The sequence below is a fragment of the Lacibacter sp. MH-610 genome, assembly GCF_045780045.1.
Lineage (GTDB): Bacteria > Bacteroidota > Bacteroidia > Chitinophagales > Chitinophagaceae > Lacibacter.
Window position 1 is genome coordinate 576,715 of sequence record NZ_CP116002.1, and the last position, 57,671, is coordinate 634,385.

The window sequence follows — 57,671 nt, forward strand, 5'->3', positions numbered from 1 at the left end:
AGCAGTTGAACATTGTTTATACCCGGCAAAACTCCATTGGTACAGTTGCCTGCGGTACCACAAAAAGGCTTCTTTGCTTTCAGCAGGTTTTAAAAAAACACCATCGGGCAATACCTGTAACGGTGCTGTAAATGTTTTTTGTGTATTGTTTTGTGTGAGGCGTTCTTTATGAATGAGTGCATCAATGGTTTGTATGGATGTGTTATTGTGTAAGTCATAGGTTGCGGCATTTGCCAGGAGCCACAACTGTTTAAACTTTTTATAAGCGGCATGCCGGCAAAAACCACAGGGGCGGTGGCCGGCAGCAAAGGCAGTAGCTTCATCTAAGAAAAATAATTCCGTCCAGCGGTTGGGTGTCATCAGCGCTCTTCGCTTGTCTTTGTAGTGCAGCACACAGGTAATCCAGTATTTTACGGCGTGGTGTTTTATAATTTGTTGATCGGGGTTGTGTAGTACACCACGATTGCCCGTCCATGCTCCACGTTCAGGAGTTGCAATGATATTGCCAAAAGGATTTATACGGTTTTGTAATGGCATGCGGGTTGTTAACATGAATGGTTCATTTCAAATGTAAACAATCTGCATTGTTCAGGTTTGGGAAAATCATCCATCAACCGGCGTTCATCCTCCATTTTTTACGGCTGTAAATCAAATCATCTTTGTGCTGTTAATCACACACACAAATTTTAAAAACAAATAACAATGAAACAGTTTACAGTTCCCACAAGAAACGAAGTATCTCCTGCCAACCAGGAAATTTTTGACAACCTCAACAAAGCCCTTGGTTTTGTGCCCAATCTTTACGCCACTATTGGTCTTTCTTCAAACGGATTGGGCCGCTACCTTGCTTATCAAAATGCAAAAACCAGTTTGAGCAATAAAGAAAAAGAAGCGGTGAACCTGATTGTGAGCCAGATCAACGGATGTATTTATTGCCAAAGCGCTCACACAGTTATTGGTAAAATGAATGGTTTTACGGATGAGCAGGTATTGGATATTCGCCGTGGTACTGCAACAGATGCTAAACTCAACGCATTGGTGCAACTGGCAGCTTCCATCACCAAAAACAAAGGCCGTGCAGATGCTGCAACTGTTGATGCTTTTTTTGCAGCCGGTTATACCAATGAGCATTTAGTAGATACAGTATTGCAGGTGAGTGAAAAAATTGCGATGAATTATTTACACAACCTTACACAAATTCCGGTTGACTTCCCGGTAGCACCATCTTTAGAGCTGACTGCCAGTGTAAACTAAAAGAAAAACCAAATACAACAAAGTCGGGCAAAATCCCGGCTTTGTTGTCCATTATAGGAAAATTGTCCATCACAGTGCGTTCATCCTCCATTTGAAACCTCTGCAGACCCAACGAACTTTGTGTATCAAACAAAAAACGATGACAACAACTACCAATACAGCAAGACTTACAAAAGGTGATTATCAAACTTATCTTCAACAGGGCATCAGCTATCAGCAATACAAACAAAACATGTCAGAAGATCTTGCTTTGAATAAGGATCTGAAGATTAAAGAATACATCAACCTCAACCAACGCAGAATGCATCGGGTGGAAAAAACGTATATCCCTTCTGCTCAAATCATAACACAGGTTAAAAACCTTAAGCATAAAACGTACTGGCTGATATTAACAGAACACTGGTGTGGCGATGCTTCTCAATCATTACCTGCATTGCATGCGCTTGCTGAATTAAGTGAAGGAAAGATTGAAATGAAATTGATGTACAGGGATCAGAATAATGAACTAATGAATGCGTACCTCACCAACGGAACAAGGTCAATTCCCAAATTAGTTCAGTTAGATGAACATTTTAATGTTACGGGTATCTGGGGGCCAAGACCAACGGTTGCACAAAAACTGGTGAAGGAATTAAAAGCCAATCCTGCCACTGCTTCCTCCTATGCGAACGAGCTGCACTTGTGGTATGCAAAAGATAAGCAACAAAATCTCGAAAAAGAAACAGCACAACTGTTATTCAGAGCCAATTTATATTGTCCTGATTGTTTATCATAAAAATAAAACATATGGAACAACGTCATCCCCTTCCGCCGTTTACAGAAGAAACTGCCAAACAAAAAATTCAAATGGCCGAAGATGCCTGGAACAGTAAAGACCCGGTAAGGGTTTCAAAAGCTTACACGGCGGATAGTGAATGGCGAAACCGAAATGTTTTCTTAAAAGGCAGAGATGCGATCGTACAATTTCTTAGCGGCAAATGGCAAAAAGAGTTAAACTACAAACTCAAAAAAGAATATTGGGCACATACGAATAACCGAATTGCTGTGCGTTTTGAATATGAATATCAAAATGCAGCCGGTCAATGGTTTCGTGCTTATGGCAATGAAAACTGGGAGTTTGATGAAAACGGGTACATGGCCAAACGGTTTGCAAGCATTAACGATTTGGAGATTGAAGAAAAAGAAAGAACATTAAAATAAGTTTATGACACATGATGTAAATAAAACAAACGAAGAACTAATAGTAATTCCTGACGAATGCGGTGATACACTTTGGGATGCCGTGCTTGCGCTAACAGCATGAAGCTGTAACTTACAGCACAGTTACATCAAAACAAACAGTAATGCTCATACCTATTTTACAATCCCTTTTTGAACGGGATCTTCTCAGGTTAAAAACAGAAATAGAACTGTACAGGGACGAATCAAAGCTCTGGCATATTGAAAAAGGTATTGCTAACTCAGCTGGTAATTTGTGTTTGCATTTAATCGGCAACCTTAATGCATTTATTGGTGCACAACTGGGCAATACAGGTTATGTACGTAACAGGGAACTGGAGTTTTCATTAAAAGATATGCCACGAAAGGAGTTGCTCGAAAAAATTGAAGCTACAATAGAAGTGGTAAATCAGTCGCTGGAAAAAGTTACAGATGAACAACTGCAGGCCGAGTATCCAATCATGGTATTCAAAGATAAACTCAGCACGGCAATGTTTCTTACGCACCTTGCAACGCATCTTACCTATCATTTGGGTCAAATTAATTATCACCGGCGTTTACTGGATGCAGAAAACTGAATATTATTGAAATGATGAATCAAACTGCCTTTACATTGGTCAACCCGCAAAACGGCAACCTGGCATTTAAATTATTTTCCTTTGAAGACAATAGTTTTTTTGACCACATTCAGCGAAACAATTATTATTCGCTTATTTGGGTTAAAGAAGGAAGCGGGAAATTAAAAGCAGATTTTGCTGAATATGATTTTGAACCCGATACGCTTTTTGCCTTTTCTCCTTACCAGCCTTATATGATTGCAACAGATGCACAGGTGAAAGGTGTTGCTATTTATTTTCACCCTGAGTTTTTTTGCATTTATAAGCATCATAAAGAAGTAAGCTGCAACGGTGTGCTGTATAATAATATTTACAACCCCCCTTTTGTAACAGTAGATGAAGGTTCAGCGGCAACTTTTGATATGCTGTGCACACAAATAAAAACGGAAATGCAAAATCCTGATTTAGCACAGTATGAATTACTGGTTTCTTATTTAAAAATATTTTTAATAACGGCGGCCCGTTTAAAAACACAACAGCAACCTGAAGCGGCAGCCGTACTTAGTGAGAACAAAGAGCCCTTTATTCTTCAAAAGCTGAAAGATGCCATTGAAGAAAATTTCAAAATCAAACATTCGCCAGCAGATTATGCAGCATTGCTCCACATTACACCCAAAGCTTTAGCTAAAATAACCAAGTCGTATTTTAATAAAACACTCAGCAGTTTAATTAACGAACGTATCATCATTGAAGCCAAGCGTGAATTATATCTCACCAACAAAACGGTGAAAGAAATTGCGTATGAGTTGGGTTATGAAGACGAATACTATTTCAGCCGCTTTTTTAAAGTAAATGCAGATGTGTCGCCGCAGTTGTACCGGGAAACGGTGGGCTATGCAAAGGCAATGGCATAAACAGTCATCTCTTCTTGTTTTCAATTGTTCTATAGCTGACGAAAAGTACAATTCGGGGTTTTTATTTTTACTGCAATGAAAGAGCTGCTTGCGCAAATACGTTCCTGCACTGTTTGTAAAAAGGTGTTGCCCAATAAGCCAAGACCTATTGTGCAGGCGGGGAGTTCTGCAAAAATCATCATCATTGGTCAGGCACCGGGTACAAAGGTTCAGAACAGCGGCATACCATGGGATGATGCAAGCGGCAATGAATTAAGAAGATGGCTGGGTGTAACTAAAGAACAGTTTTATAATGACAAACTGTTTGCACTCGTGCCCATGGGATTTTGTTATCCCGGCAAGGGCACCAGCGGCGATTTACCGCCACGCCCTGAATGTGCACCGCTGTGGCATGAACAATTATTGAAGCAGATGAAAAAAGTGCAACTCACCATCCTTATCGGGCAGTATGCACAAAACTATTATTTGGATGATACGTTGAAACAAACACTTACTGTAACAGTACGAAATTACAAAGCATACCTGCCAACGTATTTGCCATTGGTTCATCCATCACCCCGTAACAGAATATGGCAAAAGAAAAATGAATGGTTTGAAAAAGAAGTAGTGCCGGCACTGCAGTCAATTGTAAGAAGGTCGCTTGCCTGACAGGCGAGCCACTTTCCCAACAACTTCTCCTGCAAGGGACGTTGCTTTACATATCCTCTTCCTATCCTGTTTTTCTACTCAGCATATATCAACATATATCTATTTAATTCCAGATTTCTCATCGCATCAAAAACACCGTTCCGCTCTTCAACTGCACATCTTCTCCTTTCAGTTGGTAACTGCATTTCCATACAAAACTGCCCGGGTCTTGCGGCAGTCCTTTCACCGTGCCGTTCCAGCCGCTTTGCAAATCCGTTGTTGTAAACACAAGTTCACCAAACCGGTTGTAAATACTGAAATTATACTGGAGCACATCACCAAACAAAAAGGGCTTCAGGTTATCATTCAGCCCGTCATTGTTGGGTGTAAACGCATTGGGCATGTAAAAACCGGTTAAGCATTGTTTCAATGCTACATTCACCGTATCGGCACCGGTGCAGTTATACCCATCCGTTACTGATAATACATATTGGCCCGCTTTGTTGATGTTCAGTTTTGGTGTGGTGGCGCCGTTACTCCATAAATAGGTTTTATACCCTGCAGCGGCTTGCAGCTCCAGGGTACCGTAACTGCAAATGCTCGTATCCTTTCCTAAAAAACGGGAGGGCAAAGGAAGTAGTCTTGTAATTACAGTGGTGTCACGCCCCTTACATCCGTTGGCATCGGTAACGGTTACACTGTAAGTACCCGTATTGGCAACGGTGATCGTACCTGTTTGCTGCCCCGTGCTCCATACATAACTTGCATAACTGCCTGCATCCAGTGTACGTGTGCTCTGGCTGCAGAGCAAACTGTCTTTATTCAAACGCACTATTGGGTTGGCATATACTTGCAACACCTGCATGGTATCGGCAGAACTGCAACCCTCTGCGGTGGTGGCTTTTACAGAGTAAGTGCCTTGTGCTTTTACAGTAAGTTGTGCGGAGGTGGCTCCGTTGCTCCATGTATAATTGGTAAAACCGTTACCTGCACGCAGTACAACACTGTCGCCATTGCAAAAACGTACATCAGGTCCCAGGTTAATGGGTGGTGATGTGTATACTTTTATACGGAGTGTATCAAAACCAAAACAACCGGGTGTTTTTTCGGCCTTCACATAATAGATTGTATCACGGGCAGGGTTTACCACCACCTGTTGAGTGTTAGTAGAGTTGATATTGTACAACGGCCCCCAACTATAGTTGATGAACCCGGCAGGGGCGGTGAGTAATAGTGTATCATTGTTGCACTTGCTTCTGTCGGGACCAATGGAGAGCGGCACGGGTGGAGCAGGGTTGACAATGATGGTATCCGTCTGTATGTTCTTACACGAATCTGTTGCACGCACCCAATAAGTACCTGCTGCATTGATTACAATCGTTGAATCATTACTGCCATTACTCCAAAGGTAGTTGAGAAATTTGTTGCCCGCCCTTAGTGTTATAGAGTTGCCGGAACACAAAGTGGTATCAGCACCAAGGTTTAACATGAGATCTCCTTTGGGTCTGATAACTGTTAACATCGAGTCTTTTACCGGTGTGCATGAAAACTCAAGCGATGCTCCTATTTGTGCTGCTTGAAACGAATTGAACGTTACAACAAGAGATGTATCTGTTTGCTTGATAATAGAAACACCTGATGAAGGAACGCTCCATGTAACAGGCATGGAACAACCTTTATTGCGTCTCAATTTATATTCTACCGGCGTATTTAATGTGCAGATTTCCTGAGGCCCGTAGAGTTTAACATAAGAACAGGAATCAATAAAATCGGTAGGACAGGCAAAAAACACATCGGCATACTTGGTATTGATGCTCAGCGGGTCTGGTTTTAAAACCCCTGCAGCTGTTGTTTCATTGTCCCATATAAAAAGGTTATTACTGACCGTTTGGTTGGTGAAAAAAATATCAATATTAGTGATTTCACAATACACACCGTTAGGATCCTTGCCGGATGAATCGATTTTCAAAAGAGTGATCTTACTGGTGGCAGAGGTATAGGCCTCTATGCCAAATCCAAACTCTTTACCCAATCCTGTAATGGCATCTTTGGCGCCAACAGTGGTATAAGGCAGGGGAGAATTGAAAAAACGGCTGTATTCTTTCGCCCACTTGAGATTAAATTGAGCATCTGTTTTTATAAAAAAGGAATACGCAAAAGAATATGGTTGGAGGTTTAGTGGCTGGGCACCAAAGGAGGTAATGTACCAATCGCCGTTGTTTAAAGGATGCAGTTTAGTATTGCTTGTAAGAACATTGAAAAAAGGTGGGGTTGAAAGAGTTTTGGCCCATAGGGGTGTACCCGAAGTATCAAGATGAATAAGTGTGGTAACCGGATTTACAACACCCGTGGTAGCAAAGGCATTCATTACAAGACCATCATTGTAAAATGCAAGATCCCTCGGGTTTACAAAACTGTTATTAACCAGAATGCTTTTGTTCCAGCGTGTGGCACCTGTTGTGTAATCCAGCTTCATGAGGTTGCCGTAAATGTTTTGTTGAGAGGAAGGTCCGGTATATACTACGGTTTCACAGGCTACATAAACATCATTTCCCTTCACTAAAATCTTTGAAGGATAGTACGACGTAAAGGGGTTGCTGAATTTAAAATATTGTTTCACCCATTTTACAGTGCCATCTGCATGTATTTTAGCAATGGACAATCCTTCAGATGCCAGGTTTCCGAGTGTGCCCGCTACCAGAAAATGAGCGTCGTCTGTTTCAGTTATGGCTACCGGCTCCAGTAACATCCCGTTAATTTCAAAAGAGCGGCACCAGCGTTGATTTCCTTTTTGATCGATGTTTAAATAAAACGGACGGTTATCTGAAACACCGGTTACAAGAAATCCACTGTCTTTAAGCGCAATCATTGGGCCTACCCTTGTATAAAAATCCCGGCGCAGTGTTTTTGTCCATTCAGCACATCCTGATTCTTTGATCTTAATGAGCATACCACTTTCAAAATATGCTGCACCGTTGGGTGCAAGCACATCAGATACATAACCACCGGCCAAATAACCACCACCAGTACCCGAAACCACAGAGGTAGCGTTGTTTTCAAGAAACCGGAATCCATAATTTACTTTTATATTATCTCTGTTAGGGGGCTGATTGCCTGTTAACACATAAATAGCGATAGAGGTGTCGCTGCAGGAGCCGTTACTTGCAATGAGCTTAATCTCATAAAGCCCTGAAATATTGAAAGCATAATTAAATGCCTGCGCTTCTGTAATCAGAAAACCGTTCATATACCACTTTAAAGAAGTAGCATTTGTACTGGTGCTTTCAAACCATACAAGCATTTCATCTGCAAAAATAGAATCTTTGGCAGCGGGGGTAAAACTTGCCGTTACTCCACAGTTATTTGTGTTCGCCCCTTTTAAACAGCAAAATGGTAAGATTAAAAATAACACGATGAGGCCTGCAGCGATTTTCATAAACGTTAATTGATTACAGCAAATTCAACTAATTATTAAGCTAAAATAGTTTTTGTAGAACTGTTTTTTTCGTTTTGTTGTATTACAATACGTTTTAATTAAACACCAGTAAAACAACTCTGTTCAGAGGTTAGACTTTATTTCCGGTAACCTCTTTTGCTGTTTCTGCTTTGCAGTATGAAGATAGCTTTCAATTTCCTGCCATACTAATACTTCAACATTAATTTTCTCCCGCTATCCTTAGTTTGCAACTCAAGGTTTTTTCCACCAACGGCACCCCCTTTCCTCCTTCACTTCGTACCTTGTTACAAATACTCCAACATGAACCTCCGCTCACGCACCCTCTTACTTTTGGCAACAGTAATTACAGCACAAACCTACAGCCAGGCCCTCCGCATACCGCAAACCACCAACATCACCAACACCACAGGCCGTAGGGTAGGCGTTACTGATATACTCATCAATTACAACAGCCCCGGTGTAAAAGGCCGTGAAGGAAAAATATATGGTACTGATATAGTGCCCTATGGTTATACCGTGCTGGGCTTTGGCTCCAATGTTTCATCGCCATGGAGAGCGGGTGCAGATGAATGTACCGTCATCCATTTTTCTACTGATGTTACCATCAATGGTAAAAAACTCAACGCCGGCAGCTATGCATTTTTCGTCGCCGTGTATGAAGACAGCAGCATCCTCATCTTCAACAAAAACACAGCAGCATGGGGCAGCTACTTTTATCGCAAAGAATCAGATGTACTGCATGTACCTACTGTTCAAAAGAAAAATCAACCAACATTGCAGGAGCGACTGGCTTACAATTTTTCCAATCAAACAGACAGTTCCGTACTTATTACGCTGGATTGGGAACGCTGGAGTTTTCCCATACTGGTGCAGGTAGATCTAAAAGCAACCGTGCTGGAAGATATCCGCAGGCAAATGAGCGGCGCTATCGGTTTCGACCCCGTAAGTTTAGAAGCAGCTGCACAATGGTGTGCAGATAATGACGTCAATTATGAAGAGGCACTTAACTGGATCAACTCCGCCACCAACCCGCAACTCGGTGGCAGAAACACTTTTGCTGCACTCTCCACCAAATCAACCCTCCTTAAAAAACTCGGCAGGGAAAAAGAAGCAACAGACATGATGAATGCTGCTGTAGAAAATGCAACAGTTACAGAGTTACACGGTTACGGCCGTCGCCTGCTCTCTGAAAAGAAACTGCCAGAAGCGCTGGCGGTGTTTCAAAAAAACTACGACAAACACAAAACTGCCTGGCCCACCAATGCAGGAATGATGCGTATCTACTCTGCCATGGGCGACTATAAAAAAGCATTGCAGTTTGCCAAAGCAGCCTTACCCCAGTCGCCCGATGAACAAACAAAAAAATTTCTGGAAGCCGCCATTAAAAATTTAAGTGAGGGCAAGCCTTTGTAAGTGAATAGTTTTTTCAGAAGTATCGCTATTGTAACGTTAGAGCAATGCGAAATAAATCTTCATACTTGTTTGTTGTGTGAGAAGATTTCTTTGCGTCTTAATTTGTCGAATGGTTCAGGCCGAAATGAAACCGCTTTTCTGTACTATTCTATTAACCTATTCCTTATTTACACTTTTACTTCTGCAGCCGCATTAATATCGATCTCTTTTGTTTCAGGTGCGTGATGTTGGATTGCATATTTGCCTTCACCTGCTTTCCGTTGATGAAACGCTTTATACATCCTGCCTTTATCAAACATCTTTTCATTACACGAAATAAAAACAGTAGCTACACCATTGCCGATAAAGTTGGTGATAGCTCTTGCTTCAGACATAAAACGATCAACACCCAACAACAAAGCCAATCCTTCAATTGGAATTACTTTTACCGCACTTAAGGTAGAAGCCAGGATGATAAAGCCGCTGCCCGTTACTCCTGCTGCGCCTTTGGAAGTTACCATGAGCACACCTACAATCATCAGCATTTGCTGCAGGGTAAGATCAATATGAAACACCTGCGCCAGGAACAAAACGGCCATGGATAAATAAATAGAAGTACCATCCAGGTTAAACGAGTAACCCGTTGGCACCACCAATCCCACTACTGATTTATGACAACCCATATGCTCCAGCTTTTCCATGAGAGATGGCAATGCTGCTTCAGATGAAGAAGTGCCCAGCACAATGAGCAACTCATCTTTGATATAATTTAAAAACGCAAGCAATGAAATTTTATAATACTTCAATACAGCACCCAGTACTACAAATACAAATACTGCCATGGTGATGTACACGCAAAGCATCAACTTGGCCAATGGTACCAATGTAGCTATACCGTATTTGCCAATGGTAAACGCCATACCGCCAAACGCACCGATCGGTGCCGCCTTCATCACCCAATGCAATGCTCTGAATACATATTTCGAAGCCAGGTAAATAGGCTTTAATAACCTTTGTTTATTTGTAAACCGGCTGAGCACAATCCCGAACAAAATGGAAAACAACAACACCTGTATGGTGATATTCTCTTTGAAAAACTGTAACCATGATACAGATACTTCCCCTTTGTATTTCGTTAGATCAGTGGCGCCTATACCTGATGTATCTACACCGTCACCGGGTCTTATAAAAAAGGCAACAACTACGCCTATGAGCAAGGCAAGTGTTGTAATTACTTCAAAATATAATAATGCTTTACCGCCTACACGTCCCACCTTTTTTAAATTATCCATACCGCAGATGCCGGTAACTATGGTTAAAAAAATGATGGGGTTAATAAACAGTTTGATCACATCAATAAAATATTTTCCCAGTGGTTGCATGGCAACGCCTGTTGCAGGAAAAAAATGTCCCAGCAGAATCCCTGAGAATATTGCAAGCAATACCCAGAAGGTAAGACTGGTATAAAATTTTTTAAACATATAAATGTGTTTAACCCTATCGGGTAATGACTTCATTAACTGCTTTTACACACAAGGCTATCTCCGCTTTACTCACTTGCATAATGCGAAATGTTTCACCGTCTTTATCAATGTAATTATACACTTCTGCATAGCCGCTTGGTAATGTACCGGTGATTGTTTTAATAAAACTAAGTGCTACCAAAAATGTTCCTAATGCTGAGGGATGCGACTCATCACTGTGATATAATTCTATACCCGGTTGTAATGCCATTGCTTGGACCCAGCAGTTACCTGCAGGCACTACAACTGCATTGTTTTGCTTGCCCAGCTCTTCATACATACGGTTGATGGTTGCTTGTGTTTCAGGCGTTTTCTTTCTGCTCCATGTATTATAGATATACGGCTTGGCACCTGTTTGTTTGATTAAATCGCAAAACAACTTTCCGTCACGCAACAGACTGTCTGCACCACGCAAAGGCCTCATACTGTTATCCTGAATCACTACAATATCATAACCGCCATTAAGAATTTTTTCTCTCGATTTTAATCCTCTTGCTCCATTCCAATGATCGGTAAGGGTAGCACCGCCTGCTGTTGATTTTTTACAGATGATTTTAACATCCATACTGTCTGTAAGCAAACCAATCATCTGCGCCAGGTTGTTATAATACACATAGCTGTTGCCCACAAACAATACACGAATCGTATCTTTTTTGGCTGTCTGTGCATGTGCAGTTTGAATCAAACAAAACTGCACACACAGAACAAGGGCAATCAATCGTAACGGCTTTATCAAAAACATACTTAACGGTTAACAGGTGTGGGATCAAATAAGGATGGAATCGGGTTGGGTGTTGATGTATTGATATCAATTTCAAACTGCGGATATAAAAAACGCTGCGGAAACTGCGTACCAAAGTTTAAAGGCACGGGCACACGCACATCTGTTTCTTTAAATAAGCGGCGCATATCATTATAACCTTCTATTTGCCCGATAAAGTTTACATAACGCTCTTCAATAATTTCACGCAACAGGGCACGGTCCTGTGCAATAGGTGAAGTGCCCCCGTTTTCCATACCACCTGCTGCAAAATCTGCTGCTACATACGGATCATAACGCCAGTTACCTGTTGTGAGATACGTAGTAGTGATATAGGCACCGGTATTCATATAGGCCCTGTAGGTATTTAAACGTGTGAGACCTGCAGCAAAACCATTCACTCTTGTATCTGCTTCTGCCAGGATCAATAAATTTTCACCAAAGGTGGCAAGCGGAAAGAAGGTGTTTTGTCCGAAAAATCCGTTCACAGTAAAATTCAGGTTAGTAGCACTGTTGTAAAAATAATTCCAGCGGGCACGCTCATTGGTTTTAGTATTACCTCTGTAACGGGTACCTGCAGGGTTCACCAAACTCACACCATACATACCGGTTGCATCAATCCAATTGGGACGGTCTAAAGAAAGAAACTGAAAGTAAAGATTAAATGCACCTCTGCTGGTAGCAAAATGCGGAGCCATAAAGTTATTAGCCTGCGCACTGATGCCATTCTGTGCTGCCGCCAATGCTCTGGGGTAATCCCGCACATGCATAAAGTAACGAGCTTTCAATGTGTTGGCTGTTTGTATCCAGCGGGTCATGTTGCCGGCAAAGTGAATATCCTGTGCAGCAAAATCTACAAATGCAGTTGAACCGAGGTTTACAATGGCTGAATCAAGCAATACCTGCAATCTTGCATACACATCAGCCTGTGCATCAAATTTGGGATTGGCAAAATTATCATTAGCCGCTTCACTATAAGGTATATCACCCCACAGTGCTGTTGCTGTTCCCAGTAAATTGGCTTCAATCACCTGCGCCACACCCAGCATACGACGATTGTTTACAGCTGTTGCTTTGCCTTTTAAAATTTTAATGTTCTTATATACACCGGAATACACACGTTGCCATGCTGCATCAAAATTTCTGGTGATCACTGTGTATTGATGATAGCTTTGATACTGTTGTGTATAACCTCTGAAATAACCGGTCCACATACCGGCAAAGCGTGCCAGATCTCCTTCCTGTATGTTCATGTTACCCACCATAATACTGGTGAGCATACTGTTCGCATCAGCATCGGTTGGATTATTGGGATCTGTATTAATGTTGTCAACAATTTTACTGCAGGAACTCCATACAGCAATAAAACAAACCAAGGCAATCAAATAACGTTTCATATAAATAAATTTTGAATGGAGATTAAAAATTAAGTTTCAATGTGAACAGATAAGATCGGGTAGGAGGGTTCACAAAATAAACCACACCACGTCCGGAAGTTGAACCCGAGTTGTTGGCATCAGGATCATATCCGTTTACGTTACTGATCAAAAACAGGTTACGTCCGCTTATTTCAAAACCCAATGAACTGATGCCTGCTTTCTTTTTCAGAAAATCACTTGTTACCGTATAACCAAAGTTGATTTCACGCAAGCGTGTCCAGGTAGCATCTTCTAAAAACAATTCGCCCACATTGCCAAACCATCCGCCGGGACCGGTGTACCAGCTTTGATCCAATGCTACATTACCGGCACCAAAGTCTTTGATATTACCACGAAACGGTGTGCCTGCAGGAATAATCGTTCCATTGTATCGTTTCAAAGGCACATCACTCACCCGTTCAAAACCTGTAGCTGCTGATGTACCATAATCAAGTAATACACCTTCTGTACCGTTAATCACATCGCCGCCTTGTGAATGCTCCATCAATGCATTGAGATAAAACTTTTTGTATTTAAGACTAAAGCCAAAAGAACCACGCCAGTCAGGATTAGGATCACCAATCGGTGCCGCTGTAGGATCTACAACCGGAAAACCGTTGGCATCCAATGAAAACTTGCCGGAAGCGTCACGTAAAAATTTATTGGAGAACAATACACCTAATGCATAACCTTCCACTGCTCTGGATGATACACCGGCACTGCCGCCCAATGTTATAGAACCGGCGCCGCTTAAGTTGGTTACAAGATTTCTATTGCGTGTCCAGTTAAGATTTACATCGAGTGTCCAGTCTTTGCTTTGAATGAAATTATAACCAAGATCAATTTCTATTCCTTTGTTTTCAATAGCGCCTGCGTTGGCATACAAAGTATTGAATCCTGTTGCAGGAGATTGTGTTACAGAAATTAAAGCGTCTTTAGTGGTATTGTTATAACATGTAAGACCCAGTGTTAACCTGTTTTTGAAAAATCGTAAATCGGCACCTATTTCAAACTCTTGCTTTTGCTCCGGACGTAAAAAGGCATTGCCTCTGTCATCATTCTGCAAATAAGATCCGGTTCCGTATAAAGCGGGATCAAGAGCACCACCTAAACCATCGCCCCATGTACGTGCCGTAAATGTAGTAGCTGTATTATATGCTAACGGCTGCACACCCACAATACCAAAAGAAGCACGAAGCTTACCAAAGGAAAACCACTCAGCCTGTTCAAATAATTTTAAACGGGTAAACTGCCACGCTGCATCAGCCGATGGATAGAAAAATGTTTTGGATGCGAGACTTCCAAAAGTAGAAGCCGCTTCCAAACGAGCTGTTGCATTTACAAATACCTGATCATAAAATGAAGTACCGATGCTGGTGTAACCGGCATTGGTTAAGCGTCTTAAAAAACGATCAGTTACTGAAATGTTAGCAGGGGTAGCATTATTAAAATCCTGCGGACCTTCAGCTAAAATAAAGTTGAGTGATTGGCCGCCGAGTGTTGTTGTTTTTAAACTGTTATAGTTAAACCCAAGTGTAATATTGCCCGAAATGTTTTCATTAAAATCATGCTGTACTCTTCCGATAACATCGAGGTTAAATTGAAACTCTGAATATTCTTCCCTGTTGTATTGCCCTGTAATGGCATTGGCAGAGAAATAAGGAAAGTAATTGGTTTGTAAATCAGTAAAATAATCAAGACCGGCACGTGTGGTAAGTGTAAACCATTTTACCGGTTTTATATTCACTTCTGCTGCATTCATAAAACGATTGACAACAGATTTGTTTTTGAGTGAATTAATAACCCACAGTGGATTATTAAAGCCGGGATTGGTACTGGAGCCGATTCCGTTTCTGTAAGAGCGATGTCTGTTGGAAACTACAGCGCCTCCGGGACCAGTATAAAAACTTCCGATATAATCGGTGTTATCAAAATCAGCAGGTGTACGTAAAAGACCGATCAACAAACCGGCATTATTAATACCGGCCTGCAATCTGTTGGAACTGCTTAAGATATAAGATGCTTTGTTGGAAACGCTCAACCACTTGTTCAATTCTCTTCCCGCATTAACACGAAATGTAGTTCTTCTGTAATCACTGCTGTTGCGCACAACACCTTTCTGATTCAAATCACTGAAGCTTAAAAAGTAGTTGGACTTATTATCACCGCCGCTTACACTCAATGAATTGTCAAGAAAATAACCCGTTCTGAAAATACTGTTGTAGTTTTTATCATTAAACGTTTCTCTGGAGTTCTTGGTAGTAATGGGATAAATTGTTCTGCCGGTATTGCCCACAAAATAACCGCCCGTTGTATTGAAAACATCATCGGCTCCGGAACGGTTGGCAATTTTATCACCCCATGTACGTATGGCATTCGCCTGCCACACACCGTTATTGCCCTGCCCGTATGTATTTTGTAGATCATAAAATGCACTCACCTCGTCAAAAGAAACAGTAGAACGGAAACTGATGTTTGCTTTGTTGCCACTGCTTCCTTTTTTGGTAGTGATGATGATTACGCCATTCGCTGCCCTGGTGCCCCATAATGCCGCTGCTGATGCACCTTTTAAAATCTGCACACTGGCCACATCATCCATATTGATATCATTCATACGGCTTTGCTGTACGATCTGTCCGCCGCTGGGTTCTCCTCTTGCATCACCGCTCACCGGCACACCATCTATAATCAACAAAGGATCTGTACTGCGGGTAATGGTACTTTGACCTCTGATCAAAATTTGTGAAGAACCTCCCGGGTCGCCCGATGATCTGGAAACACGAATACCCGATGATTTACCGGCAAGCGATTGAATTAATCCCGATTCACCTGAATTGGTAATCGCTTCAGAACTGATACGATTGGTAGCGTAGCCCAGCTTGTCCTTCCTGGTTTCAAAACCCAGGGCGTTCACCACTACATTTTCAAGAGAAGTAGCTGTTACATTTAAGCGAACTTCTATTAACTCAGAGCCGTTCAGTTTTATCTCCTTTGTTTCAAAGCCGATAAAGCTTATTACAAGTTGTGTCTTGCTCGATGGCACTTGAATGGTAAAAGCACCTTTGTCGTCTGTTAAAGCGGTAGTTGTGGTTCCTTTGACTAATACCGTTGCGCCTGATAAAAAATTTCCTTTATCATCCAGCACAACACCTTTTATCGGCTTGCTCTGGCCAAAAGCGTGTGTAAAAAAGAAAAGAACAGCAATGAAGCAAACACAGAATCTGTGTACGTTGAATTGATTCATATGACAGCATGTTTTGGTTTTAAAAAAAACAGTCAATCAAAATAACAGATGTCTGATTGTTTTTGATTTAATAGTACCTTTCCGATTCAATTCTAAAAAAAAACAGGATTTCCGAAACCTATAAAGAATTTCCGAAATTTATAATTGTATAATTTTCAATTAATTAGGTTTGAAGCTCAAAAAAGGAAAAGAGGAAATTATTTACTTGCTTAATCAGGCGATCATCAAGTTTCAGCATGAAACAGGTAAAGAAATAATCCAAAATACCAATCGAAAGAATTACGAAGCCCTCGCCATCGCCCTTAGTGAAATCAGTAACAACCTTCCGCAAACAGCCGAAATCCTAGGGCACATCAGGTATGAGGCCGATACAGCTAAAGAACAACAGGAATACCCGTTCAGAAAATATGACATCACCGGCGGGCAAATCAAAGACGCCCTCATGGGGCTTGTAGCTAACCCACGCCCATTCCTTGTTGATACGTGTTATATCTATGTATATGGTATGGGGCGGCTTGCATTTGAAAAAAATCCGAAAGATGAATACCTCGTTTCAACAGAGGATGCTGAAGATATAACGATGGATGCTTATTCAGTTTTTAAAGAAAACCAGCAACTGAAAGCAACGCTCATCAAATTAAGACATGAACGCAAACGCAGCATCAGCAGAAAAAACACCTTCATCAGAAAAGTAATACTACCACTCTCGGTAATCCTGCTCATACTAAGCGTTTATTTTTTTTATCAATACAATTCAGTAACACAGCAACTGCGTGTTTTTAAAAATGATTTTAAACTCTTGCCATATACACCCACACAGGCACAAATTGATAGTTTGGAAGGTGTTTGGATTTGCTACATCGGTTCACCGCAGGCACGTCTTTCTGATCCCAACAGGTATCATAAAGTGGTGACGAATCTTGTAGAAATAAAATACAAAAACGGTTACTTCCTCTATGAGCGTTATGGTGCAAGCTTTAACCACACAGGGTATATACAAATGGAAGCACCGGGACTTATTTCCATCCACTCCCGCATAAAAAACAATACCAATATCATTGAATCCCCCCGTCACAGTTTAATGCAGCTGGAACCGGGCAAACCTTTTTTAAATGCCATATCAGCATCCTGGAGTTTTGATGTGGGTAACAAAAATCGAATTATCGGTATCAGAGAGGTGTATCAAAAACTGGGTAAAGGAGGTGCCATTGAAGAAGTGATTAATTCTGTTGAAAATGCAAGCTGCCAATGTAAAATCATTCGCTGGAAAAAAAATCAAAAAGACATCAGCACCTTCTTTCTCAAAAATATGTCTCTTGATTCCTTAGCCAATTCTGAAATGAAAAGCATGATTGATGAACGAAGTATCCTCTTAAAAGATCCTGCTGAAGAATTCATCATCATTAAAAAGGCAGAATAAGCAACGCTTTAACTGTTGCTCATTTTAATACAGGTTCCAATAACGGGCCCAGCCGTTCCGCCCATTTCCTGTACTCTAATCCGGAGGGATGTAACCCATCTGTTGCAATTAATGCAGGATTTGATCTGGCTTCACGGGTAGAAGGAGTAATATCCAGGTAACTGATCCGGCAGCTCAGCGTTATCTCTTTATTAATAGCATTAAATAAATCAAGTTCCCTGCGTATGCGGGCTGTATCATTTGAAGAAGCAAAGGGCGTTACACTGTAATCAGGAATTGAAAGTACCACTACATTTTCTTTTTTACCTCTTGCCAGTTCAATACTTCGTTGAAGCAGCACGGTAAACCGTTGTCTGTACCCGGCAGTATCTCTTGTTTGATATTGATCATTTACTCCAATCAATAAGGTAACCACATCATGCGGTGCCGGATTTTGGTTGTTGAGGGCGTTTTGAAGATTGGTGGTGGTCCATCCCGTAGTGGCAATATAAGTAAGTGTACCGATGATGATTCCTTTCTGCTGCAGCCATTGAGCTGTTTGTGCCGGAAAGCGTTCTGTTGCACTCACCCCTTGACCAATGGTATACGAATCGCCCAGTGCCAAATAGCTCTTGGGCGTGATGGAGGGAGCCGGACTCAGTATCGTTTCTGTTCGCTCAGGTCGGCAGGCACTGGTGGTTAAAAACAGTATCAACAGACAGGTTGCCTGTAAAGGATTCATGTAATAAGGTTTCATTTGCTTCACAATACAAATAAAAGCAGGTATTGTTGAAAAGGGAAGCTTTATTCATTCCTGACTTTATCAAGAAGCTCAAACATTTCTTTTTAATAATCCAGCATCATGGCTCTTGCCTGTGGTAAAGGCACTCTTTGCAGGGATGCCTGCAGGTACTTCTTTGCTTCTTCACGCTGGTTCTTGCGTTCAAATAAAACGGCACAATTATAGTTAGCAATGGCGGCTGTTTTATCATCCGTTTCTTTAGTGCGTTTCATACTTTCAATAAGAGCTGCTTCATAATCGCCCCGCTTAATAGCAGCACCTGTGCTTTCAAATCCTTTGCTGATGAGTAAAGGGCGGTAATGCTTTTGCTCACCGGGAAAATAACGGTTGAGGTAATCTTGCACGCATTCAAAAACGATATCATACGCATCGTTCCGCTGCACTACAACATTTGGTCCTGCGGCCAGCAAACCGCTGGCTACATTACGGGAAGAATGAAATTTCTGCCGCACCGCATCATCCGTACGAACCAATCCATCCTTACGGTACAGCGCATATGCCAGTCCTGCTCTTATATCATAAAACGCTTCTCTTGATTTAGAGCCGCTGCTTTCTTTTGTTACATCCACACGGGTTTGTATAAACTCTACATCAAAACCCGTGAGCACAAACGCATAAACGGCGTTGTACTGCTGCAACAGGTTGTTGATGGAGGCTGTATCGTTGTTATTAATAAAGGTATAGCCCCTTACTGCTTCGGCTGCAATACGGGTAGTGCTGCGGATGCGATAGGCGCTCTCCTGCAATAAACTGTCAATCATCTGCATAAATAATGCTTCTTTATTATCCCTGTATTTCTGTGCCTGTACAGAATAGCTGTTGAGCAGAATTACTTTTTGAGGCGCCGGTTCCAGCGGGTATAATGGAACAGTTGGTGTGGTATAGCTGATCATGACCTGTTTAGCGGCACAACTGCTGAGCAACAGCAGGATAAAAATGATATGATACCGTTGCATGAGGATGATTTTACGGTATCGAAGATAAAAAAGAGATGTATGAATTGTATCGTAAAATTTATCTTCTTGTTACAGGAGCCTGTTGACAGAGCAACACTTCGAATACAAAAACATATGCATAGCATCAATACAACAAAGCGGGTATGTTCATAATTTATTTTTTGTTGATGGTAATTTCACTATTGACATTACGGAAATGAATTTGCAATTTGTTGTTGGAAATAGTTTTCGTTACGGCCCCTGGCAAAACACCCCCAATTGTACAAACGGTTAATTTCTTACTCTTTTACTGCTATTAAAAATTTAGTTCCATGAGAAAAATTCTTGTCTTAGTCATGCTACTGCCTGCATTTAATGCGATGGCGCAAAGCCAACTTGAGTATCCTTTTCATATAAACGGTATGGAGGGGTCACTGGTACTCAAGTATGATACCATCTCTGCTGTAAAAGGAAAGCTGGGATTTTACTATAAAAAGGGAGCAATGGAAATTTCGACAGTTGACTCCGGCTTTACAAACGAGTTTTCATTAAGAGAGTTCAGAACAGTGCTGGATGTGCAGCAGGATTCTTTATTCAGAAATTTAAAAAGAAATAACTGTAAAGACTCCTCATTAATTAATACAGCTTTAAAGTATCTTATTCCGCAGTTAAGCGGTGAGTGGTATAAAAAGGCAAAGGAAATCAGTACACCCCAAAAGCAGGCTGCTTCATCTTTTCGTCCTGATATAAAACTGGAACTGGATGACAGCTTAACTGCAGAGGTTATTCCAAACTGTCATTTACCGGTTTATAAAACAGACACTGAATCCCGTAAAAAAATAGCTGATTCTAAGCCTATTCTCATTCCTATACGCAGAATCGCATTGCAGATAAGTGATGGGTTTATTTATGCAATGAATTTTGATATTGATACAACTGAATTAACTGCACCATTAAAAGATGTGATTCAGGAGCATCAGTCATTTTCTATTCGTTACAACTTACGGCATAACCTCCTGGCAAAAGGGATGTTGTTTAATGCACCTCCTCTTATTTTGAAGCGGAAAAACACAACCTATCAGAATAAAGTAAAAGAAATAGAAAGCGGGTATGTTTTTTATATCAAGGATGTTATTAATTACCTGGCTCCTTTAAATGCACGAAACAGCATTTTTACAGCCAAGGACACCGTTGCAACTTATAACCTGTGCGATGGTGGTAAAAAAGATACACTCCGGATTGGCGAAAAAAGTCTGTTCTCTATTCTTACATTGGATGTATTTGGTGATCTTGTTGGATTTTTTGATCAAAACAACCCTAATGGGTTAATACAAAGTGAACTAAAGGCGAACTTTTATGGCTTCCGCCGGCCCATCGGGCAAAGAAATGCATTTCGATCCAGGTTAACATTCTTTAATAAAGGCGAAGTATATTTCAGGTTTTCAAAAATTGACAATAAAAACAGATTTTTAGATGTACTGAGGGATACAGTGAAACGACAACCGAGCCTGCCGGATACGATTGTAAGGTATGTGCATGGTTACCGCTTACTGGAATTTCAGAATATTACTGCGGGGTTACGTTTTAATTTTCTGGAGTTGGAAAACAGGGGCGGAAGTGTTTCGATTCCTGTAGAGCTTTCTTACCTAAGAAGCCCGCTGCGAGATACATTATTTATCCAGCGCTTAAAAGAAAATAATCGTGTAGATACCATTCTGTCGCCGGTGTCATTTGGTAAGAATACTATGATGATTGTACCCGGTATTAATCTTAAAATTTTTGCAGCCAGTTTTTTGGATATTGACCTTCGGGCCCGGATGTTTTTCCTGATACCTCTGACTAAGCAAATCAATATGAGTTCTGCAGAGTTTGATGATTTTTATGGCAGCAATAAATATGTAAGCATCAAAACAACCAAACTGTTTAATGTAGGAGCACATGTAACTGTTAATTTAAACAGCGATAAAACAAGAAGGCTAATCATCAGGGGCGAAAACTATATCGACCTGAATCAGCGTGGTAATAATTTCTGGCAGGCGCAGGTAGGATACTCAGCTGATCTTAATAAGTTCATCAACCTGAGTAATGGAAAAAAATAGCATTCAGCTCTTTTTATTTTTTTCACATTGTAAATGCCTGTTATGTCTTTTCTTACGATACCTGTAGTTGTATTAATTCTTTTATCACTCGCCGCATTTTTTGTTTTGCCCTACTTTAAGAAAGGGCTGCAATGGTGTATTGCCAGATTTATAAATCTGCCGGGTGATTATGTAAAAGAGATTATTCCCTCGCTCTCTCGTGTTGTAAAACTGAATTGGTATACCTTTCTGATGATTTTTCTGCTTTGGTTTTTGTTAACAGGAACAACTGTAGGAAGGGATATCATTGAAACCTACCTGGACCGTTTAACTGAAAGAAATTGGCAAGTGGAAAAACTGGGATCTTTGTTGAGCTTGTTCGGCACCATTTTTTGTATGAGCATTTCTATCTGGATTTTACCTTTTTTTCTTTACTCAAAAGACAGGATAGATGAAATACAAAACAACTACCTGCGGTTTTATATCGCTACTAAGCTCCTGGCTTTTATAGCTATGTTGCCATTTATGGTTGTAACCAATGCATTTGTAAGTTATAATTCTGTTTTTGAAACAAAAGTGTGGTTACAGATCCTGGTGAATATTCTATTGTTTTTGTTTTTCCTTCTGTTTATATGGTTCACAACGTCAAAGGCTGTAACAAGATTGATTCATAAAATGAATGCATTGCCTTACAAAATTTACAATCCGTATATACTGGTACTTATTCGTCTTTCTGTTCTTATAATCTTATTGGCTGCAGTATTTACCTTATTAATGGGGAGAGAAGGTAAGCCCCTTTATTTTGTTGCCGTTTTTCTGTTTTTCAGCAGCATTATTGTTTTCAGGCTTCTGTTCTACAGTGATGAAAACGGTAGCGATGTTCAGCAAAATGTACGGCACCTGGTTCAGCAAATGGTATCACCCAAAAACAGAAGTTATTCAAAATGGTTATACCTGTTATTGCTTACAGGTCTTGGCGCCGGTTTTTTAATATATTATTTTTTGCCGGATCTTACTGTTATAAGCACTCTTTACATTTTACTGATTGTTTTCAGTTTTTATATTATTTATCTTGATTTCTGGAGAAATGCCTACCGCAACTTCAGCAGCCTGATGAAGATTATAGCATTTGGAGCAACTGTTTTATTCCTGGCTACCCCTTTTCTTGGCTCAGAAAAGCAGTTCCGTATTCAATTAGACAGCAGTAATCACGCACTTGCGGATTCTCCGATTTCACTTGATAGTGCTCTTAAGCAACGTTATAATTATATATTAAAAATGAATACTGACAGTACAGGAAAAAAAGACAGTACTGTATTTATCGTTTGTGCTATGGGCGGTGGCTCCCGTGCGGGATATATTGCTGCAGCCACATTAATGGAGTTAGACCGACGACGTTTAGGATTATGGAACCGAACCATTTGCTACAGTACTATATCAGGCGGATCTGTAGGAGTTTACAATTACATAAAAGCTAAACAATTGCAATTGCAGGAAACAGATGATTATCTGTATAAAATTTATAAGCAGAATTATAATTCCAGCGGGGCATTTGGGTTACTGGCCGGGGATCCCTTAGAATCTCTTTTGCGCAGTGTTGTAACAATACCACGAAGCTGGATTCCCGGTAACACAAGTTCTAACGGTTTTCACGACCGTAACCAACGGATACGGCTTGAATACGACAGAATTTTGCAAAATGCTATCATCAGCAATCCTGCCATAACTGGAAAGGATAATAAGGAAATGACAGCAGCATACACCAGGGATTATTTTAAAACTTATTTTCAGAGGAATGACTCTGTGCCTATTCATTTTGTAAATACGTTTGAGGTAAACAGCGGAAGACGTACTATTCTTTCGCCGCTCATTATCAAAGGTGCTGATACTTCTTTTTTTCTGAATGCTATCTTACCATTACAGGATACATCTTATGATTGCCAGATCCTGCGTAAAGATATCCGTTACAGGGAAGCCGTTAATCTGTCTGAGTTATTCCCGCTAATCAGCGCTGCATCACATATTGGTATTAAGAGTAATGCACAGTTTGTAGATGGAGGTTATTTTGAAAATTATGGCCTTGCAACTGGACTTGATATTTTTCATTATTTAAAAGCACTTAAGGTGCATCCAAAGCATATCAAGATCTTATTAATAAAAAACAGCAAACAGGAACCCGAAACAGCAGAAAGGAATATACAGATATTAGCACCTGTTACAGGGGCAATGAATTCTCCGTTTACCGGGCATGCTAACCAATTTTTATTGGAAGCAAAGAGGATCGTTGGCGATAGTAATGTTTACATTGTAGAGTTTGATGCAAAGAAATATCAAGTGCCGCTCACTCGCTCTTTAAATGAACGGCATATTGTTTCTATGGAGGCGTTTATTGACACCTTTAAAGTAATGGGCCCCGGAAAGCTATTTATGAAACCAAATGAAAAGTGAAGATATTATTAGAAATGAATAAAGGGATGAAATCCGTTCTTATTGAATTTGATAAGTAAAGGTTTTGTTCACAAATCATCTAATTAGGATATGATAATCTTTCTGCTATTATGATTTATATGACTAATGATAGTAGTCTTATGAAATTGCATGTCAATCTATTTTATCTTTCTCCAAACCCAAGGCGCTATTGCATTACCATCTGCCCACAAGCCTTTTTTAACTGCTCTGGCTTCCGTTTCAGCTTTAGCCAAACGCACATCCGTTGAATACTTTTTAAAATGCCAGGCATAGCCTTGCTGTACCAGTAACAGGTTGATGTATTGATTAGCTGCATATACATCACCCAGCAATCTTCCGTTACGGTCTTTGCTGCGATAGGTTACCGTAATAGTTCTATTGTTACAAAATTTGCCCAATGCTGCTTTTGCTTCTCTGTAATAGGCTTGTCCACGTTCCGGGCAATCAATACCATTCAACGCACCCGGTATAAATTACCGTTACTCAATAAATCAAACGTATCTCCGTCAATGATTTTTACGGCTTTGCCGCTGAGCGTAGTGCTTTGAAGTGAAAGGAAGAATACAAAAAGTGCAATCATAAGGTTACAACTGAAACAGGGGGAATTTATTTTATGTTACTCTTTATTTTGCTCACTGCATCTTCCCCAGCACTTTATTCCTTGCAATCAAACAACCACCCATCACCCCCGCTTTTTCGCCCAGCTTGGAGAGTTTTACCTGTGTATCATTATTCACCAGTGAAAGCGAATATTTGTTAAGTGCACTGCGTGCCGGTAAACGTAAATAATCGCCTGTTTCAGCAAGGGTACCACCCAAGATCACTAGCTCCGGGTTAAACAGGTTAATCAATACGGCTAAAGCACGCCCCAGCTTTTCGCCCATCTCTGCCAGCAGTTCAATCATCAGTACATCTTCCTGTTTGGCGGCTTCAATTAAATCTTCGAGTTTCAATTCACCTTTGTTTTTAGTGAGGATGGTGGCTGCACCGGCCTCCATTTTCTCTTTTACTTTCCGCAACAGGGCCTGACCGCTCACTTCTGTTTCCAAACAACCCTTCTTACCGCATCCGCAAATAATTTCATTATCGTAAAAAGGAATATGACCAAACTCACCGCTGAAACCACTCTTGCCGTAATACACTTTTCCATCTACAATGATGCCGCTGCCCGTACCATAATCTAAGTTGATGAAGAGTACATTTTTTTCATTGGTAACCACACCATGTGCAAACTCGCCATACGCCATAGCGTTGGAGTCGTTTTCAAGAAAAGTTTTAATTCCCAGTTCCTGTTCAATGGTGGCTACCAACGGCTCTTCATGAAAGTGAAAATAACTGTAGCTGTAACCGGTAATATTATTCACCCGTCCGCTGAGGTTGATGCCGATGCCCAGAATTTTATCTTTGGTTATACCCTGTTCTTTAATAAAGTTGCGGATGGTATCAATAAGAGCCGTCAGCGATTGCTGTGTGTTTTCCAGCGGGTAAGGAATCTTTTCGTGAACACTCACCAGGTGCTTTTTAAAATCCAGCAGACCTATATTAATATAATACCGTTTTACATCCACGCCTATAAAATAACAGGCATCATTCACTAATCCGTAAATACTGGCACGGCGGCCACCGGTGCTATCAATCTTGCCCAGGTCCTGTAACAGACCTTCATCTATCAGTTCATTTACAAGGCTGGTTATTTTGGGTGTACTGATGTTGAGTTCACGGGAGAGATCGGCAATGGTAAGATCACCATCCTCATCCAACTGGTTGATTATGTCTTTTTTAAGGCTCTTGTTCTTCAATGCCACGCCGCTGCCGGTTATCTCCTCCCCAAAAACCTCCATTAAAGAATGTGTACTGCTCATGCGCTAAAGTTATTAAAACTATTTACCCCGCAAGGATGATTTAGAAGGAAGCACTTTCATTCATCTTTACTAAATAAAAAAAATTAAAAAGAATTTTGAAATTAATAAAAAAGATAAATAACTTCACCTTTCTTATTAATATTCCTTTTTATGGAAGTGTCTTCCGTAACAACTAAAACTGCTGCCAATACAAACGAATCGCTTGCCTCCCTGGCAGGCATGTACCGTGATGAATTGGTCAATCATATCCTACCTTTTTGGCTCAATCATAGCAAAGACGAACAGAACGGTGGTTATTTCACCTGCCTGGACCGCTATGGCAACGTATACGATACGGATAAGTTCATGTGGCTGCAGGGGCGTGGAGTATGGTGCTTCAGTTATATGTATAACAACGTGGAGCAAAAACAGGAATGGCTGGAGATGGCCTTGCATGGCGCCAACTTCATGGAAAAGTATGGTAGAGATCAAGAAGGAAATTGGTATTTCTCACTAACAGCTGAAGGCAAACCCCTCGTACAGCCGTACAATATCTTCAGCGATTGTTTTGCCACCATGGCCTTTGCATCGCTTGACAAAGCAAGCCCAAACGATCGATACAAGCAATTAGCGGTTGACACATTTGAAAATATTCTCCGCCGTCGCCATAACTGGAAAGGCATTTACAACAAAGCGGTACCCGGCACACGTTCGCTCAAAAATTTTTCATTACCCATGATTTTGTGCAACCTCTCTTTAGAGATGGAGCATGTGATAGGTAAGGAACGGGTAGACAGCTTTATTCCTGAAGTGATTCATGAAGTGATGGATGTGTTTTATCAGCCACAATTGGGTTTGATATTAGAAAATGTAAACGAAGACGGAAGTTTTGCTGATTGCTTTGAAGGAAGGGTGTTGAACCCGGGACATGCCATTGAAGCCATGTGGTTTATTATGGACCTGGGCAAACGTATGAATGATGAAGCACTCATCCGCAAAGCATGCAACATAATGCTGGATACGCTGGAATACGGATGGGATAAAGAATATGAAGGCATCTTCTATTTCATGGATGTGCAGGGGCATCCCACACAACAACTGGAATGGGATCAGAAACTCTGGTGGGTGCATGTGGAAGCATTAGTGGCCTTGGCAAAAGGATATGCATTAACAGGTGATGAGCGTTGTTCCCAATGGTTTTTGAAAGTACATGAATATACCTGGAATCATTTTAAAGATAAGGAGTACGATGAGTGGTTTGGCTACCTCAACCGCCGTGGGGAAGTGTTGCTGGATTTAAAAGGCGGTAAATGGAAAGGCTGTTTTCATATACCAAGGTCCTTATACCAGGTTTGGAAAACATTGGATGGATTGAAATCATAATACAATTTTCTCATGTTGAGTTTAGGCTAAAGTTGTTAACTGTAAATAGCACCTGAAAAATACAATCACCACAAACATGAAGTTGAAACAAACTTTGCTGCTGCTGCTCATTACTGCAACTGTTCATGCACAAACGGTGTTGCGTACAGAGGTATTGGTGATTGGCGGCGGCACCGGTGGTTGTGCAGCAGGTATTCAAAGTGCACGCATGGGTGTGAACACCATCATTGCTGAGCCTACAGTGTGGCTCGGTGGTATGTTCAGTGCAGCAGGTGTAGCAGCGTTTGATGGTAATCATAATATGCCTTCCGGTATCTGGGGTGAGTTCAGAGAACAATTGTATAAAGTATATGGAGGTCCCAACGCTGTTGCAACAGGATGGGTAAGCAATACACAGTTTGAGCCGCATGTTGGTGACAGCATCATTAAATCATTTGTAAGTGCATTGCCCAACTTAAAAGTGTTGTATCAAACAGAGTTTGTAAAAGCGATTGTAAACGGAAACACTGTTACAGGAGCTCTGTTTGTTGATGTAAAAACAAAAAAGCAAATCACCATTTATGCGAAACAGGTGATTGATGCAACCGAGTTAGGTGATGTATTGGCAAGTGCAAAAATTCCTTTTGATATGGGAATGGAAGCCAGCAGTGTTACCGGCGAAAATATAAATGTGCCTGAAACGAATGATATCATCCAGGACATGACTTATGCGGCAATCCTCAAAGACTATGGCAAAGGTGTTGACAGAACCTTACCGAAGCCCGCTAACTATAACCCCCTGGAGTTTGACGGATGCAACAATGAATTCAGCAGTACTCCTGAAAAAATTACAAGCAATGTAACGGCACAAAAAATGCTGGACTACGGTAAGTTGCCCAATGGAAAATACATGATTAACTGGCCGGGCAAGGGTAATGATATATACATCAACATGATTCCTATGAATGCGCAGCAACGCAAAGCCGCCATTCAGCAAGCGAAAGCAAAAACCATCCGATTCATTTACTTTTTACAAACGCAATTTGGATTTAAACATCTGGACTTGGCAGATGATGAATTTCCAACAGCCGATAAACTTCCATTAATACCTTATCACCGTGAAAGCAGAAGAGTAAAGGGATTGGTGCGGTTTAAAATTCAGCATATTGCTCAACCTTTTACACAAGCAGAAGCCTTGTACAGAACAGGGATCGCAGTAGGTGATTATCCTATTGATCATCATCACCGTGAAAATCTAAAAGCGCCACAGCATCTGGGTTTCTATCCTGTTCCTTCATTCAACGTACCACTCGGTGCTTTAATTCCTCAAACACATAATGGTATTATTATAGCAGAAAAAAGTATTAGTGTAAGTAATGTGGTGAATGGCACCACCCGTTTACAACCATGTGTAATGATGACCGGTCAGGCCGCCGGTACACTGGCGGCTTTGGCTGTTAAGAAAGAAACCCATGCAAGAGTGGTTGAAGTGAGAGAGGTACAACAGCAATTACTCAACAGCAAAGCTTACATCATGCCGTATTATGATGTAAAACGTTCGCATCCTCATTTTGGAAGCATACAACGGATTGGTGCTACCGGAATATTGAAAGGGAAAGGAGAGCCTTATCAATGGGCTAACCGTACCTGGTTTTACCCGGATAGTACAGTAAAGACTTCGGTATTTCTTACAGATGTTGCCCCTTTCATCAAACTGCAACATTATGATCGCCCCCTCCTCACCATTGATGATGCAGTGCGGATCGTTCGTCAGCTTGGATTTATTTATCAACTGCAAAATGAATTTGATTATAAAAGTTACAGCAACATCAAACAGCAAATTGAAAACAAGTGGAGTAGTTGGGGATTGAAGGCATTTGATGAAAACAGGAACATTACAAGAGCAGAACTGGCGGTATTGCTGGATCAAACCATCAATCCATTTCAGTTAAAACAAGTGAACCACAACGGACAATTTAAGTAAACAACCATTTTTAATAACGATCAAAACTATGATTATGAAAAAGCAATTGCTTATGCTGCTTTTGGTTCTAACGTCAGCTTTGGCGGCAGTTGCACAGCAAATTACTGTAAAAGGTAGTGTGCGTAGTGCAGCAACCGGTAATGTGGCGGAAGGAATTTCAATTAAGGTGAAGGGAACCAACCGAGGCACCATCACCAACGGTAAAGGTGAATTTACCATTAATGCCAGTAAAGGCGAAACGCTCGTTTTTTCCGGTATTGGTTTTAGTACTACCGAAGTTCAGGTGAATGATGAAACCATTGAAGTTTCATTGCCTGCTGTTGCAGGAGACCTTGGCGAAGTTGTAGTAGTAGGTTATGGTACACAACGTAAGGCAAATCTCACAGGCTCGTTAGTGCAGTTGAACAACGCTGCTTTAACTAAACGCCAGGTATCCAGCTCTACACAAGTGCTTCAGGGTTTAGCTCCGGGGGTAACTGTACAACAACAAAGCGGTCGTCCCGGTGCTGATGGTGCAGGCATTCGCATTCGGGGTGAAAGTTCAATCTTGGGAAATAGTAATCCGCTGGTTGTTATTGATGGATTACAATTACCCACCGGTACAGGATTAGATGCGTTGAATCAACTTGACCCAAATGCTATTGAGAGCATTACCGTATTAAAAGATGCTGCTTCTACTTCTATTTATGGAAACAGGGCGAGCGGTGGTGTTATTCTTGTTAAAACCAAACGTGCTACCAAAAATGGATTGCAGGTTAGTTATAACAACTTTGTCACCAAGCAGGATTTCACTTCAATCCCTGACCGTGTATCAGCTTTAGATCATATGTTGTTAAGTAATGTAGCAGAGCAAAACCGTACCGGTAATCCTAATGCAACGGTATTTCCTCAATCATTAATTGATCGTTACAGAACAAATCCTGCCAATAATCTTGACATTATTGATACTGACTGGCTTAATGAAGTTTTAACCAACAATGGTTTAATGCACAATCACAACGTTCAGTTAATGAGCGGCGGTGAGCGTGTAAATGTATTCACATCCATCACCTTCTTTAACCAGCAGGGTTTGATTCAGAATAACAGTTTCAGAAAATATGATATCCGTTTTAACCCTGAGTTTAAGTTAAATGATAAATTAACCTTCTCAGCTGTCATTGCATATAACAACAACTTTACGGTTAATCCTTCCACCGGTTCTCCTGAGTTTATTATTCGCCAGGCCATTGGTTTACCGGCCATTGGTGGAGGTAAATACGGTCCCGGTATGTATGGTACAGCCGCACAGAGTAATAACCGTAACCCTATTGCCATGGCAGAAGGTGCCGGTACCAGCGAAACAGAAGGGAATACACTCTTAACAAGATTTGCGCTTAATTTTCAACCAATCAAAGGCCTCGATATTGAAGCTGCATGGGGTCGTGAAAAAAGAAATCCTTACACTAAAACATTTACAAAAAATGTTGACATTTATCAACCCAACTTAACTACACAGAGTTATGACCGGATTGGTACATGGCCGGGAACTACTTCATTAAGTGAAAGCTGGAGAAACGATCGTTACAATATTTTCAGCGGACAGGCTACCTATAGCTTCCGTGTAAAAGATGAACATGCTTTTAAAGTGTTGGGTGGTGCACAAAGTGAGTTGTATGAAAACTATTTCTTTGGTGCGTCACGTACCGGATTTATTAATCCCAATCAACCTTACTTAAACCTTGGTACAGGTCAGAGAGATAATAATGCCGGCGTAAGTGAGTTAGCTATTGCCGGTTTTTACGGACGTATTAATTATGCTTTCCGTGATAAGTATCTCGTTGAATTAAACGGACGCAGGGATGCTACCAGCCGCTTTTCACAGGAGAGGAATAAACAATGGGGCAGTTTTGCATCAGCTTCAGCAGGATGGATTTTCTCTAAAGAAAAATTCTTTGATAATCTTTCAAAGATCATCAGCTTTGGTAAGCTGCGTGTTTCAACAGGTGGTGGCGGTAATCAGAATTTTGCCTCTAACTATTCGTTTGATGCATTTTATGGTCAGGCCAATTATTCAAATCCCACAAACGGAACCAACACATATTTCAATAATATTACCACAGTAGGTGTTGCATTGTTACAGTTCCCCAACCCGGATATTCAATGGGAAACATCACAGCAAACCAATGTGGGTTTAGATCTTACTATTAAAAACCGCTTGACCATTACGGCTGATTATTATGTACGTACATTGAAAGATATGATTCTGCAGCGTGCATTACCTCCATCAGGTGGTGGTTTAACCAATCCTTTTTATAATGCCGGTAACATGACCAATCGTGGTTGGGAGTTTTCTGCCAATTATAAAACAAGAATCAAGAAACTTTCTATTGATGTTACTGCAATGATCAGTGATGTGAAGAACAAAGTTGATCAGTTGATTGCAGGGTTGCCTTTTCTTGATGGCGGTTCAACCAGAACACAACCGGGCTACGCACTCAACTCCTTCTTCGGTTACCAGGCACTTGGATATTTCAGTGATTCCAATGATGTTAAAAACTCACCGGTACAATTTGGTATTCCCTGGAGCTCAAGTCCTACAACGGGACCTAAACCCGGCGACGTAAAGTATGCTGATATCAGCGGGCCTGATGGTAAACCCGATGGAAGAGTTGATGCATTTGACCGTACATTCTTAGGCAATGCGTTTCCACGTTATGAATACAGTATCAATATCAACCTTGCTTATGCAGGATTTGATTTGAACCTGTTTGGACAAGGTGTAGGAAAGCGTAACAACTATTACAGTGGTACGGGTGCAGTGCCGTTTGCAAGTAATGATTTTGCTGCTTCTTTACTGGAACAACATAAAGATTACTGGAGACCGGATAACCAGAATGCACGCTTCCCCCGTTTATTGCCTTCCGGTTTTGGAGGCAACAACTACCTCGTTTCAGATTTATGGATCAGAAGTGCATCATTCTTCCGCTTAAAGAATGTGAACCTGGGATATACACTTCCTGCTTCTCTGGTAAAGAAAATGCGCATCTCCTCATTCCGTGTATTTGTAAGCGGACAAAACCTGTTCACTATTACCAAGGCATGGAAAGGATTTGATCCTGAGATTAATAATGCGAACGCAGAGTTTTATCCTGTAATGCGTACGTTCACTGCAGGGGTAAACGTAAACTTTTAATAAACCGTAAAAGATTAAGCAAATGAAAAAGTTAATATATATGCCAATGCTGTTGTTACTCATTACAGCAGGCGGTTGTAAAAAGTTTCTCGACCGCAAACCACTTAATGAATCATCGGCCAATAACTTCCCGGCCAATGAAGCAGAAATGCAATTGAGTATTAATGGTGTTTATGCTTCTGCATTCTGGGTGTTCCCGAATAACACACCTTTATTATTTGCTGTAGAAGCTTCCACAGATCTTGCTATGAAACGGGGCGGTAATGCAGAAGATGCTGTTGCTATGGGCGATGGCGGTCCTTTCCTGGTAAACAATCAGCTTGTTAATACCTGCTGGAACCAGGCATGGCGATTGATTCAGCGTTCCAACCAACATTTAAAAGGGATGGAAAACGGCCGTAACAATGTAACAGCACAAGTGTTTGGCCGTTACAAAGCAGAAGCCTTAGTATTAAGAGCCTGGGGCTATTTTCACCTGATGTATATGTTTGGTGATGTGCCTTTTTATAAAGCACCACCCACGGTTGATGAATTACTTAAAGCGCAACGTACTCCTGTAGCTACTATTGTTGCAGAACTTTATAAAGATTTGGATGAAGCTGCTGCTGCTTTTGATGCAGCAAGTGTACAGCCTGTTCAGGAAATGGGAAGAGTGAATAAAGGAGTTGCTCTTGGTTTAAAAGCAAAGCTGGCATTATTAATTAAAGATTACCGTACAGCTGCCAATGCAACAAAAACAATTATTGATGGCGGACAATACAATTTGAACCCAAGCTTTCCGAATTTGTTTTTATTGGCAGGACAGCGTGCTAATGCCGGCCGTGAGTTAATGTTTGTACAAACCTATCCAACAGATGTGTTGGATCCTCAAAACTGGTTAACTGTAATTACCATTCCTCGCCAGGTTACCAATTCACAGAGCAGTCATTTCCCTTCACAGGCATTAGTGGATCGTTTTGAAGCAATTGACGGCCAGCGTATTGATCAATCCTTGGTTTACAATCCCGCAGCACCAAGAGAAAACCGTGATCGCCGTATGCGCTGGACATTAGCCATGCAGGGTGATACCATTGCTTATCAAAATAACACATCCATTGCACCTTACGTAAATCCGAGAGAGCGCACCATTTTTAATATTTACAGTAATGTGCGCCGTCGTTTTAACTGGACAACAGGAGTATTTGATAATGTAACCGGAAATAATGATTGGATTGGAGCACAGGCTGCAGGTATTCAATGGCAGGTAAGTGCTACCGGTAATATTGGTGGCGTTGGATATGTATGGAGAAAATTTGTTGACTCTACTCAGTATTCATGGGAAAATAAAACCGGTTATACTTTAATGCGTTATGCTGATATTTTGTTGATGTATGCAGAGGCTAAAATTGAATTGAATGAAATAGATGCAACTGTTACCAATGCCATTAACCTCGTTCGCAGCAGAGGAGGATTGCCTAATGTAACTGTAAATGACCAGGCAACGCTTCGTCGGATTGTTCGTAATGAACGTGTGGTTGAGTTTGCAGGTGAGGGTATTCGTTTGTTCGATTTAAGAAGATGGGATATTTATGAAAAAGCTAACAGCGGCCCTGTTGTAGGTGCAGCATCAGATCCATTAGTGCCGCCTGCAACACCGGTATTTGATGCCAACGGAATTCCTGATTATACAGCCAGTGTGAATCAGCGTATCCGTTTCCGCAATCAAACCCGTAATAACAATAACCCCAAGTATAAATTGTGGCCTATACCGCAATTTGAAATTGACGCCAATACGAATATCAAGCAAAACAACGGATGGCAATAACAAGTATTTTATTGGGTCATAATCAATAGTTCCGGCCCCGGTGTTTACCGGGGCTTTTTAAATTTATAATTTTAAGCATATGAACAGGAATGAAAGCTTAGATGCACTCCGTGGCTTTGCCATTTTAACGATGGTGCTCAGCGGTACCATTGCATTCGGGAATGTATTACCTGCCTGGATGTTTCATGCACAGGTACCGCCACCGCTGCACAAATTTGATCCATCGATACCGGGCATTACCTGGGTGGACCTGGTGTTTCCTTTCTTCCTGTTCAGTATGGGTGCTGCCATTCCTCTATCGTTGAAAAAGCATATTGAAAACAAAAAAGGATTTCTGTTTGTGTTATGGATGGCATTGAAGCGATTTCTGTTGCTGGCATTCTTTGCATTGTTCACGCAACATATGAAAGCATGGGTGATAGCAGAAACGCCAACAGCTACAGCGCATTTACTTTCAATGCTTGCATTTGTGTTGTTGTTCTTTCAGTTTTATGAAAACAAAAATGAAAAACTGAAAGTAGTGTTCCTGATTACTAAACTTGTTTCATTTGCGGGTGCTTTGTTTTTGCTATGGAAACTCCCCTTCTGGAGTGGAAAGGGTTTTGATTTTTATAAAAGTGACATTATTATTTTGGTGCTGGCCAATATGGCGTTGTTCGGTACGGTGATCTATTATTTCACTGCCGATAAACCTTTATTGCGAATCGGGTTATTGCCTTTTATGATGGCGGTGTTTTTAGCAGCTAAAGAGCCGATGGATGGATGGGCGAAAGAGTTATTCAACTTTAGCCATATTGGTGCTTTTCAGTTTGACTGGCTGTATAAGTTTTACTTTCTGAAATATCTTTTCATCATTATTCCGGGAACATTGGCGGGAGAGATGATGATAGGGGAAATGAAGAATGAAAAATTGAAAATGAAGAATGAAGAAGTAAAGCCATCCGTTGAAAATTGGTTGTTGATGATTGCTTTGGCTTTGGTGATTGTGAATTTGTATGGATTGTTTACCCGGATGCTGTTTGTGAATGTATTAGTAAGCTCATCTTTATGTGTTACCGCTTTGTATTTATTGAAAGCAGCAGCAAAGGAAAATTTATACAAACAACTGGCTAATGCAGGAACTTATTTGTTACTGCTTGGTTTGTTCTTTGAAGCCTATGAAGGGGGTATTAAAAAAGATTCATCTACCTACAGCTATTATTTTGTAACCAGCGGACTTGCTTTTTTTACACTGATTGCTTTTAGTGTAATGGCCAAGCGAAGCTACCTCTCATCTTTTTCAACCTACCTTTCTTTGAATGGTAAGAATCCAATGGTAGCTTATGTAGCAGGAAATTTAGTATTGTTACCGCTGTTGCAACTCACTCAAGCCAAAACCTATTGGGATGCCATGAACCAGAATTTCTTTATGGGATTCATGAAAGGGGTGCTGTTTACAGGAGTCGTTTCCCTCATCACTATATTCTTTGTGAAGCGCAAATGGTTTTGGAAAACGTAGGCATTGGTCGGCACGGCCCTGAGGCTGTCGCTCCATTATTATTGTGACGTTTTATTCTATCAGCATGAGCTCTTCTAACTTCATACCGCTTGCAGGATGAAGGTTTTTAATTTCAACTCCTGTTATGTTCATTTGCTTTTGAAAGAAATCATACAAAGTTTTTTCGTTCTTACCTTTTGTATGAGTAAAAATCATTCGTGCATCCGAAATACTTCTTATATCCACTCCGTAACGCAACTGCTTTTTATAAATGATTTGATTGTTACTATAGAAGATGATTTCGGCAACTACTGTGCCTTCCTGTAAAATGGTTTCCGTACTTGCTTTCAGTACAAAACCGGAAGAGCTTTTTGTGCTGAAATTAAATTTGCAAGAAACAGCTAATTCTTTCTGTGCTGCCGATGTGATATTTTGAAACTGAACTGCTTCATTGATTTTCCACCCGTTTTTGTTTTTTATCGGTTTGGCCTGCGAATAAAAACGTGTTACCCATTCTGCAATGGGTTCATAAGGTAACTGTTCAGGTAATTCTTTTCTTCCGCTCCATGCATAATCCATCGCCAGAATATAAGCGCCAAACTGTTCAATGTTGAGCAGCATGTTTTTTTCACTGCTTTCAAAATCGGCCCAGGTGGTTTGCAGCACACCTGCTCCCTCATCGATGGCTGCATGTACAAAACCACGCACATTGTTGGGCCGTAGCCATGGTGATGCTAAAGGAAGCGTGTTGTTCTGTTTCCAGATTTGCAGGTTCACTTTATAAATCTCCGGATTGGGATCGTTGATATAATGCCAATCGGCTACATAACTTCCCTTGGGAATAAAACTTCTGATCATTGCAGCACGTTCTTTGGTATGGCCGTTTAGTGCATCCGGTCCTTCACCGGGAGCAAGACCCATATCGCCCCACAACATCAACTTTGCTTTTTTCTCTTGTGCATAGTTGTGCAGAAAGTTGATTTGTGTTTTGAAGTAGTCCACTTCTTTTTCTCTTGGTTGATGAAAACCAATCATACCGATTTCATCAAATCCAATATGCATGGTCTGCGGCTTGAGTAACGCAAATGTTTCATCCCATAATTGTTTTACTGCAGTTTGTGATTGCGGTATATCAGGGTTAAGTGTGTAAGGATATTGCGGATTCACTGCCATGAACCGGTTTTGTTTGGGTTTAAAGAACCATTCCATGTGACCGAGACTTTGAATCAACGGAATCGGCTCGTTGTAATGCTTACGCAAGTAATCAAATTCAGCTTTTAAATGATTCATCGGTACGGAAATACTATTATGTAGTTCAGGGCGACTCTTCCATTGTGCCTGCTCACATTGCAGTACCACTTTATTCATCTTTAACGGAAACAAAATACGGTCGTACATTCTTTTATGCAGTTGCCAGCTGGTTGGGCCTGTAAACATGTGAATCCCCCGCCAGGCCATAGCTGGTTCGTCTTTGATGATGCCCTGCGGAATAACCAACTGTGCGTTTATGTTTTGAGTGAGTTGTACTAATGTATGAACTGCATGTTGCAATCCTTGTGGTGTTTTATATTGAATAGCAATCAGCTTCTCTTTGATTTCTATTTGATAACCCTCATCAGCCAATTGATTGTTTTGTTGTGTTTGAATGTTGGGAAAATATTGATTACCGATTTGCCAATAAAGCCTGAGCATTTCTCTGTACTGCTGCACAGCAGATGAAACAGAAGAAGTTTTTGTAGTTGGAATGATGTATGATTCATTTTTTAAATCCATCATCTTTGGTTGAGGAATCAGTACAACAGGCTTAACAATACTGTTCCAAACTTTTTCCTGCTTCGTAAGCGCCACTGATTTTGAAATGCTGTTGTTAATTTTTGAAATGCTTTTTAAACTATCTGAAGCAAATGGAATAATATTAAAACCTCTTGTTAAGCCACTGCTTTTTGATACAGGAATATTGTCTTCATAAAATACAATGTATTGCGATCTGGACCTGTAATCTTCTTTTGCAGGCGAAGGATTTGTTTGAATTTTTATTTTGAAATTATGTGAAGCTGTAATAGCAAAATTTCCAAAAGTTGTATAGACAAGTATGCTGCTGCCATTAAAATTTTCTATTTTGCTTGTACTGTCTCCATCCAAAGGTTGCCAAATGGCATCTTTAAAATAAGGGGCCCAGAGTTTTGCATACACAATATCTGCTGCTGCAGCGTCATCCTGATTCCATTTGCAATCGACGAAGCACCGAATATTATTTTCTTCCTGCAGCATGTGATACGTTCCGTAAACGGCGGTGTTCTCACTGCCAATCTGCAAAGTGGTGCCATGCTGATTCCATACTTCATCCTGCTCCCACCATGTAAAATAATAATGATGATTGTTACGCTGCGGTGTAAGAAAATTAATTTCTGAACCTATAACCCATGTGAGATTGTTAGTCGTAACAAACAAGCCCTTTTTGGGAATGAGTTGCGATGTGGTTTGTGCGGATGCAGTAATAGTAAAAATTGCCAGCGATATAAAAGCCAGAATCGTTTTCAGCACAGTAATTTATTTTAATACTTAATTAATCGTTTACGATCATTTCCAACACACCACCCTGCATTAGTTGCTGATGTGTGATTGAGCGTACAGGAATTTCCTTTCCATTGAATCTTACCCGTTCTATACCGCTTGCTTTTTTAACAGAACGGCGAACGACTTTCACCTGCAATTGTTTTTTATTGGGCAGTTGAATCACCGCATCATCAATCAATGGATAACCAAACACATATTCACCACCTGCAGGGTTCATGGGATAAAAACCCAGACAGCTCCAGATATACCAGGCACTCATTTGTCCGCAATCATCATTGCCAATCAAACCATCAGGCCCTGTTTTGTACATACTATCGGCCACTACTTTAATCCACTGCGCCGCTTTTTGCGGAGCACCCAATGCCGTATACATGTAAATGATGTGATGGCTTGGTTCATTACCATGTGCGTACTGACCAATCAAACCGGTAACATCAGCGCTTGTATTTTCGCCATGCAATACAGACGGTGCCGCAAATAATTCATCCAACTTTGCAATTAATTTTTCTTTGCCGCCAAACAATGATGCAAATCCACTCACATCATGCGGTACAAAAAAGCTGTGCTGCCAGGCAGTACCTTCAATATACTGTCCTTCAAAACCATGTTCACTTAATAATGGGTCAAAGGGCTCAATAAATTTTCCATTACTGTTTTTACTACGCATAAAACCTGTTTGTGCATCAAAGAGATTTTTATAACTCATGCCACGTTTCATAAACAGGTTGTAGTCATCCACTTTACCAAGTTTCTTTGCCACCTGTGCAATGCACCAGTCGTCAAATGCATATTCCAACGTAATGGTTACACTCCATCCATGTTTATCCTGTGGCAGGTAACCATATTGAATATACTCAGGCGTACCTCTTTGATTTTGAAAGGCGCTCTTGCGCATGGCTTCGTATGCTTTATTGTAATCAAAGCCTTTGATGTTTTTCAATATTGCATCTGCAATAATAGGCACGCTGTGATACCCTGTCATGGTATTTGCTTCCCATGTACTTAAGTCCCATACAGGCAGCAGACCGTTATCTTCATATAACTGCAGCATGCTGTTAATCATATCAGGCAAGCGTTCTGTTTGAGTGATAGTAAACAGCGGGTTCAATGCACGAAACACATCCCATTGGCTGAATACGGTGTATTTATTTTTTCCTTTTGTGAATTTTAATTGCTTGTTGTCATGCGTTTGATAAGCACCATCCGCATCGCTGCTGATGAGGGGCGCTAAACAGGTGCGGTATAATGATGTGTAAAATTTTGTAGCAAGTTCTTTATTGTTGATGTTGATTTTTATCTTCTGTAATTCTCTCTCCCATTTGTTTTCTGCTTCTTTGCTCACAGCATCAAACCTTGCAGTGTTGTTTTTGTTCAACTCCAGCAATGCTTTATCTGTACTCACCGTGCTGAGCGAAACTTTTACCAACAGCGGATTTGTTGTTGCAAATTGTAAAGCCACTTTCACCAATTTGCCATCAGCTCTGTTTCCTGTTCTTGCAGTATCATCAATGAATAAATGCTTTTTTACTGCTGATGAAAAACGTGCTGCAAAATATACTTTCTGTCCTTTGGCCCAACCGGTGCTGTAACGATAACCAACTAAAGTAGAATCATTGATGAGTTGCAACATGCCATTGGTGGATTGGTCCCAATTGATGCGAAAGCCCATATCAAACCGCAACCAACCTTCTTTTTTCGGGAAAGTGTAGCGGTGAAAGCCAGTGCGTTCGTTGGCAGTTAACTCACATCTTACTTTGTTGCCTAACTGTACAAAGTAATAACCCGGCTTTGCACGTTCATTTATATGACTGAAAGGAATTTTTATTTTTTCGTTCCTGATATCATTTGTATCTGTTAGTGGCAATACAGAAATATCACACCAATCACCAATACCTGTACCACTTACATGCATGTGGCTGAAACCGGCAATGGTACTGCTGCTGTAATGATAACCGCCGCACCAATCCCATCCTTCATCGCCATTATCAGGACTCAGCTGTACCATACCAAAAGGAACGACTGCGCCGGGGTATACATGACCATGACCGCCTGTGCCGAGAAAAGGATCAACAAACTTAGTGAGTTGTTGTGCTGTAAGAGATGCTGATGTTATAAACGAAAGTATAAGAATGAAATATTTCATTTGATGAAGTTGAGAAAAAATGTTGCCACAGAAAATACAGATTCACTTTTTTTTATTTCTGTGCTTCTGTGCTCTCTGTGGCATTAAAAAGATGAGTAAAGAACTGAACTTACAAGTGTGCGACGCAAAACCGCTTTATAGCAGCACATCAGCTAAGTACAAAAACATTTCTTTTATTGTGTGTAAGGATATTGTCCTTCAAACCAGCTCTTTTTATCTTTTACACCTTCGTAATAAAAGAACACTTCACCTTTAAATCCATTGCGCCTGTTGGTTTGTATAAACTGTGTGAGCAATGCATCAGCAGGGGCAGTACTGCTTCCCGTTCTCAGTAACACACCGGGATAAAACGGAACGTTTGTGTTTTTGTAATATGTTTTTTGTTGTGCTATCGTTGCGTTGTAGTCTGTGATGTTGTAGCGATAGCATTGCGGTATTACTGCATCAACCCATCCACTATCAACCCATGTGGGCCAGTCTTGTAAATATTCTGTTTTGCCCCATGGAAACGGACTGGGGCTCATGGTAAATTGAATGGTTGGTTTTAATGTTTTTACTTCTGTGCGTAAACGTTTTAAAAATGCATTGAGCTTTTTAGCCCGCCAGTCAACCCAGTTGGGTTCTGTACTCAGACCGGGCGGTTCTGCACCTGCATGTTCTGCTTTATATAAGTCAACGGTGTAAGTATCATATCCTGCAGACGAAGGAAGTGCCGGCAGGCGATCATCACCCTGCACACCATCAATGGTAGGATATTTGGTGATCACTTCTTTAAACAAATCAATCATGTACTGCTGTACTTCCGGATGAAATGCATTCAACCAATCGAAACCATTTTTTACTGTTAGATTACCACCGGCATCACGAGCTGCCCAGTTGGGTTTAGCTGCAACAATAGGGCCTCCGTTTTGGGAATAGGAAGATGAAAAGCCATATTCAAACCAGGCATGTACTTTTAAACCCGCAGCTTGCGCCTCTTCAATCATTTCCTTCAACGGGTCACGACCGGTAAATTTTTCCTGAATGGAAATGCCGATGAGGTTTTGCATCACCGTACTTGGGTAAGTGGTGCGTGCATTGTTATACACCACCATAAAAATATTGTTGATGCCTGCAGCTTTACAATTTTGAACACATGTTCTGATATTTTCTCTCGAGTCCAATGCATTGCTTGCTACATTCGTAACCCACACGCCACGGAGTGCATTGGGATCCCATACAGGAGTAGGCGGATTAGTGGGCGGCGTTACTGGGGGATTGGTTGTTCCTCCTCCCTTCTTAGAACAGGCTCTTGCACATAGGATCAGGAGGGCAAAAGCAAGAAAAAAACAAGCTCTTTTCATATGACTCAATTTCGTTGAACGAACTTAATTAAAAATATTCATTTAATACAATTAGTTTTTAATTTTTTTAATTATCTTCCGTTTTCATTCTATACTAAACCAATATTGCTTGTGACCGAACAGTTGTCTCCCAAACGAAATCCCATTTACTGGATACCCAGCACCTGGTTTGCCATGGGTTTGCCCTTTGTGGCCCTAGCCGCCGCCAGTTCCATTATGTATAAAAACCTGGGGATTTCAGATTCACAGATTGCTTTCTGGACATCGCTGATTATGCTGCCCTGGACTTTGAAGCCTTTGTGGGGGCCGTTCCTGGAGATGTTTAAAACCAAGAAATTCTTTGTTTATACTTCACAAATCTTCACCGGGGTATTGTTTGGTCTTGTAGCTCTTTCATTACAGGCCAATGCTTTTTTCAGTATCTCTATTGCCGTGCTTGCCATTATAGCTATCAGCGGTGCCACCCATGATACGGCGGCTGATGGTGTGTATTTAAATGAACTCACTCCCAAGCTCCAGGCAAAGTATGTGGGCTGGCAGGGGGCTTTTTATAATATCGCTAAAGTTATGAGCGGAGGTGTGCTGGTGTACCTGGCGGGTGAATTGGAAAAAAAGATGGGCATTGCAAACGCCTGGAGTATTGTGATGCTTTTATATGGCGTTATCATGATTGCACTTGGCATTTATAATAAAGTAATGCTGCCCAGCGGTGGTGCATCTAAACAAGTGCATTCGTTTCAAGAAGGAATGGATACCCTTAAAGATGTGATTGTTACTTTTTTTCAGAAGCAGTACATCTGGTATGGTTTGATCTTTATTGTATTGTATCGTTTTGCGGAAGGACAAGCCATCAAAATCACTCCGTTATTTTTTAAAGCTGCCAGGGAAGATGGAGGTTTGGGATTATCTACATCGCAAATAGGTGTGCTGTATGGAGTGTTTGGTGCCATTGCGTTTGTATTGGGATCCATCGCTGCGGGATATTACTCCAGCAATAAAGGACTCACCAAAAGAACACTCCTTGTTTTATGTGCTGCATTTAATATACCATTTGCAGCCTATGCCTACCTGGCTATTGCGTTGCCTGTGAACGTATACATTATTGGTGCTGCCGTAGCAGTTGAATATTTTGGTTATGGATTTGGATTTGTGGGACTCATTTTATTCATTATGCAGCAGATAGCACCGGGTAAATATAAAATGGCCCATTATGCATTTGCCAGCGGATTGATGAACCTGGGTTTTATGATTCCTTCCATGATCAGTGGTTTTGTAAGCGATTATCTTGGGTATAAAGAATTTTTTATCTGGGTACTTGTGTCTACCATACCGGCTTTTTTGATTACATGGCTGGTACCGTTAAAACCGGTGGAGGAAGAAGTAAAAGAAGCAACTTTGGAAGCCTAAATCATTTTTTCTCAACAATGCAGTAATCAGTAATGAAACATTTCTTTTACATACTGGGTTTTACTTGTATTTCTCTTGCTTCAAAAGCGCAACAGACTTATGATTCCTCATTCCGCTTTTATTACTATGATCAAAAGCTGAGCATGTTTGAGCAAATGCCCACGCCTAAAAATTGTATTGTTTGGCTGGGCGATAGTATTACGGATGGCGGAGAGTGGAGTGAATTATTCCCTAACTATAATACAATGAACCGTGGCATCAGTTCGGATAATACATTTGGTATTTTGAACAGGTTGCATGAAGTGATCCGCCGTAAACCAAAAAAGATCTTTATCCTGATTGGTATTAATGATATTGCCAGAAACATTCCGGATGAAGTGATTCTCCGTAATTATCGCAAGATCATTGACAGTCTGCAATTGCAAACACCCGCCACTAAGATCTATGTGCAAAGTATTTTACCCACCAATAACAAATACACTCAATTCAAGAACCATCAGAACAAAACAGAACATATCCTTTACATCAACCGGGCATTGAAGAAGTTGTGTGAAGAGCGAAAGATTCATTATGTGAATCTTTATGATGCCTTTTTAGATACAGAACAAAAGTTGAATCCTTTGTACACTAATGATGGTTTGCATTTAACCGGTGAAGGTTATCGCAGGTGGAAGAAAGTATTATTGACGCAAAAATATTTATAAGCAAATGCTCATCACAGGAACATTTATTGATGAAATAAGCCACGATATTCCCCATCAGAACTGGAGTGCGAAAGAATGGGATCAGGATTTTCAGCACATGGCGGCAATGGGTATTGATACCGTAATTATGATCCGCAGCGGATACAGAAAATTTATTACCTATCCATCTGCTTATCTCATCCGGCAAGGATGTTATGCTCCTCCGGTAGACCTGGTGGAACTGTTTTTAACGTTGGCTGATAAATACGGAATGAACTTTTATTTCGGATTGTATGACAGTGGCAGGTATTGGGATACCGGTGATATGCAACATGAAATCGATCACAACAAATTTGTGATTGATGAAGTGTGGAAGCAATACGGTCATTACAAATCATTTAAAGGTTGGTACCTGAGTATGGAGATCAGCCGCAAAACAAAAGGAGCCATTGAAGCTTTTTCTGCATTGGGAAAACAATGTAAACATGTGAGTAATGGATTGCCCACGTTTATTTCACCCTGGATCGATGGTAAAAAAGCAGTACTGGCTGCCAGCGGACAGATTTCCAAATCAGAAACTGTAAGTGTGGCCGAGCATGAAAAAGAATGGACAGAAATTTTTGATGGTATCAAAGGTGCTGTTGATGCCGTGGCCTTCCAGGATGGTCATATTGATTATAACGAACTGGAAGATTTCTTTACAGTTAACAAGAAAATGGCCGATCAATTCGGCATGCAGTGCTGGACTAATGCTGAAAGTTTTGATCGTGATATGCCCATTAAATTTCTGCCCATCAAATTTGAAAAACTCAAACTGAAACTGGAAGCTGCCAAACGTGCCGGTTATGATAAAGCCATTACGTTTGAGTTCAGTCATTTCATGAGTCCGCAGTCGATGTACACATCAGCTCATCATTTGTACAACAGGTATATGGAATATCTGAAAAGCAATCAATAACATTCAATTTATTAATACGTGTCGAATTATTTAACAATGAAACAAATTTTCACGCTGCTTATCTCGTTTATTGTTTTCTCCTCTTGTGCACAAACAAAAGAAGAGCCTGTTCGTGGTACGTGGATCACGAACGTAGCCAGTGAAGCATTACGTTCAGAGAAAAATATTAAAGAAGCAGTAACACTGTGCAAACAGAAAGGACTCAATAATATTTATGTGGTAGTTTGGAATGGAGGTGTCACCATGTATCCCAGTAAAGTGGTGGAATCTTACATTGGCATCAAGCAACATCCTATTTATAACGGTTTTGATCCTATTAAATCGATTATTGAAGAAGGACACAAACAGGGCATTAAAGTTCATGCCTGGTTTGAGTTTGGTTTTTCGTATGCCTATAAAGACACCACCAAAGTATGGAGTCAGAAATATCCGCATTGGGTAGGTCGCAACAGTAAAGGAGAATTGCTGAATAAAAACGGATTTTACTGGTGGAGTGCTATGCATCCGCAGGTACAGCAATTCATGAAAGAACTGGTGCTGGAAATTGTAACGAATTATGATGTAGATGGTGTACAGGGTGATGACCGTTTACCGGCTATGCCGGCAGAAGGTGGTTATGATTCCGCTACTCTTGCTTTATACAAACAGCAAACGGGTAAAGAAGCTCCTGCTGATTACAAAGAACCTGCCTGGTTGCAATGGAAGGCTGATCAACTGAGTACATTTGGTAAAGCATTGTACTCGGAAGTAAAATCTAAGAAACCGGGTTGTATTGTTTCATGGGCACCCAGCATCTATCCATGGAGTAAAGAGAATTATTTACAGGACTGGCCGGCATGGCTCAAGGGTGGATATGCTGATTATGTGATGCCGCAATTGTACCGCTATAACATTGATGCGTATGAAAAAGTATTGAAAGAGTTGAATGAGCAGGTAACACCTGAACAAAAGAAGAAAGTGTTCCCCGGTTTGCTTACATCATTAGGTGATGGTTACCTGGTGAAGCCTGCGATGTTGCAACAAATGATTCAGCTCAACCGAAAGTACGGTTTTGAAGGGGAGTGCCTGTTTTACTTTGAATGTTTAAGAAAACTCGATAAAATATATTAAGCACATGAAGTATAGAATCTTTGCAATACTTGCGTTGGCACTAACAATCAATGCCTGCTCAAAAAAAAGTAATCCACCTGCAAATAATCCTCCTGTTGTTACACCTCCTGTAACTGTTACACCCATCATCAGTTTGCCTGCCGGCTGGAAAATGGCAACCGGGTTTATGACCGGCTTTCCTGCAGGCATTCAACTATATTCTTTTGACAGCATTTTCAATACACAAAAAATCAAAGCTTATTGTTTAGCCTATGACAGTAAGAACACAAGCTTTGAATTTAAACCGGTACTTTCTGCCACAGCCAAAACACCTTCACAGTTTTTTGCAGACGAGACAGGCATAACCCTTGCGTGTATCAACGGCGGTTATTTTGGCGGCAATCAATCCTTCAGCCTGGTGAAGTATAATAATACTGTTACATCACCTAATATTAAATCTGTTACAAGAACCTTTAACGGCAATAACACAGCGTATTATCCAACACGTGGCGCTTTTGGTGTTTCTTCAACCGGTACACCTTCTGTTGCATGGGTTTATAACGTAGGTACCGGTAACGATTTGATTTATTCTTATCCTTCACCGAGCCCCAATGCTGTAAATACAGCACCACAACCGCAACCCACTGAAACATTTCCTGCAGGTGGGTCTGTTTGGAATACAACAGCAGCAATAGGGGGTTCACCTGTATTAATCAAGAACAACAATATTCAAATAACAGATGCAGAAGAGTTGATTTCCATCAACAATACCACTTCACGTCCACGTTCTGCCATTGGTTATTTAAGTAATGGTATTGTGTTGATTCTTGCAGTTGAAGGGGATAATGCACCCAATTATCCCGGCATTAATTTAGCAGACCTTGCTTCCTTATTAAAAACATTAGGATGCACCGAAGCATTGAATTTAGATGGTGGTGGTTCAACATCATTGGTAGTAAACAATACAAAAACGGTTCGTCCCGGGGATAATGGAGTGGAGCGCCCGGTGGTAAGTGCTGTTTTAATTAAACGAAAGTAAGTTGAAAGGATTTGCAATTGCAGTAATAATAATGATGGTTGTGTTGCAGGCACAATCGCAACCACGTTTTTTCTTTACTGCAAAACAATACCGTGATTCTGTATCACAACAATTAAAGCAACAGGTTGATCGCACCATTGCTCTTCCTTTACATGACAGTACGTACCAACACTGGATGGGTGCTTATTGGGCCATGGAACTAATGTTGTATCAACCGTCGGGATATGAACAATTGATTCCTGTGCAAATAGCCATGTTGCCCAAAACCGGTCCCGGTTTTCAGCGTGCTTTTATGGAGATGCTCTATACACTTTATCTCAACAGGTATAGCGCTGAATTGAAAGTGATACTGCCGCAATTGAAAAGCGATAAAGTAAAAGCAATGGTGCTGGAATATTTAAGTGCATCCGGTACAACATTGCATCATTCAGTTGATCCAGCATTTACCCGATCCTCTTATTATCCATTATACCAATATCAATGCAACAAAAAAGAACAAGCACTTCCTTCAAGAAATGATTTTCTGCATTCATCTTTTCTGCCGGGTCAAACAGTGTTGTGCAGCTTTCAATCAACTGACAGAAACAAACCCGGTTACCTGATGATTCGTTTGGCAGATGGCACGTGGATGAAAAATGAACTGGGCGAAGAACTCCGGTTTCCGCAACTTGCAAGAAGCATTTCCAATCTTCCGTTTTATCTCACCAACGGAAACACACCACAGGGTTTGCATAAAATAACCGGCGTTGATACATCGGATAACAACTGGATTGGTCCTACCACCAATTTGCAAATGATACTGCCTTTTGAAAATAATGTTTCAGATTTTTTTGGAACGGATACTGCTTACGAAAAGTATTACAACAAACTGCTGGGACATCATTTGCAACGGTTCATTGGTTTAAAAGAAAGTTATTGGGCCGGTAAAATGGGTCGTACTGAAATTATTGCACACGGCACCACGATTGATCCTGCGTTTTATCAAGGCCAAACTTATTTTCCTCATACACCTTCACTCGGTTGTTTGTGCAGTCCTGAATTATGGAATGAAAACGGAGAGCGTATCTACAGCGCCCAGGCAGCCTGGATCAGCTATATCCTCACCGGGCAAATAAGACCCCAATGGCTGATAGTAGCCGAAGTGATTGATTTATAATAAAGGATGGCCTTTTACAGGCATCATTTGAACTGATTTACTCCTTACTTTAACAATTCCTCCCCGTTGAGCGGTTTTACCTTTGCGGCATAAAAGAAAACCCTTGAAAAACCCAATCCAAAACCTCTGCGCAGGCAATCTGAATACTAAAACAGAATGGTCATGCGTTTTTTAACAATCTGTAGACAATTGGCACTACATACAACTGTATCCTTTAAAACCCGAACTATGAAAACTGTTCGTAAACATCCTTTTCTCTCTGCAGTATTTTTCCTGTTGTTTTTACAGGTGCCTGTTTTTATATCAGGCGTTGCCGGTTCTAATCACAAAACATTAAAGTTGTCCGTATATACTGTTGCAGTAAGTGAAGAAAAATCTCTGGACGAAAAAATAATGGCAGAAGCAGATAGTATTTATGAACACATGGACTTAAGCGAAACGGGCCTGGCTTCACAGGCATTTCAATTAGCTTTTAAAGGATATAATAAACTTGTGCAGAAAGGCTTAGTGAATCTGTCCAATATTCTTACCATTGTTGATTTTTCAAAATCTTCTTCTGAAAAGAGATTGTTTGTGATTGATATGGAAGAGCAGAAAGTATTGTTTCAAACATTAGTAGCTCATGGACGTAACAGCGGTTTACGTTTTGCAACCAATTTTTCCAACAAACCTGAATCCAATAAAAGCAGTCTTGGTTTTTATCTCACTTTAGATACTTACTATGGAGGCAATGGGTATTCATTAAAGTTGCGTGGACTTGAAGAAGGAATTAATGATAAAGCTTACGACAGGGCCATTGTTGTTCATGGTTCTGATTATGTAAATGCAGCTTTTGCAGGTTCTAATGGATTTTTGGGGAGAAGTTTTGGATGCCCTGCAGTGCCCCGTAAGTATGCGGCACCCATCATTAATACAATCAAAAACGGATCGGTATTATTTATTTATCATCCATCCAAAAACTACGTTAATCAATCAACCATCCTGAACAGTTAAAGTCATTAACCGTTCAGCATTCAGGTTTTATCCCGCTTTACCGGCGGGATTTTTTATTGAACAATCCACCAGCAAACCAGTTGAATAAGAGCTCCCACTGTAAAACCAAATCCTATTTCAAAAGGACGATGATCACTTACAAGAAAACGACTGGTACAAATAATACCCGAAATAAAAACAGCGGCTAATAAAGGAAGACTTTCTTCAATTCTACCCGTAAAGAGCAGTAGAATGAAAAACAGGAATAAACTTCCGGCACCCATCGCATGCATACTCACCTTCAAATAATTATTGATAAGTAAACCGGCAGAAGCAGAAATAAAAAGTGTGAGCAGAAAAGCTCTTAACTCAACGGGATCCTGTAATTTTTTTGATACATAATAACTCCAGAAAAAAAAGGTGATACAGGCAACATACGGAATGATGCGTTCTTTTTGTGTACGTAACTGTATGGATTGAATAAACCCAAGACCTTTGAGCAGGAGCACCGTAATGAGCGGTAGTAATACGGAAGTGCTGATGATGCGCAGAAAAATTTTCATCCGGTCAAACGAATCCATTCCAAGAAAAATCAGATCATTGATGTACAGTAGATAAAAACTGATCCAAACAATAAGCAGGAGCGGATGAAACAGCCAGGAGAAAAACGTTCCTGCGGCACGCAGCAGCAAGGTGGAAGTTGTTTTTTCCTGTAGTTCCCCTTCAGGAGTAATTTCCAGTTCGGCCATAATTAAAGTTGTTTACGAAGCCTTGCCACAGGTATGTTCAGTTGCTCCCTGTACTTGGCAACGGTTCTGCGGGCAATGTTATAACCTTTTTGTTGTAAAAGTTCTGTCAATAGTTCATCGCTAAGCGGTTTTTTCTTTTCTTCTGCTTCAATGAGGTCCGACAGAATCTTTTTTACCTCACGGGTGCTTACTTCTTCCCCGCTTTCTGTACTCAATGATTCACTGAAGAAAAACTTGAGGCGATAGGTTCCGAATTCTGTTTGCACAAATTTACTGTTGGCTACACGGCTAACAGTAGAAATATCCAATCCTGTTTTTTCAGCAATATCTTTCAGGATCATAGGCCGAAGTTCCGTTTCATCACCGGTAAGAAAAAAGTTTCTCTGATGGTTCATGATAGCATTCATGGTATGCAACAAGGTATTCTGCCGTTGCTTGATGGCATCAATAAACCATTTTGCTGAATCAATTTTTTGTTTGATGAAGAGTACTGCTTCTTTCTGGCGTTTATCTTTTTTGCTTCCCCGTTCATAATCCCGCAACATATCCCTGTATCCTTCGCTGATGCGTAAATCAGGAGCGTTGCGGCTGTTCAGGGTTAACTCCAGCACGCCGGCATTGTTGGTAATAAAAAAGTCGGGAACTATGTACGTTTCAGCTTTGTTTACTTCGCCCATGTTGCCACCGGGTTTGGGGTTGAGGCGAAGTATCTGTTGCATGGCTTCTTTCAGTTGATCATCAGAAATGCCCATGCTCCGCTGTATCTTTTCGTAATGCTTTTTTGTAAATTCTTCAAAGTAACGATCCAGTATAGTATGAGCAATACGGATATCTTCCGCATCTGATTGCTTCAATTTGAATTTAATCTGAATGAGCAGGCACTCCTGTAAATCACGGGCACCTATGCCCGCCGGTTCAAATTGTTGAATGAGCCGGATCAATTCTTCTACTTCCTGATCGGTTGTTTCAATATTCTGGCGAAAAGCAAGATCATTTACAATGGCGCTGGTTTCTCTTCGTAAATAACCATCATCGTCAATGCTTCCTACAATCTGCTCCGCAATTACCTGTTGCTTGGCTTCCAGCTTCAGCATGCCGAGTTGCTGCAACAGCAATTCATAAAAACTTGTTTCAAGACGAACAGGATTTGATTTTTTTTCTTCGGCATCGGGGTAGTTATCATCACGCATCCGGTAGTCGGCAATATCATCATCACTGTCACTTACGTATTCACTTAAATCAAGATTATCATATTCATCTTCACTTCCATCCAGTTCAAAATCTTCTTCTTCTGAGCTGTCAAACTCATCTTTGATTTCTTCATTGTGCAGATCTTCACCCTCTTCATTGCCCTGTTCAAGCGCCGGGTTTTCTTCCATCTCTTCCTTGATTCGCTCTTCCAGGTTAGCAGTAGGCACCTGCAGCAACTTCATGAGCTGAATTTGCTGGGGTGAAAGTTTTTGTAAAAGTTTTTGATGTAGTCCCTGACTGAGTGCCATTTGCGGATACTGGTTTATCTTTACACAATGCCGTTAAACGGGTGCAAAATAACAAGAAAAAAAGTTTGTTCTAAAAATTGGAACAATTTTTGTGCATGGGGCCTGTTTTTCTTAACAATTTCCCAGTCAGTATCGGCACAACAGACTGATTCTATGTCCGTTAAGAAGAATCCGTCTATTTTGTTTTTTAAGAGTAATCCTGCATTTCATTTCAGCTTAAATACTTTTCCGGCGCCTGCTCCTGTAAAAATCAGCCCGATGCAGCATTGGGGTATCATGTGTATTGGAGAATACAGGCTGGAGCAAAAAACAGGAATCCCGTTGCGGCTACGTTTGGGTTCGTTAGAATATGTAAATAAACTGGAAGGGAAGCATTAAGGGATTTAACCCTAAGCTCATAACTCCTGCTTTTGCAAGTGCTGTACCACTGCCCTGATGGCACTAAAACTCACCTCATCACCTACAATGGCTTTTAGCTCACTGAGTGATTTATCAGGGTGGGCTATTAACTTTTCTTCAAGGCTTGCCAATACATTTTCTGAAACAAAATCGGTTACACTCACTTCACCGGTTTTAATAAATGAAATGAGATGACTTTCAATGGTGCCTGCAGAGAGATTTCGTTCAGCAGCTATCTCAGCAACACTCTTACCTTGTTGGTATAATTGAAGACTGATAGAAGCTGATGGAATCTTATCTTCTTTTGAAGTTGTACTTTTTTCTTTACGAATCCGTTTTGGATTGGCGCTTTTTGCATCAATGTTTGTTTCCAGTCCATATTGGTTACAGTAGCGCTCTACCATATCCAGAATTTCATCACCATATTTCTCTGCTTTGGCTTTTCCAAATCCGCTGAGTAACAATAAATGCTGTTTCGTTAATGGCAGGTACAAGCAGATTTCCCTCAATGTGTCTGAATTGGCTACCAGGTATACCGGCATATTTTCTTCATTGCAAATACGGTCTCTCCAGGTTCGCAGTGCAGAGTAGAGTTCAGGATTGGGAATATCACCGGAAACAACAGTTTGCTTTTTATTAGCAGCATAGGTTGTAATTTGTATCCGGGGTATTGATAAGTTGAGTTTGTGTTTTAAAAAACCTGCTACTTCAAAGGGCTGTAACGCATACTGCAGGTAATAGGATATTTTGATAAAGGCATGCATTAACTCCTGCAACGGTTCATCCAATACCGCTGCCACTTCTTTGTGCTCTGTAATTATTTCGTGATGCTGCAACTCATCTTTTAAACGATTGACAGCAGGTATAAAATAACCCGCCGCATCATTGATTCTTTTTTGAAGGACAGGGTTGTTTTCAATAACGGCGTCATCTTTCATCAATTCATGGGCACGGATGGCAAACTTATCAGCCACGGATTTCTGCTCATTATATTTTTCAGTATATGACCGCAACCATTCAGTGGAAGCATCACTCAGTTTTGTTGCCTGCAGTTGCACCTGCTTGTTAAGTGTTGCAAGTGGTTGCTGCATTTCTGTGAACGAAAAAATTTCTTCAATCAACTGCAACGTAAACACATGCCGGGCACCGGCAAACCGATCAGCCAGTGAACCTTTTGGCGCCAATGAACTCTGTGCATTCACCACATGCGTATTGGTATAAATAGCTGATGGAGGAATAGGAGTGAGCAATACAATTCCATCCAGGCTGGTACAACGGCTCAGCGCTACATATACTTGTCCGCTGCTGAAGGAGGCAGCAGCATCAATCATCACCCTGTCAAATGTTAAACCCTGGCTTTTGTGAATGGTGATGGCCCATGCCAAACGCAATGGGTATTGGGAAAAGGTACCCAATACTTCCTGCTGCAATTTTTCATCAGAACGGTTAATGGTATAGCGGGTGTTCTCCCATACTTCATGTTTTACCTCAATCTCAACGCCATCACTGTTCACCACAATTTTATCTTTTTCCAGTCTTACAACAGTGCCGATCTTTCCGTTGAAGTATTTTTTGCTCTCCGTATCGTTTTTCAGGAACATCACCTGTGCACCTTCTTTCAATACTAACTCGTTTTCTGCGGGGTATAAATGTTCAGGGAAATCACCTTCTATTTTAGCAGAGTAAGTGAATGCCGGTGCTGATAATGACTGCAGTTTAGACTGATTGATCTGATCTGCCTGGTTGTTGTGTGAAGTGAGGGTGATGTATTTTTCATCAGCCGCTGGACGAAAACCGGGTGTATATCGTTTGTTCAGCTGCTCAAAATCCTCCCGTTCCATATAGTTGTTACGAACCTTGTTAAGTAGCTGCACAAAGCTTTCTTCTTTTTGACGGTAGATCTTGGTAAGCTCTATCAATAAAGGTTGCTGATCTTTAATGGCCAAGCTGTCAAAGAAAAAAGTGGAGTTGTAATAATCTCTCAGCAAATTCCATTCATCATTTTTGGCAACAGGCGGCAGTTGGTACAAATCACCAATGAGCAATAATTGTACTCCACCAAACGGTACATGATGTTGATGACGAACTGATCTTAAAATAGCATCTATGGCATCCATCACATCAGCCCTTACCATACTCACTTCATCAATCACCAGTAATTCCATTTTACGAAGAAGAGTGAGACGTTGCTTTTGGTAACGGATATTTTTCAATAATTCCAGCCGGTTATTTTCTGTAGGCAGAAACGGGTGAAAGGGTAACTGAAACAAGCTGTGCAGCGTTACACCACCGGCATTAATAGCAGCCACACCTGTGGGAGCAGCTACCACCGTATTTTTGGCGCAATGGTTTTGCAGGTATTTGAGAAACGTTGTTTTGCCGGTGCCTGCTTTCCCGGTAAGAAAAATACTTTCCTGTGTTTCGGTTACAAAACGAAACGCCAGGTCAAACAACTCGTTGCGTTCAACACTCATGCGGTGAAATTAAGAGGAATTGAATTCTTTTGTAAACAGGAAAAGGATGGAGCAGGAGAGAAGGGTTTGTTAGTCCTGCCCCATCACTATTTTCAGCCTTGCAAAAATTGCTTTCAGCTTTTATTTTTATCACCTAGCATCAGTAATTCATTTAACTGAACTTCTGTGATGTATTTTTTGGAACCATCTTTATCAGTATAGCTTCTGTTTACCAGCTTACCTTCAATGGCTATTTCAGAACCTTTGGATAAATATTTTTCCGCCAGCTCAGCTACCTTACCCCAGGCAACAATATTGTGCCATTGTGTTTCCGTAACTTTTTCACCTTTGGCGTTGCGGTAGGTTTCATTGGTGGCCATACTGAAGCGGGCCATTTTTTTACCACCTGTGATGCTTTTGATTTCAGGAGCATTACCAAGATTACCAATGAGCTGAACTTTGTTTTTGAGTGCGTACATGACTTTAAAATTTAAATGTTTTGAATTTTGTTATCTCAGCCAACCGAACCAGACGTCATTGCCGATTGACAACACAAAGATGATAGGCCGGAAAAGCCGTAGTCGGTTTTTACCCGTTTCTTCCCGAAGCTAAACGTGTAGAAACGTTTGCACACGGATAATTTTTAATTATCTTGATGGCTCAAACCCTTGCTATGACAGCATTACAAAGCACCCAGCCCAAATCCTGCGCTGCCTGCGGAAAACCGCTCAAAGGACGAATCGATAAAAAATTTTGCGACGATTATTGCCGTAATAATTACAATAACCAGCAAAAAGCGAAGGGTAATTACAGCGCTTTTGTGCGAAACATCAACAATACATTGCTCAAGAACCGGAAAGTTTTAGAGAGCATTCTTCCGCCCGGTGATGAAACAGCCAAGGCAAGCAGGGATAAGATGCAGCGGCTGGGATTCCATTTTAACTACATCACTCATATTTATACTACCAAGGCAGGCAAGCAATATTTTTACTGTTATGATTATGGGTATTTGCCTTTGGAAGGTGATTGGTTTCTGATCGTAAAGAAGAAAGAAGAATAATCAAACTTAGCTGGACAGGTTCCTGCAATTTGCATCACTTCAATGACTACATCCACAACTACCACCATTTCTAACAGAGCCATTGTACTGGGCATCGTTGTTTCTGCACTTGGCTTTTTTGTTGATCTCTATGATATCATGGCCCTGGCTGCTATTGGCGAACCAAGTTTAAAAGCCATTGGGGTGAATGCGGACGCTATGAAGGGAGAGTTGAATTTTTTACAAAGCATGCAAATGTTCGGCATGTTGCTGGGAGGTTTTCTGTGGGGTATGATTGGTGATAAATATGGACGATTGAAAGTGTTGTTCGGAAGCATCATTCTTTATTCACTATTTACACTGCTGAATGCCTTTGTGGAAACACCCGGTCAATATGCTGCCTGCCGTTTCCTCGCAGGATTGGGTTTGGCCGGTGAATTGGGTGCCGGTATTACTTTGGTGAGTGAACAAATGAAAAAAGAGTACAGAGGATTAGGTCCGGCTATCCTTGCAGGCTTTGGTGTGCTGGGAGCTATAGTTGCTGTGATCATTGGTAAAAACTATGATTGGAAAACGGTGTACCTGGTGGGAGGTGTTCTTGGATTTTTATTGTTGTTCTTACGAATAGGTGTGGTGGAAAGCGGGTTGTTCAAAGTTTCACAGCATAGCAAGGTTTCCAAAGGAAATTTTATGATCATTCTCCGCAACAAAACCTATCTCAAAAAATTCATCTTTATTTTACTGGCGGGTATTCCTGCCTGGTTTGTAAATGGAGTGATGATGCAGTTCTCCAATTACATTTCGGCAAGTATGGGCATGTATCCTTTGCCGGATAAAGGCGTGGTGATCGTTTACTTTTTTATTGCCCTATCGCTCGGGGATGTGTTAGCCGGTTTTGTAAGTCAGTGGTTGAAAAGCCGCAAAAAGTCCATTTATATTTTCCTGAGTGTGCATCTGCTATCACTCGTTTTATATTTTACCCTTGCACAAAAATCAGTTACGCTTTATTACATTGCTTTTGCCGGTTTTGGATTGAGTGTTGGTTTTGTGATCCAGTTGTTTACACTGGCGGCAGAAAATTTTGGTACCAATATCAGAACCTTGGTAACAGGCAGTGGTTTGAATTTGGTGAGAGGATGGGTGATTCCTTTCGGGGCATTGTTTACCTGGATGACTTCCTCCTTACACATCGTAGAATGGAAAGCGGCAGCAGCCATTGCATTTGCAGTATGTATTTTAGCCATGTGGTCCATCAGCCAATTAGAGGAAACCTTTCATAAGGATATGGATTTTGAAACTGTATAGTTGTTACGGGTAAAGATTACATATATGCTACTTTTGTGTTGTTACAAAAAATAAGCAAAACTCACTCATGCGTTTTATCATTTCTACCTGTTTGTTACTGGTAAGCATTCTTTCCATCGCACAGAAAAAATCAATCAATGATGAATCTGCCACCGAACAATTTGTATTGCGGTTGCATGAAAAGAAATTTCAGTGGATGGTAAACAAGCAAACAGATTCACTTAACAGCATCCTGGACCTGAGAGTCATTTATGTGCACAGCAACGGCTGGCAACAAAACCGAAAAGAAATTACAGATGATTTAAAAAGCGGTAAACTTATCATGAACAGCGTTTCCGTAATGGAAGCCAAAGCAAGAGTGTACAAAGGAGCTGTGATTATAAATGGTAAGGGAAAATTTGATGTAGTAGTTGAAGGGAAGTCAGTTGTAATTGAATTGCTTTATACGGAAGTGTATGTTCGTAAAAAAGAAGGCTGGCTATTAGTATCACGTCATGCCAACAGGATTAACTAAACAATTAAAGAACTATGAATCTTGAAATCAACAATCATCTTTTTATTGTGGGTGGCGCTACCAGTGGTTTTGGAAAAGCCATTGCACAGGCTCTTTTAAATGAAGGTGCTCAAGTAATTGTAGTTGCAAGAGGAGAAGACAAACTCAGGGAGCTCTACAGCGGTCATGAAAATGCTGAATTACTTTCCGGCGATATTACTGATTACGGAACTATTGATCAACTGGAATACATGGTGGGCGAACGGCAACTGCATGGTATGGTAGTAAATGCGGGAGGCCCGCCTGCAAAAATGGTATTAGAGACTACGCTGCAGGATTGGGATGATGCTTATCAAAAAATACTGAAATGGAAGGTTGCCATTACCCAAACATTTGTACCAAAGATGATGAAGGCAGGTTATGGACGTATTGTGTACATTGAAAGTTCATCCGTAAAACAGCCGATTGAAAATTTAGTGTTGAGCAATTCGCTACGCTTAGCAGTGGTGGGTTTGGTGAAAACCCTGAGCCAGGAAATTGCCAGAAGTGGTGTTACATTAAATATTATTGGTCCGGGCAGCCATAACACACCGGCTATTGACAGGCTTTATATTAAGAAAGCAGAACAAACAGGATTACCTTTTGAAGAAGTCAAAAAGAATGCGGTGAATCTCATTCCC

Annotated in this window: 45 protein-coding genes (2 of these 45 only partly in view); 27 read left to right on the top strand and 18 right to left on the bottom strand. The window is 40.8% G+C overall.

Annotated features, from left to right (window positions below; all coding sequences use genetic code 11):
- On the bottom strand, window positions 1–537 hold the 5' portion of the coding sequence (locus tag PDL71_RS02660) for a hypothetical protein (protein ID WP_407524939.1). It extends 99 nt beyond the left edge of the window; only the first 537 of its 636 coding nucleotides appear in the window; its start codon is at window positions 535–537; the stop codon falls past the left edge of the window.
- Window positions 538–702: 165 nt separating this feature from the next.
- Between PDL71_RS02660 and PDL71_RS02665 the strand changes: the two genes are divergently transcribed.
- The 6 genes from PDL71_RS02665 (at window position 703) to PDL71_RS02690 (ending at window position 4,591) form a co-directional block, all read left to right on the top strand.
- Window positions 703–1,254 (top strand): carboxymuconolactone decarboxylase family protein, encoded by a 552-nt coding sequence (locus PDL71_RS02665; RefSeq protein WP_407524941.1) that lies wholly within the window; start codon window positions 703–705, stop codon window positions 1,252–1,254.
- A 139-nt stretch (window positions 1,255–1,393) separates the two neighbouring features.
- On the top strand, window positions 1,394–2,029 hold the full coding sequence (locus tag PDL71_RS02670) for a thioredoxin family protein (protein WP_407524944.1): 636 nt from the start codon (window positions 1,394–1,396) through the stop codon (window positions 2,027–2,029).
- 11 nt (window positions 2,030–2,040) lie between these two features.
- The gene (locus PDL71_RS02675) at window positions 2,041–2,454 is read left to right on the top strand and encodes a DUF1348 family protein (protein ID WP_407524945.1); all 414 of its coding nucleotides are present in this window, start codon (window positions 2,041–2,043) and stop codon (window positions 2,452–2,454) included.
- A gap of 143 nt (window positions 2,455–2,597) precedes the next feature.
- The gene (locus PDL71_RS02680; RefSeq protein WP_407524948.1) at window positions 2,598–3,050 is read left to right on the top strand and encodes a DinB family protein; all 453 of its coding nucleotides are present in this window, start codon (window positions 2,598–2,600) and stop codon (window positions 3,048–3,050) included.
- 11 nt (window positions 3,051–3,061) lie between these two features.
- Window positions 3,062–3,943 carry a helix-turn-helix domain-containing protein gene (locus PDL71_RS02685; protein ID WP_407524951.1) on the top strand — a complete coding sequence of 294 codons (882 nt, stop codon included), beginning with the start codon at window positions 3,062–3,064 and terminating at the stop codon, window positions 3,941–3,943.
- 75 nt (window positions 3,944–4,018) lie between these two features.
- Window positions 4,019–4,591: a uracil-DNA glycosylase family protein gene (locus PDL71_RS02690; protein ID WP_407524954.1), complete on the top strand. Its 573-nt coding sequence runs from the start codon at window positions 4,019–4,021 to the stop codon at window positions 4,589–4,591.
- A 118-nt stretch (window positions 4,592–4,709) separates the two neighbouring features.
- Here the strand turns inward: PDL71_RS02690 and PDL71_RS02695 are convergent, their stop codons facing one another.
- Window positions 4,710–8,006, bottom strand: coding sequence for a T9SS type B sorting domain-containing protein (locus PDL71_RS02695; protein ID WP_407524957.1), 3,297 nt, complete (start codon window positions 8,004–8,006; stop codon window positions 4,710–4,712).
- A gap of 321 nt (window positions 8,007–8,327) precedes the next feature.
- On the opposite strand from PDL71_RS02695, the gene PDL71_RS02700 reads away from it, so the two are divergent.
- Complete coding sequence (locus PDL71_RS02700) at window positions 8,328–9,440, top strand: DUF2911 domain-containing protein (protein ID WP_407524960.1); 1,113 nt, start codon at window positions 8,328–8,330, stop codon at window positions 9,438–9,440.
- 167 nt (window positions 9,441–9,607) lie between these two features.
- Here PDL71_RS02700 and dctA read toward each other — a convergent pair whose 3' ends face one another.
- Genes dctA through PDL71_RS02720 form a run of 4 tightly spaced genes read right to left on the bottom strand, consistent with a single transcriptional unit; the run spans window position 9,608 to window position 16,364 of the window.
- A complete protein-coding gene (dctA, locus tag PDL71_RS02705) occupies window positions 9,608–10,900 on the bottom strand; it encodes a C4-dicarboxylate transporter DctA (RefSeq protein ID WP_407524963.1) in 1,293 nt (430 codons plus the stop codon).
- A gap of 16 nt (window positions 10,901–10,916) precedes the next feature.
- Window positions 10,917–11,684 (bottom strand): hypothetical protein, encoded by a 768-nt coding sequence (locus PDL71_RS02710; RefSeq protein WP_407524967.1) that lies wholly within the window; start codon window positions 11,682–11,684, stop codon window positions 10,917–10,919.
- A 2-nt stretch (window positions 11,685–11,686) separates the two neighbouring features.
- Window positions 11,687–13,099, bottom strand: a complete 1,413-nt coding sequence (locus tag PDL71_RS02715) for a SusD/RagB family nutrient-binding outer membrane lipoprotein (protein ID WP_407524970.1) — start codon at window positions 13,097–13,099, stop codon at window positions 11,687–11,689.
- Between the two features lie 22 nt (window positions 13,100–13,121).
- Window positions 13,122–16,364 (bottom strand): SusC/RagA family TonB-linked outer membrane protein, encoded by a 3,243-nt coding sequence (locus PDL71_RS02720; protein ID WP_407524972.1) that lies wholly within the window; start codon window positions 16,362–16,364, stop codon window positions 13,122–13,124.
- Window positions 16,365–16,533: 169 nt separating this feature from the next.
- On the opposite strand from PDL71_RS02720, the gene PDL71_RS02725 reads away from it, so the two are divergent.
- Window positions 16,534–17,784 (top strand): hypothetical protein, encoded by a 1,251-nt coding sequence (locus tag PDL71_RS02725; protein WP_407524975.1) that lies wholly within the window; start codon window positions 16,534–16,536, stop codon window positions 17,782–17,784.
- 19 nt (window positions 17,785–17,803) lie between these two features.
- Here the strand turns inward: PDL71_RS02725 and PDL71_RS02730 are convergent, their stop codons facing one another.
- Window positions 17,804–18,505 (bottom strand): SGNH/GDSL hydrolase family protein, encoded by a 702-nt coding sequence (locus PDL71_RS02730; RefSeq protein ID WP_407524978.1) that lies wholly within the window; start codon window positions 18,503–18,505, stop codon window positions 17,804–17,806.
- 104 nt (window positions 18,506–18,609) lie between these two features.
- Entirely contained in the window at window positions 18,610–19,521 is a 912-nt protein-coding gene (locus PDL71_RS02735) for a hypothetical protein (protein WP_407524981.1), read from the bottom strand.
- Between the two features lie 311 nt (window positions 19,522–19,832).
- Here PDL71_RS02735 and PDL71_RS02740 point away from each other — a divergent pair, with 311 nt between their 5' ends.
- Both PDL71_RS02740 and PDL71_RS02745 read left to right on the top strand, forming a co-directional pair.
- Window positions 19,833–21,599, top strand: a complete 1,767-nt coding sequence (locus PDL71_RS02740) for a hypothetical protein (protein WP_407524984.1) — start codon at window positions 19,833–19,835, stop codon at window positions 21,597–21,599.
- Window positions 21,600–21,641: 42 nt separating this feature from the next.
- On the top strand, window positions 21,642–24,026 hold the full coding sequence (locus PDL71_RS02745) for a hypothetical protein (protein WP_407524987.1): 2,385 nt from the start codon (window positions 21,642–21,644) through the stop codon (window positions 24,024–24,026).
- Between the two features lie 158 nt (window positions 24,027–24,184).
- Here PDL71_RS02745 and PDL71_RS02750 read toward each other — a convergent pair whose 3' ends face one another.
- From PDL71_RS02750 to PDL71_RS02760, 3 genes are read right to left on the bottom strand one after another with little or no spacing between them, the layout of a single operon-like run.
- On the bottom strand, window positions 24,185–24,505 hold the full coding sequence (locus PDL71_RS02750) for a thermonuclease family protein (RefSeq protein ID WP_407524990.1): 321 nt from the start codon (window positions 24,503–24,505) through the stop codon (window positions 24,185–24,187).
- Entirely contained in the window at window positions 24,502–24,627 is a 126-nt protein-coding gene (locus PDL71_RS02755) for a hypothetical protein (protein WP_407524993.1), read from the bottom strand. The genes PDL71_RS02750 and PDL71_RS02755 overlap by 4 nt, the downstream gene beginning before the upstream one ends.
- A 52-nt stretch (window positions 24,628–24,679) precedes the next feature.
- The gene (locus PDL71_RS02760; RefSeq protein WP_407524996.1) at window positions 24,680–25,909 is read right to left on the bottom strand and encodes an ROK family transcriptional regulator; all 1,230 of its coding nucleotides are present in this window, start codon (window positions 25,907–25,909) and stop codon (window positions 24,680–24,682) included.
- Between the two features lie 150 nt (window positions 25,910–26,059).
- On the opposite strand from PDL71_RS02760, the gene PDL71_RS02765 reads away from it, so the two are divergent.
- From PDL71_RS02765 to PDL71_RS02785, 5 genes are all read left to right on the top strand, one after another.
- Complete coding sequence (locus PDL71_RS02765) at window positions 26,060–27,271, top strand: AGE family epimerase/isomerase (RefSeq protein ID WP_407524999.1); 1,212 nt, start codon at window positions 26,060–26,062, stop codon at window positions 27,269–27,271.
- A gap of 76 nt (window positions 27,272–27,347) precedes the next feature.
- A complete protein-coding gene (locus tag PDL71_RS02770; RefSeq protein WP_407525002.1) occupies window positions 27,348–29,234 on the top strand; it encodes an FAD-dependent oxidoreductase in 1,887 nt (628 codons plus the stop codon).
- A 34-nt stretch (window positions 29,235–29,268) separates the two neighbouring features.
- Window positions 29,269–32,406 (top strand): SusC/RagA family TonB-linked outer membrane protein, encoded by a 3,138-nt coding sequence (locus PDL71_RS02775; protein ID WP_407525005.1) that lies wholly within the window; start codon window positions 29,269–29,271, stop codon window positions 32,404–32,406.
- A gap of 22 nt (window positions 32,407–32,428) precedes the next feature.
- Entirely contained in the window at window positions 32,429–34,210 is a 1,782-nt protein-coding gene (locus PDL71_RS02780) for a RagB/SusD family nutrient uptake outer membrane protein (RefSeq protein WP_407525007.1), read from the top strand.
- A 79-nt stretch (window positions 34,211–34,289) separates the two neighbouring features.
- On the top strand, window positions 34,290–35,708 hold the full coding sequence (locus PDL71_RS02785) for a DUF5009 domain-containing protein (RefSeq protein ID WP_407525010.1): 1,419 nt from the start codon (window positions 34,290–34,292) through the stop codon (window positions 35,706–35,708).
- A gap of 51 nt (window positions 35,709–35,759) precedes the next feature.
- On the opposite strand, the gene PDL71_RS02790 is transcribed toward PDL71_RS02785, so the two are convergent.
- The 3 genes from PDL71_RS02790 to PDL71_RS02800 form a co-directional block, all read right to left on the bottom strand.
- Window positions 35,760–38,231, bottom strand: coding sequence for a glycoside hydrolase family 20 zincin-like fold domain-containing protein (locus PDL71_RS02790; protein ID WP_407525013.1), 2,472 nt, complete (start codon window positions 38,229–38,231; stop codon window positions 35,760–35,762).
- A 22-nt stretch (window positions 38,232–38,253) separates the two neighbouring features.
- Window positions 38,254–40,407 carry a GH92 family glycosyl hydrolase gene (locus PDL71_RS02795; protein WP_407525015.1) on the bottom strand — a complete coding sequence of 718 codons (2,154 nt, stop codon included), beginning with the start codon at window positions 40,405–40,407 and terminating at the stop codon, window positions 38,254–38,256.
- Between the two features lie 173 nt (window positions 40,408–40,580).
- Window positions 40,581–41,750 (bottom strand): glycoside hydrolase family 10 protein, encoded by a 1,170-nt coding sequence (locus PDL71_RS02800; RefSeq protein ID WP_407525018.1) that lies wholly within the window; start codon window positions 41,748–41,750, stop codon window positions 40,581–40,583.
- Between the two features lie 111 nt (window positions 41,751–41,861).
- On the opposite strand from PDL71_RS02800, the gene PDL71_RS02805 reads away from it, so the two are divergent.
- The 7 genes from PDL71_RS02805 (at window position 41,862) to PDL71_RS02835 (ending at window position 49,075) form a co-directional block, all read left to right on the top strand.
- Window positions 41,862–43,157 carry an MFS transporter gene (locus PDL71_RS02805; RefSeq protein ID WP_407525021.1) on the top strand — a complete coding sequence of 432 codons (1,296 nt, stop codon included), beginning with the start codon at window positions 41,862–41,864 and terminating at the stop codon, window positions 43,155–43,157.
- Window positions 43,158–43,189: 32 nt separating this feature from the next.
- Window positions 43,190–43,861, top strand: a complete 672-nt coding sequence (locus PDL71_RS02810; protein WP_407525023.1) for a GDSL-type esterase/lipase family protein — start codon at window positions 43,190–43,192, stop codon at window positions 43,859–43,861.
- 4 nt (window positions 43,862–43,865) lie between these two features.
- Window positions 43,866–44,798: a DUF4434 domain-containing protein gene (locus tag PDL71_RS02815; protein ID WP_407525025.1), complete on the top strand. Its 933-nt coding sequence runs from the start codon at window positions 43,866–43,868 to the stop codon at window positions 44,796–44,798.
- A 36-nt stretch (window positions 44,799–44,834) separates the two neighbouring features.
- Window positions 44,835–45,908 (top strand): glycoside hydrolase family 10 protein, encoded by a 1,074-nt coding sequence (locus tag PDL71_RS02820; protein WP_407525028.1) that lies wholly within the window; start codon window positions 44,835–44,837, stop codon window positions 45,906–45,908.
- Window positions 45,909–45,912: 4 nt separating this feature from the next.
- The gene (locus tag PDL71_RS02825) at window positions 45,913–46,926 is read left to right on the top strand and encodes a phosphodiester glycosidase family protein (protein ID WP_407525031.1); all 1,014 of its coding nucleotides are present in this window, start codon (window positions 45,913–45,915) and stop codon (window positions 46,924–46,926) included.
- Window position 46,927: 1 nt separating this feature from the next.
- Window positions 46,928–48,082 (top strand): hypothetical protein, encoded by a 1,155-nt coding sequence (locus PDL71_RS02830; RefSeq protein WP_407525034.1) that lies wholly within the window; start codon window positions 46,928–46,930, stop codon window positions 48,080–48,082.
- 228 nt (window positions 48,083–48,310) lie between these two features.
- On the top strand, window positions 48,311–49,075 hold the full coding sequence (locus PDL71_RS02835; RefSeq protein WP_407525037.1) for a murein L,D-transpeptidase catalytic domain family protein: 765 nt from the start codon (window positions 48,311–48,313) through the stop codon (window positions 49,073–49,075).
- A 53-nt stretch (window positions 49,076–49,128) separates the two neighbouring features.
- On the opposite strand, the gene PDL71_RS02840 is transcribed toward PDL71_RS02835, so the two are convergent.
- Entirely contained in the window at window positions 49,129–49,803 is a 675-nt protein-coding gene (locus tag PDL71_RS02840; protein WP_407525038.1) for a hypothetical protein, read from the bottom strand.
- A gap of 2 nt (window positions 49,804–49,805) precedes the next feature.
- Window positions 49,806–51,236 (bottom strand): RNA polymerase factor sigma-54, encoded by a 1,431-nt coding sequence (rpoN, locus tag PDL71_RS02845; RefSeq protein ID WP_407525041.1) that lies wholly within the window; start codon window positions 51,234–51,236, stop codon window positions 49,806–49,808.
- A 219-nt stretch (window positions 51,237–51,455) separates the two neighbouring features.
- Here rpoN and PDL71_RS02850 point away from each other — a divergent pair, with 219 nt between their 5' ends.
- Window positions 51,456–51,680, top strand: coding sequence for a hypothetical protein (locus PDL71_RS02850; RefSeq protein ID WP_407525044.1), 225 nt, complete (start codon window positions 51,456–51,458; stop codon window positions 51,678–51,680).
- A 17-nt stretch (window positions 51,681–51,697) separates the two neighbouring features.
- Here PDL71_RS02850 and PDL71_RS02855 read toward each other — a convergent pair whose 3' ends face one another.
- Window positions 51,698–54,175, bottom strand: a complete 2,478-nt coding sequence (locus PDL71_RS02855; protein ID WP_407525047.1) for a helix-turn-helix domain-containing protein — start codon at window positions 54,173–54,175, stop codon at window positions 51,698–51,700.
- A gap of 113 nt (window positions 54,176–54,288) precedes the next feature.
- Window positions 54,289–54,633 carry a single-stranded DNA-binding protein gene (locus PDL71_RS02860; protein WP_407525049.1) on the bottom strand — a complete coding sequence of 115 codons (345 nt, stop codon included), beginning with the start codon at window positions 54,631–54,633 and terminating at the stop codon, window positions 54,289–54,291.
- A gap of 194 nt (window positions 54,634–54,827) precedes the next feature.
- Here PDL71_RS02860 and PDL71_RS02865 point away from each other — a divergent pair, with 194 nt between their 5' ends.
- From PDL71_RS02865 to PDL71_RS02880, 4 genes are all read left to right on the top strand, one after another.
- Window positions 54,828–55,214 (top strand): DUF2116 family Zn-ribbon domain-containing protein, encoded by a 387-nt coding sequence (locus tag PDL71_RS02865; RefSeq protein WP_407525052.1) that lies wholly within the window; start codon window positions 54,828–54,830, stop codon window positions 55,212–55,214.
- Between the two features lie 42 nt (window positions 55,215–55,256).
- Window positions 55,257–56,498 (top strand): MFS transporter, encoded by a 1,242-nt coding sequence (locus PDL71_RS02870; protein WP_407525055.1) that lies wholly within the window; start codon window positions 55,257–55,259, stop codon window positions 56,496–56,498.
- A gap of 67 nt (window positions 56,499–56,565) precedes the next feature.
- Window positions 56,566–57,012 (top strand): nuclear transport factor 2 family protein, encoded by a 447-nt coding sequence (locus PDL71_RS02875; protein ID WP_407525058.1) that lies wholly within the window; start codon window positions 56,566–56,568, stop codon window positions 57,010–57,012.
- A 14-nt stretch (window positions 57,013–57,026) separates the two neighbouring features.
- Window positions 57,027–57,671, top strand: the 5' portion of a protein-coding gene (locus PDL71_RS02880; RefSeq protein WP_407525061.1) for an SDR family oxidoreductase. 126 nt of this gene lie beyond the right edge of the window; only the first 645 of its 771 coding nucleotides appear in the window; its start codon is at window positions 57,027–57,029; its stop codon lies off the right edge, out of view.

Bases quoted from the DNA above. Each gene is read 5' to 3' on its own strand.
- PDL71_RS02665 (WP_407524941.1), top strand. From the start codon at position 703: ATGAAACAGTTTACAGTTCCCACAAGAAACGAAGTATCTCCTGCCAAC.
- PDL71_RS02670 (WP_407524944.1), top strand. From the start codon at position 1,394: ATGACAACAACTACCAATACAGCAAGACTTACAAAAGGTGATTATCAA.
- PDL71_RS02675 (WP_407524945.1), top strand. From the start codon at position 2,041: ATGGAACAACGTCATCCCCTTCCGCCGTTTACAGAAGAAACTGCCAAA.
- PDL71_RS02680 (WP_407524948.1), top strand. From the start codon at position 2,598: ATGCTCATACCTATTTTACAATCCCTTTTTGAACGGGATCTTCTCAGG.
- PDL71_RS02685 (WP_407524951.1), top strand. From the start codon at position 3,062: ATGATGAATCAAACTGCCTTTACATTGGTCAACCCGCAAAACGGCAAC.
- PDL71_RS02690 (WP_407524954.1), top strand. From the start codon at position 4,019: ATGAAAGAGCTGCTTGCGCAAATACGTTCCTGCACTGTTTGTAAAAAG.
- PDL71_RS02695 (WP_407524957.1), bottom strand. From the start codon at position 8,006: ATGAAAATCGCTGCAGGCCTCATCGTGTTATTTTTAATCTTACCATTT.
- PDL71_RS02700 (WP_407524960.1), top strand. From the start codon at position 8,328: ATGAACCTCCGCTCACGCACCCTCTTACTTTTGGCAACAGTAATTACA.
- dctA (WP_407524963.1), bottom strand. From the start codon at position 10,900: ATGTTTAAAAAATTTTATACCAGTCTTACCTTCTGGGTATTGCTTGCA.
- PDL71_RS02710 (WP_407524967.1), bottom strand. From the start codon at position 11,684: ATGTTTTTGATAAAGCCGTTACGATTGATTGCCCTTGTTCTGTGTGTG.
- PDL71_RS02715 (WP_407524970.1), bottom strand. From the start codon at position 13,099: ATGAAACGTTATTTGATTGCCTTGGTTTGTTTTATTGCTGTATGGAGT.
- PDL71_RS02720 (WP_407524972.1), bottom strand. From the start codon at position 16,364: ATGAATCAATTCAACGTACACAGATTCTGTGTTTGCTTCATTGCTGTT.
- PDL71_RS02730 (WP_407524978.1), bottom strand. From the start codon at position 18,505: ATGAATCCTTTACAGGCAACCTGTCTGTTGATACTGTTTTTAACCACC.
- PDL71_RS02735 (WP_407524981.1), bottom strand. From the start codon at position 19,521: ATGCAACGGTATCATATCATTTTTATCCTGCTGTTGCTCAGCAGTTGT.
- PDL71_RS02740 (WP_407524984.1), top strand. From the start codon at position 19,833: ATGAGAAAAATTCTTGTCTTAGTCATGCTACTGCCTGCATTTAATGCG.
- PDL71_RS02745 (WP_407524987.1), top strand. From the start codon at position 21,642: ATGTCTTTTCTTACGATACCTGTAGTTGTATTAATTCTTTTATCACTC.
- PDL71_RS02755 (WP_407524993.1), bottom strand. From the start codon at position 24,627: ATGATTGCACTTTTTGTATTCTTCCTTTCACTTCAAAGCACTACGCTC.
- PDL71_RS02760 (WP_407524996.1), bottom strand. From the start codon at position 25,909: ATGAGCAGTACACATTCTTTAATGGAGGTTTTTGGGGAGGAGATAACC.
- PDL71_RS02765 (WP_407524999.1), top strand. From the start codon at position 26,060: ATGGAAGTGTCTTCCGTAACAACTAAAACTGCTGCCAATACAAACGAA.
- PDL71_RS02770 (WP_407525002.1), top strand. From the start codon at position 27,348: ATGAAGTTGAAACAAACTTTGCTGCTGCTGCTCATTACTGCAACTGTT.
- PDL71_RS02775 (WP_407525005.1), top strand. From the start codon at position 29,269: ATGAAAAAGCAATTGCTTATGCTGCTTTTGGTTCTAACGTCAGCTTTG.
- PDL71_RS02780 (WP_407525007.1), top strand. From the start codon at position 32,429: ATGAAAAAGTTAATATATATGCCAATGCTGTTGTTACTCATTACAGCA.
- PDL71_RS02785 (WP_407525010.1), top strand. From the start codon at position 34,290: ATGAACAGGAATGAAAGCTTAGATGCACTCCGTGGCTTTGCCATTTTA.
- PDL71_RS02795 (WP_407525015.1), bottom strand. From the start codon at position 40,407: ATGAAATATTTCATTCTTATACTTTCGTTTATAACATCAGCATCTCTT.
- PDL71_RS02800 (WP_407525018.1), bottom strand. From the start codon at position 41,750: ATGAAAAGAGCTTGTTTTTTTCTTGCTTTTGCCCTCCTGATCCTATGT.
- PDL71_RS02810 (WP_407525023.1), top strand. From the start codon at position 43,190: ATGAAACATTTCTTTTACATACTGGGTTTTACTTGTATTTCTCTTGCT.
- PDL71_RS02815 (WP_407525025.1), top strand. From the start codon at position 43,866: ATGCTCATCACAGGAACATTTATTGATGAAATAAGCCACGATATTCCC.
- PDL71_RS02820 (WP_407525028.1), top strand. From the start codon at position 44,835: ATGAAACAAATTTTCACGCTGCTTATCTCGTTTATTGTTTTCTCCTCT.
- PDL71_RS02825 (WP_407525031.1), top strand. From the start codon at position 45,913: ATGAAGTATAGAATCTTTGCAATACTTGCGTTGGCACTAACAATCAAT.
- PDL71_RS02835 (WP_407525037.1), top strand. From the start codon at position 48,311: ATGAAAACTGTTCGTAAACATCCTTTTCTCTCTGCAGTATTTTTCCTG.
- PDL71_RS02840 (WP_407525038.1), bottom strand. From the start codon at position 49,803: ATGGCCGAACTGGAAATTACTCCTGAAGGGGAACTACAGGAAAAAACA.
- rpoN (WP_407525041.1), bottom strand. From the start codon at position 51,236: ATGAAGTTGCTGCAGGTGCCTACTGCTAACCTGGAAGAGCGAATCAAG.
- PDL71_RS02850 (WP_407525044.1), top strand. From the start codon at position 51,456: ATGTCCGTTAAGAAGAATCCGTCTATTTTGTTTTTTAAGAGTAATCCT.
- PDL71_RS02855 (WP_407525047.1), bottom strand. From the start codon at position 54,175: ATGAGTGTTGAACGCAACGAGTTGTTTGACCTGGCGTTTCGTTTTGTA.
- PDL71_RS02860 (WP_407525049.1), bottom strand. From the start codon at position 54,633: ATGTACGCACTCAAAAACAAAGTTCAGCTCATTGGTAATCTTGGTAAT.
- PDL71_RS02865 (WP_407525052.1), top strand. From the start codon at position 54,828: ATGACAGCATTACAAAGCACCCAGCCCAAATCCTGCGCTGCCTGCGGA.
- PDL71_RS02870 (WP_407525055.1), top strand. From the start codon at position 55,257: ATGACTACATCCACAACTACCACCATTTCTAACAGAGCCATTGTACTG.
- PDL71_RS02875 (WP_407525058.1), top strand. From the start codon at position 56,566: ATGCGTTTTATCATTTCTACCTGTTTGTTACTGGTAAGCATTCTTTCC.